Raw genomic sequence first — 57671 nt, 5'->3', positions numbered from 1 at the left:
TAGCGCCCTGATGATTGACCCGGCGACTCCTGTAGAATATACCGGCGATGTACCCGCACATGTTCAGACTTTCATTAACAACGGAAATCCGATTCTGAAAGCGCCGGACGGAAATTACTATGGCATTTCCAAATACGTCTTCGGAGAAATCGTCAATCCATTCGTTACGCAGGCCATCACCAAAGGCAGTACACAACAGGATCAACTGCAGGGAAATGTGTATGCCGTGCTGACGCCGCTAAAGGGATTGACCATCACCTCACGGTTCAACCTGAACCTTACCTACCAGAATTATCACACCTGGAATCCGACCTATTACTATACCGCAGAGCGGAATAACAGCGCAACCAAGGTGATTGATAACAATGATCTTTGGAAAGACTGGATGTTCGAAAACTTTGCTTCATATAACCACAAGTTCGGCGAGCATGACCTGACGTTACTGCTGGGTATATCAGCCGAGAAAGCCACACACCGCATTACCAATGCACAGGGTGGTCCGATGATTATGGAAAACCCGGCGTATGCACAACTCGACTTCATTTCGTCGCAGAAAAACGACCAGGTCAATGGCCGCATAGACGACAACCGCAAAGAGAGTTACTTCAGCCGTTTGTCATACAACTACAAAGACAAATACCTGCTCGAAGGTAGTCTGCGTCGCGATGGTGCCGGCCTGTCACAACTGCCCAAAAGCGGCCGTTGGGGAATCTTCCCTGCCGTTTCCGGTGGATGGGTTATCTCGAACGAAGATTTCTTCCCGAAATCATTCATCACCAATGCTAAGCTTCGTGCCAGCTGGGGCCAGAACGGTAGCCTCTCCAACCTGGGGAACTACAGCTATGCTTCACTCATCTCATCGACGAGTAACGGATACGCTCTGACCTACCCAATGGCCGATGGTTCATTCGGAACAATATTCGAACCGTCACAGCTCGAAAACCCGAACCTCCGCTGGGAGACCAGTGTTCAGACGGATGTGGGTCTTGACCTTCGTGCTTTCCGCGATCGGTTGACTTTCACCATGGACTACTACAACAAGAAAACCACCGACCTCATCACGCAGAATACGCCTGCACTGGAAGCCGGAAACGCAGCATCGCCCATCAACGCCGGCGACGTAACGAATAAAGGTTTTGAATTCGAATTGGGATACCGCAATAAAATCCATGATTTCAACTACGGTATTCACCTGAACATGTCGACACTGAAGAACGAAGTAACCTACCTCAACCCGACACTCGACCGTCTCTACGGTGCCCAGGTGGGTCCGGGATGGACTGCCACAGCGGTTCAAAAAGGCGAGCCGCTCTGGTTCTTCTATGGTTACAAAACTAAAGGTATCGACCCGAAAACCGGAGATCCCATCTTCCTCGACAAAAGTGGTCAGCCGACTAATAATGTAACGGAAGCCGACAAACAGTACATTGGAAGCGCTATTCCAAACCTCTACTACGGTGGAAGTCTGGATGCATCATACAAAAACTTCGATTTCAATGTGAACTTCCAGGGAACTTCCGGTAACGATGTAATGATGGGCTGGATTCGTAACGACCGTCCGACCATTAACCGTCCGGAATATTTCTTCAAGAACCGCTGGACAGCCGACAACACCACGGCAACCGAGCCGCGTGCAGGAACGAATCCAAAAGCATGGAACAGTGACCTCCTGGTATTCAACGGAGCTTTCATGCGAATCAAACAGATTCAGTTGGGATACAACCTTCCCAAATCACTGATGAATAACTTACATATGAAATCTGCCCGGTTCTACATATCACTCGATGATTTCTTCACATTCACCAATTACATCGGGATGGACCCGGAAGCTGGTACCAACAACAACAATAACAACAACATTGGTATCGACCGGGGAACGTATCCAACCGCTCGTAAAGTGATGTTCGGAACATCCATTTCATTCTAATCAACTAAAACGCAATGAACATGCAGATCAAAAAATATAAATTCAAGGTGGCGCTACTATCCGCCATTTTCTTCCTGTCGGGCTGTTCTCAATCATTTCTCGATACCACACCCGAAGGATCTATCCCTGTGGATAACTTCTATAAAACCGATGCCGACGCGAAAGGCGCCGTGCTGGGGGTTTACGACATTCTTCAATCGATGTACGCCTACGACTGGGACAGTATGTGGATGCTGAAGACCCTGTTGTCTGATGAAATCTATACCGGTGGCGGACACCGCGGTGACCAGCCTCCCTATGAGGAAATCAACGAGTTTCGTTACAGCTCAAGCAACCCGGTTATTACCTGGTTGTTCCAGATGTCGTACTGGGGCATCTACCGCGCCAACCTGGTGATTGCGAACATCAAGCCCGAATCGCCCGCGAAAAAGCAGGCCATCGCCGAAGCTAAATCGCTACGAGCCATGCTTTATTTCGACCTGGTAACTTTGTGGGGTAAAGTGCCGTTGGTAACCGAACCGGCAGCATCGCCAGATCAATACAACCAGCCACGTGCTGCAGTAGCCGATATCTGGGCGCAGATTGAAAAAGACCTCAACGAGGCTATCCCGGATCTACCGCTGAAAAGCCAGCAATCAGCCGCTGATAAAGTACGCGTTTCGAAAGGTATGGCTCAGGCTATGCTAGGTAAATCGCTGCTTTATGAGAAAAAGTATGCTGATGCAGCTGCTGAATTCCAAAAAGTAATCGATTCAGGTGAGTACGGATTGATTTCCGATTATTCGCAAGTTCTCCGCAAAGGACAGGAATTTGGAAAGGAGTCATTGTTCGAGATTTCCTACTCAGCAGAGAAGAACTACGACTGGGGTAACTTCCAGTGGGGTAATAACGGCCGCAACACCGAAAGCAACATCCACTGGCAGCTTTGCGGTCCGCGTGGTGATGGTTGGTTCGACGGTGGTTCAACCGGACTGGTAGCCGGATGGGGATTTGCTTATCCGCAGAAATCACTTTGGAATGCGTATACCGCTGCGAACGATACCGTACGCCGGAATGCAGCCATGATAAGCGAAAAACAGTTAATCGCGAAAGGCGGAAAACTGCGGAACCCCGACCAGAACAACTCCTATCCGTGGGGTTGTGAAGGTTACATCCGCTTAAAGTACGGCTCCTGGGCCGATGAATCGAATACCAACGCAACCAGTGTAAAAGAGCTGAACTACGCCACCAACATCCGGTTGATGCGTTATGCCGATGTATTGCTGATGGCAGCCGAAGCATACAATCGTGCCGGCGATGATGCCAAAGCACTTCCGTTGATTAACCAGGTACGGGCAAGGGTTAATCTGCCTGCGCTCACTTCATCAGGCGACCAGCTTTTCGCTGACATCAAGAATGAACGTCGTCTGGAACTTTCGTTCGAAGGAGTACGCTTCCAGGACCTGGTTCGCTGGGGTGATGCTAAAACCGTATTGGGCGACCAGGGTAAGATGATTCCGGAAGGAACCTTTACCAACGGAAAAGAAGATTACATGAGTATTTCGGGTGCCGGCTTCAAGGACAAAAATGTTCTGTTGCCCATTCCGGAACAGGAGATTTCTGTTAACCCACAGAGTTCACAAAACGACGGATATTAATCTTTCCTGATAAGGAACGATAAAAACAAACAAATCATTCATACAGTTGGGTTTTTACCCGGGGCCATCCTGCAGCTGCAGCGGTGGCCCTTTTTTTGAATGCCTCTGTAGCCCTTACAATATTAGCACCTGATTAACAAAAGGATGTCATCATTTTTCTGGAATAACATCCTTCCAGCTACAACAATTAAAATGGAACGGAGCTTGTCAAAATGGCTTTGTTTATCAACATTTGTTCCTTACAAACTCAATTCCATGAAACACACCATCCTTCTTTTGCTACTGCTTTTGTTTGCAACAGAAATCGTCTCTGCACAAACCAACGCTTTAAAGCCGATTCCGCGTGACACATCGTACACCCCTTATTCGGCCTGGGTGAAAATAAAAAAGCATTATCCCAATGTCACGCCGGTGAAACCTCTTTTGCCCAAAGGAGTAAAAGCCGAATACAATATTGTTTACGCCACATTACTTAACACGCCGTATGGCAAGCGTGATTTGCATCTGGATTTGTTTCGACCGAAAAAAGCGGGAAAGTACCCCGCATTGATTTTAGTCTTTGGCGGTGGCTGGCGATCTGGAAGTAAAGCAGCCCAGGTCCCCATGGCTCAGCAAATCGCTGCCAAAGGTTATGTCACCGCAGCAATCGAGTACCGGTTATCTCCCGAAGCATTGTATCCGGCTGCTGTATACGACATCAAAGCGGCCATCCGTTATTTGCGGGCCAATGCCCAAAAGTATGGTATTGATGCGAACAAAATCGCCATTTCAGGAAGTTCGGCAGGAGGCCAACTGGCTGCATTGGTCGGTATGACTGGTGAAATGAAAAAATTTGAAGGAGACGAAGGTAATAATCACGTTTCTTCCAGGGTACAGGCCATTATCGATATGGATGGGATACTTGATTTCACGACACCGACCGAAAGTGCAAAGGATAAAGTTCCCGGGAAACGCTCAGCAGGAGCTTGGTGGTTTGGGGCCACCCTAAAAGAGGCCCCGGCCAAATGGATGGAAGCTTCTCCCATGACTTATGCCAGAAAGGATACGCCCCCGATGTTATTCATCAATAGTGCGCAACCCCGTTTTCATGCCGGTCGCGACAGTGTCATCACGGTCTTAAACAGGTACCATATTTACACCAAAGTACATACCATCCCCAACAGTGTACATTCATTCTGGCAGGTACATCCCTGGTTCGACCAAACCGTAAAATATATGGTAGCATTCCTGGACAAAACATTGAAGAAACACTGAATTTCCAGGAAGCCTGATTGTTTGATACCTAAAAAATAATTATGCCAAATGCATGCGAAATTCTATCTTTATTCATGCTAAACGGATAATGTAAACAACTGATGAACTTTATTCCCAACATCCCCGATGAAATTGTCCACTTCCTGCTGGTGCTCGTTTTCTCGCTACTGATTGGACTGGAGCAACGTCGTCACCACTCCTCCAAAGAGAACGCCGAACTGTTTGGTACCGACCGGACCTTTACCTTCATCGGGTTACTCGGTTACCTGCTCATCGTTATCAACGAAAAGTCGTTCATTCCCTTTCTCACCGGCTTTGTCATTCTCGGATTGCTTCTCGGCATTCACTATTACCAAAAAATCAAGACGCAGCAGAAATACGGGCTGACCAGCACTATCCTGGCACTGCTCACCTACTCCATTCCGTTGCTCGTCATGACGCAGCCCATCTGGCTGACGCTGTCGTTTGTGGTAGCCATTTTAGTGATTACCGAAATGAAGGATGAGTTTGTCACCATCATGCAAAAAGTGTCGCAGGACGAATTTATCACGCTGGCTAAGTTTATCGCTTTCGCGGGAATCATTCTTCCGTTGCTCCCGCACGAAAACATATCCGATTCCATTCCCGTTTCGCCGTATCATGTCTGGCTGGCCATTGTGGTCGTCTCTGGTATTTCGTATGCCAGTTACCTGCTGAAGAAGTTGGTTTTTCCCCATTCCAGCCTTACCGTTACCGGGATTTTGGGCGGACTCTACAGTTCCACCGCTACCACGGTGATTCTGGCCCGGAAAGAGAAGAGCGAAAGTTTAGGTGCTGAAGCCGTCTCGGCCATCATGATGGCCAACGGCATGATGTACCTGCGCATTCTCTTGTTGGCGTTTCTGTTCAACACAGCTGTGGCAATGCGACTGATTGTTCCCTTTCTCCTGTTGTTTGTGGTTTCGATGGTACTGTCGCGGACAGCCCTGATGAAAGCCAAAAAACAGGAGCTCACCGGCAAACAGGTAGAAAGCACCCACCGGAATCCGCTCGAATTCCGGACCGCCCTGGTATTTGGTCTGTTGTTCGTGTTGTTCGGACTGATTACCCACTATGTTTCGCAAGCATACGGCAATGCGGGCGTCACCAGCCTCGCCTTTGTGGTGGGGGTCACCGATATCGATCCGTTCCTGATGAACCTGCTGCAGCAAAAGAGCACCCTCGATGTATTTGTGGTAGCGCTGGCCATTCTGAATGCCACCAACAGCAACAATCTCCTGAAAATGATTTACGCCCTTTCGCTGAGTAGTAAAGCTGTGAAAAGAAGAATGAGCCTCCATTTTGGCATCCTGCTGACAACCGGTATCCTTTGTTCGCTTTGGTTTTACGTGATGAAATAATATACTACAATGTAAACTTGCAAGAATCTGACAGCGTCATGAGACCTGTCAGCGTTAAAGGTTGGAGGTGCATTAATCCCGTCATTCTTTCATTTAACCTTCAGATTCATGGCTTCCTTCCGCGATTTGATATTCAGTTTTGAGAAAATATTGCTTACATGCGATTTTACGGTACTAAGTTCGATGTTACACTCATCAGAAATTTCCTGATTCGTCGCTCCTTGTTGCAGCAATTCAAAAATTCTTCGTTCCTGCACGCTTAAGCTTCTGATTCTTCTTCTCTTTCCGTTCCTAACAAATATCATTACAGAAATAAAGGCACCGATGAATAAGAGTATCAAAATATATGGCCACACAGATCTTTCTGAAAGAGGGAATTGTCGTCTGAACGATTTAAAATAGGTGCTATTGTTATTGCTCCATTTAGACAAATATTTTTTATAAAAAATGGGATCTTTCGCATAGTCAGAAAGAAAATCGGTCTGATACAATGAATAAAGAGATATCACTGGATTTTCACAGGTATCTGCAATTAATTTCAGTTTTTCCGAAACCACCTCTTCAACAAACTCCTTCTCAATCAATGAATGTTCATAGTCGATAGAATTGGGATAGTCCGACAGATTGGTGATGTATTCCATCGTTTTCAGATAGGGAGCACCGGAGATGGATAAATTTTGGAATACGGGTTTACCCAACGTATTACGAATTTCTATTTTGGAATGACGGTTAGCAACAATGAAGCAGTAATTCTCATCTAAACCACCAATCATAAGCGATGCCGGAGGATCTCCTTTTTTAACCACATGCAAACGAAGAAGGCACCATCCGGCAGGCAAATTATCCAGTTTAATGGTAAATCTGCCCGTACTATCGATTGGCGAACGGCCAACAATCATATGATCCGATACAGCATATTCTTTCTCAAAAGTCTCAATCCGCGACAGGTAAATGTTCCGCGTCCAACTATCATCAAGTAATACTGTTCCCCTGATATAACCTGACGTGTCAGCAAAAACAATAGGACTAATGGTGACACTGAGGAACAGGCTGATTATAATCGTTGTAAACATTTTACTCATCAATAGCCGGTTTTATATACTGCGCAATGGATATATGAATATGACCAGTTGATTTTTCAGGTGTAATTGTTACAACCCAATCTCCGGTTTCCGGAGAATTAATTATTTTATTCAGAGAACCCGAAGTATTGTCCGAAAGCCCGGAGTTGGTTTTGGAACCTGATTCTCTATGATGCTCCAGGGAAAGCTCTCCCTCCTTCTGTCCTTTGGGATTGAAAATCTCAATTAAAACATTGCCCGAGTTTATCTCGCCATCAACATTAAAAAACAAGGGATTTCTTTGGGCAACTTCTAGTTTGACCGATTTAGCCTTCGAGTCTTTGCCCGACAACGTGACGTTTTCATCCAACAAACTTTTCACATTCTTCCTCCATTCCTCTGCCATTTTTCGCTGCGCCTCCGCTTTCAGCCTTTGAGCTGCCGCTTCCTTTCGTTGCTCGCCGGCCTTCTGTCTCTGAATTTCAGCTAATTTTCGCTGTTCAGACGCTTTTTCCCGTTCAACGCGGGCTTGCTCCCGTTGTCTGGCAGACATCTGCCTTTGTTTTTCGGCTTCCTGCCTCTGGGCCACCGCCTCTTTCCGCTGCTCTTCAGCCTTTTGTCGTTGAATTTCGGCCAGTTGTCTTTGTTTCTCCGCTAATTTCTGCTGCTTCTTAATTTTTTCAATTAATGCGGATTTCATTTCCTCAAACTTCTGGATCTTTTGGTTGACTTTATCAGCAGACAATCCCTCCGCTTCTAATTGTTTTCTGTAGGCTTCCTTAGTTATCTGCCAACTTTGTTCTGTCGAAAAATACCCCCGAAAAGGATAAACGGAATCCCTCCGTACGGTATCTTTTGACACCTGACCAAAAGCCAAACTGCTACTGATGATTAAGCCAACGATTAATAAAATTGCTCTGTTTTTCATAACGATAAGATTTAATGGTTCATCAAATACTTCCTGAGCAAAATTATTCCAGGTCGCTTATTATCAGGGTACGACTGTGGTAGGAAAAAAGTATGATTGAGGTATGAATTACACATTCTGCTGCTGCGATGCCCCCATATTGAGATGTATTGAGCATGATAGTATGTTTGGTTTCCGAAAAGTTCACCTACACTAAATTAACAAAATATTCATGGCAAACACTTCCGGTATTTATATGTAAAAAACCCTGACAGGTTTCGAGAAACTGTCAGGGTTATAAAGTGCTCCTTCCAAACTCTGATTTCACTTTAATCCAATATTCTGTTGACGAATGCTCTATCAAACGCATCTTACAATCACTGACGAATCAATGTATGACTCTAAAGGAAAATAGCTGAGACAATACAGAAGCCAAAAGTCTTCTAAAAAGGTTAAGTAATTGAGTCGGCCTATTATCATCGGAAAGCAGGCGAAAATATCCACGTTCGACTTACAAGTATTCACAGAATTTGGAAAACAGAAACCATGCGGTTACTATTTATTATCAAGTCATTGAAGAGATACAAAATCTCTCCAACAACCCTATAACGAATCCAATTTGTTTATTTAAACAACAACGGGGCAAAATCGGAGATGTAAATTCTCCAGTTTTTCCAGATATGTCCGCCGTCCGTTTCAACATACGTATATTTCATACCCATTTTGTCCAACTCCGCACGGTAGTCGGCCACAGCCTTGTAAAGGAAATCGGATTTGCCAATGCCAATCCAATATAGTTTATAACCATTGTCCATCTGTGCTTTTAGTGTGCTATCGAAATTATCGAATACTTTTGACTGAACATTCGCGTTTGGCATAATTGCAGGCGAGAACAGACCTACATAATCGAAGGTATTAGGAAAATACCTCGAAATATGCAACGAGTGAAAACCTCCCATCGAAAGGCCGGCAATTGCACGGTTCTCCTTGTTAGCTTTAACCTTGTAGTTCTTTTCTACAAAATTGATAATGTCCATAAAAGTACCAATGTAGCTTCCGCTCATGGTTTTCGGTTCCATAAACTGAGGTTTGTAAAATCCACGGATTCCTTCACCGGGAGCTGCTTCCTGGGTTACATTACCGTTGGGCATGACAACAATCATGGGTTTGGCTTTGCCTTCAGCAATCAGGTTATCCATGATCTGCGATAACCGGCCTAAAGCCATCCATGCTTCTTCATCGCCCCCGGCACCATGCAGCAGGTAAAGTACCGGATATTCTTGGGTACTGCTTTCGTAACCCGGAGGAGTATAAATAGTCAGGCGCCGTTTCATATTTAATCCGGGTGAATCGTACCACCGGCGGGCAACCGTCCCGTGAGGCACATCATTTACCTTATACAGGCCTCCGGGTCCGCCACCCACCAGGAAAATATTAGTCACGGTTGCAACGTCACGGATTAGAAATGCATTGTTGGGATCGGTGGATTTCAAACCATCGACAATAAATGAATAGCCATACAATTCAGGCTTTAGAGATTCTGATGTATAGGTCCATATTCCATTGGCATCCTTTTTTAGATATGCCTTACCGGGACCATCGAATAAGCCCATCGGTGTTTTGATTTTTTCTGTCGGCAAGAAATCGCCTGTAATCTGAACCGTATCGGCATTAGGTGCCTTGAAACGAAATGTCACAGTGTAATCGTCGTGCACTTCCGGCGAAACAATCGGTGTTCCTCCCCATAGCGCTTGCTGTGCAAAAGACGTCAAACACAACAATATTCCAATTGTTAGAAGACTTAATTTTTTCATTCACTTTAAGTTTTTATTGTTTGTATAAAATCCTGTAAAGGTTTATATAGTGTTTACTAAGAAACATGAACAGGTTAAACTTATTGGATTGTTATCGCTCCTGAATAAGTAGCCTTCACTCTGCCAGAGCCAATAGTAGCGTTAACTGTAATCGAATAGATGCCGTCGGTTTCAGATACTTCAACGGTTCCCCCCGTTATTGCCATATCTGAAGCGGTACCATCGGTTACTGTACCCAAAACTGATCCCCAGAGTCCATCACCATACAAAGCGGGATATCCGGCTACACAGTCTCCTGTGCTTGCTGACTCATTAGCAACAATGTTATAGGTACCTGCTGCAAGTGTGGCATCGTCTCTCAGGAAATCGAGCGAAATGTAATTTCCATTGCCTGAGAATGTAAAACCACCTGCTCCGTCCGATACTGCGGTTACGCCGTCAGTAGAAATTTTCAGGGTAATATCGTAGCCTGTTCCGCCATAAGCGCTTAAATCCATTGCCGAGGCTGAAAAAACGTTCGTCACCGTAAGGCCTTTCAATGAAACGTCAGTATAGCTAAAATTACCCATTTCTGTCTTGTTGCCGAAGCTTGAGCCTGTCGAGATATCCTGTATATAAAGATTACTACCGGAAATGGTCAGCGTTCCGTTGCTATCGTCCACATGAATTACACTACCTGCGCGGATATACTGCGCTTCGCTGTTGGAAATGTAATAGCATCCTCCGGTGGTAACGCCTTCTCCTCCGAACCAACTCATATCAACATAGTAACCTGAATTGGCATCTCCAATCGCCATCGTACTACCCGAGCCATCCAAAACATTGTAATCGCCGGACAGTGAGGTTGCACCTTCCGCTGTAATCAACTCAAAAACGGCTAGGGTATCTGTACCATTGGTCACAGTAAGTTGATTGAGCTGCGATCCATCGATAGCGGTTCCTGCCATGCCGTATGTAGCCGGAACAGTTATGGTATTAGTGTATGCAAACTGTGGCTGCTCATATACAATGGTAAACTGTGAACTTACTTTAATGACAGATTCATCAGCTAAATAGAGTATGCCCGACATCGTGTACACACTATCCTCAAATGCAACACTTAATGTTCCGTTTGATATTTGTGTTCCGTCAAAGGTCGAACCGTCGGTACCAATGAGATACGTATTTTTTACATTCGTCTCACTGGGCGTGAAGTCGGATGCCGGCAAAAAGTAATCACTGGCAATAAACTTCATATTCAAGTCATTTCCTGAATCATCGGTCACGTTAATGGAAAAAATATTGTACTGACCGTCAGAGGTTTTCGCCTTGCTCTGTGAGCTGAGTGTTGTCAAATTATATGAAGTCGCCGGGGTGTATATACCGGAAAGCGGATCAATTGCCTCTTTCTCACATGACGTCATTACCAACGACGCAAACATGAGATAGCCAAATAACCTTAATGCTGTTTTTATATTCATTTTCTTTTGTTTTAACAGTTCAATAAAATCTAGTCAGGTTCATGATCATACCCAAATAACTTACCGGTATTACCAACCGGGATTTTGTACAATATTGCTGTTCAACTGAATTTCGGTTGATGGGAACGGGAATAGATTATTCCGATCCTGAAATCCGTATTTCCCGGCAGTATTACCGGTTGATTTATATGTCACAACCCCGTTGGCACTCATGTTGGGATAAGTTTCACCCTGGTTGGCCAAAACCGTCGGAGCATCTCCCCATCGAATCAAATCCTGGTAGCGGACATCTTCGAAGCAGAGTTCCAGTCGTTTCTCCTTCTTGATATTATCCATGGTTGCCGTTTCACTTGTCAGATGGGCACGCGTACGTATCATGTTAAGGTATTCATCTGCTTTGGATTGGTTTCCTGACTGCAAATTGGCTTCTGCTGCCAATAACAATACTTCGGCGTAACGCATGATCCTAAAATTGGCATCCCAGGCAAATCCACCACTGGTTGCAGGAACTTCTTCACTGGTCACCCTGTTTTTCCAGTTGAAAAGACCGTCGCTGATCATGGACGTACCGCCATCCATCGACACACCCATATCCTGTATCTGCTGATAGGTTTTCAGCGTGAAGTTCAAACGATAACCATCGGCACCTTCCTCCTGAACAAATGCATTGTACAATCCTTTTTGCGGAACGCAAAAGCCCCATCCAAGAGAGGCCATGCCCAACAACGTAACCGGAGTCTCTGTAAAACGGTCGGTACGCCACCCTATCATTAAGTGATAGAAATCGAAGTTATTCATCACACTATTTTCATCTGACACACGATTCAATTCAAACAGAGACTCGCAATTGTTCTTGTTATCAAAAGAAAAGATCTTGTCGTAATCACCCTGGTATAAAGCATATAATCCGGAACCAATGACTTTTTCAAAGGCTGACGACGACTCAGCATATTTTCCCTGAAACAGATAGGCTTTTCCAAGAAGCGCTTGTGCAAATTGTTTGGTTACCCGATAATTCGACTTATCGTCAACATTGCTTTTCTCAGTCAGACTCCCCGATTCGATCGCTTCATTCAAATTGCTTTCAACAAATGCCCACAGCTCTACCGGATCACCATTTGACATTTGGTATTCTGATGGTTGCAATGGATGATCAACCAAAGGAGGAGTTCCCCACATGCTGATCAGGTCAATGTAAGCCCAGGCACGAAACACCTTTGCTTCAGCTATCATTTGTTTTTTGATGTCCGACTCAGGTTTGGTGTATGTCAATACAATATTAGCATCGTAAATAATACTGTAGTACGATTGAAAACATCCCGATAAGAAGGAGTGTTCGGCGCTAAATGTATATTCATTCATTTTCTCCAAATCCGGATTATCGCCACGATCAGCCCCACCAGCCCACATATCATCGGAACAGATATTCTTCAGAAATTTATAGTTATACTGCATCAAACGTAGCTCGAGGTAAATGGAAGTTACCGCTTCTTTCGCACTCTCATCTGAGTTATAAAACTCTTCAAAGCTTACTGCTCCTTTCTGCTCTATATCCAGCTGATCTTCGCAGGAAACAACTGTAGAAAGCAGCAATGCTATTATTATATAATTGATTAACTTTTTCATAATTATACAGGAGGTTTTAGTTTGATTGATTAAAAAATGACATTAACACCGAAAATTACTTTTCGGGAAGTAGGATAACTGCCTTTATCTACACCTAGTGCATTACCAACACCGGTAACCTCAGGATCAAAACCGATATAGTTAGTAAAAGTGAAGAAATCCTCCAGCGAAGTATATACGCGTAAATTATTTAGCTTAACTTTTTGAGTTATTTTCTTAGGGAAGGTGTATCCCAACTGTATCTCCTTGATCTTAAAATAAGAACCATCAAATACAGAAGCTGAAGAAGTATAATACTTATCCAGATCGTTAGCCCCGGCACGAGGTTCTGTACCATTTGTATGATCAGATTTCCAACGATCTTCAGTAAAATAAGTCAACTTATTAACGGCATAATCGGTTCGGTTAAGACAACTATAAACATCATTGCCTTGCGAGCCCTGTCCGAATAAAACTAAATCCACCCCTTTCCATTCGGCACTCAACGTAATACCATAGGTAAAGTCAGGAAGCCCCTTGCCAATCATAACTTTATCCGCGTCGTTGATAAGCCCGTCATCATTTTGGTCAACAAAAAGCGGGTCTCCCGTTGCAGAATCCACTCCTTTGTACTCGTATCCACTGAAATACCAAGCCGGTTTACCAACTTCAAAACGGGTAATACCGTCAGTCGTATGGAACGAAGCTCCCGCTATATAATCCAGAGATTGGTGAATATAAGTCACCTTATTTTTGATGGTGGAGATATTGCCACGAATCGAATAATGAAAACCTTTGATATTGTCCTGCCACCCTAATTCGAGTTCTACTCCTTTGTTCTCAATATCTCCGGCATTAATTGGCGAGGCTGTATTCCCAACAATGGTTGAAGGAGTGATACCTGTTACAATCAGGTCTTTTGTCTTTTTATAGAAATAATCTAAGGTCAGGTTGAACCGACTTTTCAACAGCCTTGCGTCGAGACCTATGTCGGTTTGCTGTTGTGTTTCCCATTTTAATTCATCGTTCCCGGTTGTTGAAGGTTTATACCCTGTACTATAAACCAACTCCGACGAAAAAGGATAAGGTAACGTATTACCGGTTATATCTGATGTAATACTTGATATGGATGATAAGTAGGCGTAATCACCAAGCCCCGCCAGAGAACCATTTTGGCCCCAACTAAAACGTAATTTCAATTGGTCCAGCCACCTCGCAGTTGATGTCATGAAGGACTCCCTGGAAATAACCCACCCCAGCGAACCTGCAGGGAAGTATCCCCACCGGTTTTCGATAGGAAGGTAAGCGGAGTCAAATGCATCGGAACGCAATGAGACTTGTGCCAGGTATTTTCCGTCATAGTCATAGCTAAGACGTCCGAAATAGGCATCCTGGGTTTGTACATTTGGTTCGCCTCCCGATACGGTTTGTACCGCCTCTCCGGTAGCGTAAGCAAAGTAGTAAAACCGGGGATCATCTCTCAACACGCCCAGGTTGGTCTCACTTCCGTTTTTAGTTCCGGAAACACTGTATGAACGGATTTTCGTAAAAGAGGTACCGAGCATAGCAGTAAGATCATGTTCTCCGAAAGAATGCTTATAGTTGACAAAATTCTCCCACTGCGTTCTGGTTTTGTTACCCGTCGAAGCATTTAGCCCTACATAATACTGAAAAGCCATTGAATTGGCGTAATAATCATTCGAGTATCCATACGTCTCGGTGCTTCCCAACAAGTAACCAAAACGGGAAGTTATCACGAGTCCTTCTACCGGTTTCAGGTTGATATAAGTTGTTCCGCTTAAGTTATAACCCCTCAACTCTGAATAGCTGCGGTCACGCATAATTAATGGGTTAATATTCTCGCTTGACAGGTAAGGCGATACCCCATAGTAATTACCCTGACCATCTCCCAATAACTCTCCTTTGCCTGTTGCCCGGTAATTTTCCAGAATTCGGTGCATATTATCAGGCATATTCTCCTCTGTGTAAGTAACTGCAGTCATCGGGTCGAGCTGCAGCGTACTTAAAATAAGTGATGAATATTCAGAGCCCTCTGAAACCGAACGTGTTTTATAATACTCGATTTGGTTATTGGTTCCAACCTCCAGCCAGGGTTTGATATGGTAGCTGCCATTGATCATGCCCGTATAACGCTTGTAGGTATCAGCATCGCCTACTACCATTCCATTATTATCCAACATACTTCCGGATACATAAAAAGCGCCGTCTTTATTGGCTCCCTGCAAAGTCAGATTATGTCGTTGCATCAACGAAGGTTGAAAAATTTCGTTAATCCAATCCGTATTTTGTTTGAAGTCCCAATTCTGATAAACCTTGTCCATGGAAAATTTCCCGGCTTCAACCCAATAGTTGATAAATTGCTCTGAATTCATCATGTGAGGGACTTTCCCAAGCCTTTGCGAACTCAACTGGTAATCATAGGTAATGGTTCCCTTACCAACTTTGCCCTTTTTGGTCGTAATAAGAACCACCCCGTTACCTGCCTGAGCTCCGTATATAGCAGCAGAAGCGGCATCTTTCAGAATCTCCATACTTTCAATATCGTTTGGATCGATACCTGCAATAGAGGAAGCAATGCGACCATCTACAACAAACAAAGGATTAATGGCATTATTTGAATTAATACCACGAATACGGATGGTTGGAGAACTACCCGGAGCTGCAGATGATGAATAAACCTGGACTCCTGACATCTTTCCTGAGAGTGATTGAAGTGGGTTAGCCGCCGTACGGTTCTCCAAATCCTCGGATTTTACCTGCGAGATGGCTCCGGTTACCGAGCTCTTTTTCTGAACGCCATAACCAACTGCCACTACTTCATCGATGGCTACCGTTTGTTCTTTTAGCGTTACATTTATCACTTTCCTCCCCTCAATAGCTATCTCCTGTTTTTCCATTCCAATAAATGAAAAGGCCAGTGTTCCGTTGGAAGCTACATTCGGAAGTCTGTATTTTCCGTCAATGTCAGTTGTGATGCCTTGTGTAGTTCCTTTAAGCACTACTGTAACCCCAATAAGAGGTTCACCCTCAGTATCAGTCACAACCCCCGAAACATCAATGGGTTCCTGTGCTTTTACGAATGAAAAATTCAAAAGCAAACAAAGAATCAGTAATCCCAACCGGGGTATCGTAGCCAATGCTACTTGCCCGCGTTGGGTCGTTTTTTCATTTCTCATGATTTAATTAGTTTAATGGTTGAATACAGGTGGTTTACGGTTGGATATGTTAGATTATTCAGAATCCTCTGAATGGAAATGAATTCATGAATTCCATCAACGCTCTGTCGTGATGATGTTTTATCTCAGATGTGTTGTTGAAATACATCGTGGCCCCTGATTCGGGAGTATAAGGCTCCCAGTGAGGTAATCCTTTGGCATCCGGATTTCCGGTTTTCGCAAAATTTATCCAGGCGTTGCTCATCCTGTCAGCCAGCTCATAAGCAGCTTCGCCTCCCCCGGTCATTTGGCGGGAACGATAAATGTTATCGAAAACAAACGGTAATTCCATGCAGTGTGTCGAACGGAGGATGCCATCGAGTACAGGCGACTGCCATCCAAACAGATACATATAAATCGGGGCGCCCTTGGCAGCTGCTTTCAATGTAGCTTGTTTGATTGCTCCAGGGCGAAAGATGAAATCAACATCAAATAAATCCTGTGGCTTATAGCCCGGATAAGCTTTGGCAAAATCGGCCAAAAATTCATTGGTCTTGTCGCCGTACTTTTTTTGCAGCATAACCTTTGCCGAATCCATGGAAATTCCCCTCAAGGCAGGGAAATAGGTACTTGCCGTGAACTCATTCTGTGTTGTTCCGATAATCATCGGGATATCTTTGGTCTGCTCGTACACCCGGGGATCGGACGGCTGCAATGGTAACACCAAGCCATCTACAGTGGGAGCCCATCCAAAGAGAGACGGATAGAATCCTTCTTTTTTTGCCTCTTCTTTTACCATTGCAACTGCCCGGTCTCCCGCATCCAGAAGCTCGTCATAAGGGATATCCTGCATTTTATCTATTTGACCGGCTTTTAGATTCAGGAGTTCAGCGACTTTTATCCCAATTCGGCGCGAATACTTCGAATCCATGGCATCCAGCAATGAGCCGCTTTCCACGATAGCTTTCTGAAACAAGCCTTTGGCGCTTGGGGTAGCAATCAGCGAAGTAACCTTTCCTCCGCCGCCTGATTGTCCGAAGATGGTTACATTATCAGGGTCACCACCAAAACTGGCAATATTGGCTTTCACCCATTTCAACGCAGCTACCAGATCAAGCAATCCCACATTGCCCGATTTTGCATACTTCGCTCCAAATGCAGACAAATCGAGAAAGCCCAGTACATTTAACCGATGGTTCAACGAAACAACCACCACATCGCCTTTCCGGGCCAGACGGGTACCATCGTATGCCGGTAATTCCTGCCCCGAACCGGCAGAATAACCTCCGCCGTGCAGCCAAACCATTACCGGGCGTTTTTCCCCATCATTTATTCCGGGGGTCCATACATTCACCCTCAAACAATCTTCGTTGGGATAACCATCGTCCCAATCAAAAGCAAAAGCCTGTATATCGGAATACCAACCCATCCGCTTTCCTTGAGGACAGGTGGGGCCATACGCCCGCGAACTTCTGATGCCATCCCATTTATCGGGTTCTTGCGGAGGCATAAAACGCTCTGCTTTTGCATATGGGATACCTTTATAAATATAGGTCCCGTCTTCGATATATCCGGCGACTTTTCCCGATTCGGTTTTAACCACTGCAACATTGTCCGAGGCCGTAATCTTTCCGGTTTCCGGACTTTTATCTGCCACCACTTTTGAGTTATTACAAGCCCAAAAAGGAATGAGACAGATTGATAACAGTGCAATTTTTAGTTTCATAAGTACCAGGTTTTATGTCGGTTTTTTTGATAGGATAAGTTTAATGTACTGTACTGAAAGGGAGTTGCCGATACGTTCTTCGGAATTGTCAATCTGTTCAGTTTAACTTTTCTATTTGTTCAATTCCTTTCGTATTTATTCAAAATGTGTTGACGAACAGTTTTTCAGAAATGGAAGACCTGTTTTATTTTTACTTTTGAAAGAATCAAGCGCTAACCAAATGAAGAGACGTTTCGTTTTTCTGTTCACTTTACTTCTGGCTTTTTCAATTTATGGGAAAGGAGAAAGCTTTAATGAGACGGGATTTGAAGAGAGCCCTGTTATTTCCAATGACATTTCCAATCAAGAAGTTACTTCGTTTGCTGAAGACGCTTTCGGGCATATTTGGATCAGTACCATCAGGGGGCTGAATAAATACAATGGTTATGAATTTCACCAATATTTTAAAACAAACGATTCGTTAAGTCTTTGCGAAAACCGCATTCAGCATTTATATAACGATTCGAAAAACCGGCTGTGGGTCGCTACGGTGAATGGAGTATGTCGTTATAATGACCAGGATTGCTTCGAGCAAATTCCGATTGAAAGTGACAGTAAGAATGCTTTTCAGTTCTTTGAAAACAATGATGGTAAACTTTTCCTTAGCCTGAACTATCAAATCTGTGTTTATGAACCCGGTAAAAATAAATTTGTACCGGTAATCGATAGCTTGTCCTGGGAACACAGTATTACCCAATGTTTTGTTGATAAATCGAACAACATTTGGCTGGTTACACCTCATGAAGTGCGATGTTGCAGTAGTCATACTTATAAGATAAAAAAACAGCTTAAACCCACCCGGTTTATTACATTTTCCTATTTAACCAAAGACGGTAAATTATGGTTGGCCTCGTGGGATCACCTGGAAATATATGATACCCGTACAGAAACTTATCAAAGTGTTCCTAAAGAAATTACCAATCATCCGGTACTGGGGAAAGCAATTATTACAGGTATGTATCCCTACAATAACTCCTCTTTTTTGATCAAGACTCAAAAAGACGGCGTGTTTTTATACAATAAATTTACAGGAACTGTTGTGCACCAATCGGAAAACGGTTTCCCGTTTGAAATGCCCAACGTTGAAATTACTACATTCTTCACCGATTCGCAGAAAAACCTTTGGATCGGTTCGTACGACCAGGGCTTTACGGTCCGGTACAGCTACAAAGAACGTTTTAATAACAATAACTACCTGCGTTCGAAACTGGATGGCATATCAGTCACATCGGTTACGCCTGACAAGGAAAATAACCTTTGGATTGTTACCCGTTCGCACAGTGTCCAAATTTACCGGAATGACACCAAAAAGCTCCAGCAGATCCCATTGGAAAGCCTGTCACCTCACTGGTCACCGTTTCAACACAGGGTAAGGAAAGTATTCGTCGATCGGGAAAACAATATCTGGCTATTATCCGATTGGCTTCTGCTAAAAGCCCGCTACCATAAAGGCAAGTTAGAAATAAAAAAAGACTGGTATTTCCCCACCGGAATCATGTGCATCACGCAAGATCCGAGAGGAACAATCTGGCTGGGAGGCAGAAATGAGAATATCTACGTGATGCGAAAAGGCGAAAACCGTTTTGAGCTATTCCCGCTTTACGGCAAAGGATTTAAGTTTACACCTAAAATGATAACACTCTCGACCGGACAGGTGTTGGTGGCAACATTTGAAGAAGACTTACAGCTAATCGATCCCGATACATGGAAAGTGTCAACCATCCCGATATTGAAATACATCAAGTCGTCTAAGTTTATTCCGGTTTCGCTTTATGAAGACACGGTTGGAGACATCTGGATTGGCACCATCGCAAACGGCCTTTTTCGCTATTCAACGAAAAACCGGAAAATGGAAGCCCTTCAAGGAACTGCATGTCCGGATATCAGTAGCATAACCGAAGATGCACTGGGAAACATCTGGGTGGGAACGCTTTACGGTTTAAGTAAATACGACCGGACAACCGGCCATTTTATCAATTACTACAAAGAAGACGGAATTGGTGGGAATCAGTTCAACGAACAGAGTGTATGCCGCTTACCCGATAACAGCCTGATTTTTGGCGGAACGCACGGACTAACTTTTTTCAATCCCGTCGATATCACCTATAAACGAAATATTCCGTTGGTTTTCGAAGACCTTAAAATCCATAATAAGCTGGAACACCCATTCGTCAGCCGAAATATTGACAAACACCTCTCTTTCAATCCTAAAATCGACCTGAAGCATAGCGAGAACAGCTTTACCATTTCGTTTGCCGCTCTCGATTATTGTGAGTTCGAACGGGTACACTATCTGTATAAGCTGGAAGGTTTCGACAAAATGTGGATTGATGCCAACAACAACCACGAAGCCTATTACTCCAATGTTCCCGCTGGTAAATACACATTCAGGGTGAAAATTTACAATAAAGAGAGGAACATCAACGAGACTGAAAATTCAATTGCGGTCAGGGTCAGGCCTGCACCCTGGCTGAGCTGGCCGGCTATTTTAGCGTATATAGTCATCCTGGTATTGATTTTGAAGTTATCCGTTAATACCTATAGACGTATCAAAACTGAACGCGATAAAGCTATACAAGCCGAACGTGAAAAAGAACAGGAACAGCGGGTAAATAAGATGAACATGAGTTTCTTCTCCAACCTGTCGCATGAATTCAGAACACCGCTAACCATGATTTCCGGACCTGTTTCGATGTTGTGTTCCGATGAAACCATACAGGGAGAGAATAAGCAACTACTAAGCATTGTCAGGCGAAGTGTCAACCGGATGTTGCGCCTGGTCAATCAACTCATGGATTTTAATAAACTGGAAAACGACACCCTGAAACTAAAGGTTGAACCAACCGATATGATTAACGAGTTAAAGCGCTCGATTGACATATTCCACTTAAATGCCAGGGAGAAAGGAATCAAACTAAACACCTATGGTTTGGAAGATAGTTACGTCGCGTGGATTGACAGTGACAAGCTGGAAAAGATTACCGCTAACCTAATATCAAATGCGTTGAAATTTACCCCGCCCGGTGGCGAAATAGATATCTCGTTCGATACCATTACACGGGATAAAGCAGCCCGGATGTTTCCTCTAACCGAAAAGGACATTGATATACAATATGCTAAAATTTCGGTTGCCGATACCGGTAAAGGAATTCCGGATGATAAACTGGAGAAGGTATTCGAACGTTTTTATCAACTAAATAACCAATCGAACGAATTCTACAATTGGGGAACCGGCATCGGGCTCTATTACGCTCAACGCCTGACGCAGTTACATCATGGCTTTATCAAAGCCGGCAACCGGGAAAGAGGAGGTGCCGTATTTACCTTTATCGTACCGGTTTCAGAAATCGCTTACTCCGAAGAAGAGCGCATGGCCCCTGCATCCGATGATATCGAAACAGCATACATACAACAAACTGAAGAACAAACGCAGGTTATTGCCCCACCTCCTTCGAAGAATAAACCCAAGGTATTGATCATCGACGATGATACCGAAATTGTACATTATCTTCGTTCCATTCTCTCCGTTCAATATCATGTAGAATATAAGTTTGATGCAGACTCCGCTTATAAATCACTGAAAGTTTTGGAACCTGACCTCATTCTATGCGATGTGGTAATGCCCGGAACGGATGGGTTCGAGTTCTGTCGGATGGTAAAAGAGAACCTTTCATTCAGTCACATTCCGGTTATCTTAGTCACAGCAAAGGCTACCGTCGAAAACCAGGTGGAAGGTCTGAATACCGGTGCCGATGCTTATGTAACCAAACCTTTTGACCCGAGCTACCTGGTCGCATTAATCAATTCGCAGCTGAACAACCGTAAAAAACTTCAAAACCTGCTGGGAAGTACCACTAAAGGAGAAAAGATTGACAAGGAATTGCTGACCCCGCATGATAACAGTTTTATGACTAACCTCTACGAATTGATGGAGAATGAACTTTCGAATTCGGAACTGAATGTCAACCGGATGACCGAGGTGCTGAAAATCTCACGAACCAAATTCTATTACAAGGTAAAAGGGTTGACCGGCAAGAACCCCAATGTATTTTTCAAGACCTACAAATTGAACCGTGCAGCTGAGCTATTAAATGAAGGAAAACTAAATATATCGGAAATTGCCGACATGACCGGTTTTAGCACACCCTCTCATTTCTCGGTAAGTTTCAAAAAGCAATTTGGTGTTTCGCCGAGTGAATTTGTTCGAAAAAACCACGGGTAAAAACAGAAGCAAATGATAAAACCGAACAAATAAATTCACGAACCACTTCTTTTCGGAAATGATAAACAATGGTCACATAACCCAACGTTTGTACTCAGAACATATAACTAACTTTCATAGACTATGAGAAACCTATTCCTAATAAGCATCATTCTTATCACCATCCCCCTTACTGCTTTTACACAAAGCAATAAAGGGAAAGTGGTAACCGATACGATTTACTCAAAGAACCTGGAAAATGATTTTGGAGAAAATCCCAGTCGTGCCGTTTCAGTTTATCTTCCTCCGGGCTACAATGATAGTGAGCAACGATATCCCGTCATCTATTTCCTGCATGGTTTTACAGTCGACAATCGGATGTTGACTCCCATGGCTGAGTTGTTGGATTTTGCCATAGCAAAACATAAAATCCGACCATTTATTTTGGTGATATCCGACCAAAAGACAACTTATGACGGGAGCTTTTACAGTAATAGTCGCCTATTTGGCAACTGGGAAGATTTTACAGCGTACGATCTGGTAAAATACATGGATAGTCATTTTCGAACGCTGGCTAACAGAGAGAGTCGGGGAATTACCGGACACAGCATGGGAGGATATGGAGCACTTAAACTAGCCATGCATCACCCCGACATATTCAGCAGCGTATATGCATTAAGTCCCGGTGCACTGGCAATCGTTAGGGAATATGGCCCCAACAGTAATACATATAAAGAATTGGCAGCTGCAAAAACGCAGGACGAACTGGATAAAACCTATTTTGGCCGGGTAATCGTGGCCTTTGGAAAATCATGGTCGCCCAATCCGAATAAACCACCGTTTTATTGTGATGTTCCTTTCGAATACAAGGACGGGGATTTAATCGTGAACCAGCCTGTTCTGAGAAAGTGGTACCAAAACATGCCTTTATATATGATTGATGACAACCTGGACAACTTAAGAAAACTAAGGGCTATCAAATTAGACTGGGGAAGAAATGCCGGCGACCGGTTTACCATACAATGCAACATGTTCAGTCAGAGATTGGAAAACGCAGGCATTAAACATTTTGCAGAAGAATACATAGGAACCCACGTAAACAACATATACACAAGAGACGGACGTATCCCCAACCAGATGTTGCCGTTTTTTGATTTCTATCTTGATTTCGGCAAAGAATAATAAGCACTATACAAACAAGGGAAAAACACTGACGGGGAAAGAGCCGCTACCCTGTTGGTGGTCGGAGACCCCGACAATTGCTATAACCACCCATTGGACAACACCAACAAAGAAAAAACTGGTTATCATCACTTTAAGAAAAGTATAATCAAAAACATATAACACAACCAAAGCCACAATACCGTTATAGGTCGGAACCTTATGCCGGAATTCGGGTGAATAATTTTAACCTTTTCGCCTGACCACTGTTTCTCCTATTATAATTTATACTGATAGAAGAGTCAGTAGCACTAAAAACAATTCCTCATGAGAAAGATGATTCGATTTTCTGTCAGCATGATGGTAATGCTGCTAATGGTTGGACACGTAATGGCCCAGGATTGTGTGCCTTATTTCGCCGTAAAGAAAGGTTCGGTCAGGGAGATGACCAGTTATAACAGCAAAGACAAGGTCACCGGAACAGTGACACAGACAGTCAAAGAAATCACGACAAGCGGTGACACAACAAAATGGACAGTTGGAGTGGTATCCAGAGACAAAAAGGGCAAAGAAGTCTTTTCAAGGGATATGCACATGAGTTGTGTAAAAGGAATCTTCAGTGTAGACATGAAGAACCTAATCAATGACAAGACCATGGAAAGCTTCAAAGATATGAAGGTGAACATGAATGCCTCCGAGCTGGATTACCCCTCGAATATGAAAGCGGGGCAAACCCTGAATGGAGGAACCATCACGATTAACCTATCCAACTCGGGTGTCCATATGATGGATATGTCGATAACCGTATCGAACCGAAAAGTGGAAGCCTTGGAGAATATAACCACACCCGCCGGCACATTCAAGTGTTATAAGATTTCTTCCACCATAAAAACCAAAAGCATGATTAGCATAACAATCAAAAACATCGAATGGATGGCTAAGGATGTGGGAGTAGTCAGGAGCGAGAACTACAACAAGAAAGGCAAATTAACTTCATACTCCGTGCTGACCTCATTTAAATAGATGGCCGATAACCTTTTCACCATCTGTTTTCTGCGATGATGCAACAAAAAACCTGACAGGTTTCGAAAACCTGTCAGGTTGGAGTTAGCTGCAGTTTTTTACAGTAATTCTTTCCATTGGGATTCGTACACTACCCGTGAACCATCATCCGTGGTATGTTCTTCTAATGAATTCATTTTGGACTGAACACAGATATACACCATATCCTCATCCGACGTGTTGCACAAACTTCTCACTCCCTCCGGAGCAACCCGTATAACACTGCCTTCTTGAATGGGAAAACAATCGTCATTCACCTGATAAAAACCAGCTCCTTTAATAATGATATACGTTTCTTCATCGTTGTTGTGAATATGGAAATATCCCAACTCTGTTTTAGGTGGCAATGAGGTAAAAGATATCTCTGTTCCGGTGGCTTTTGTTAGTTCCTTTAAGAATACCTTTCCTTTAACCTCTTTTCCCGATTTGGGATGAATTAAAGAATGATTTTTTATCTCATCCATACTGCCCAGGTTAACGGCAGTGAATTCTTTATTTTCTGCAATCTTCTCCGATCGTTTCATTTCCTCTTTCCGATAAGCTCTTGTTGATTTGATTCTTCTACATTACTGTTCTCCAATAACAATCATCATCGTCAACGGTTCCGGTTAAGTGAGCTGAAAACCGCTAAATTTACGACAATCCCCGATTTATATTCTATCCACGGTATAATTCAGTTCTGTTACCCCATTACTAAATGGCCGGGTAGTCACCAGGTTCAGTTTTGTTTTGTCTTTAATGCCTTCAAACAAGGGAATGCCACGCCCAAGGATAATCGGGTTAACAAACAGCCAGTAGCCGTCAATTAAGTCCAGTTGAATAAGTGAATGTGTTGCTGTCGGGCTGCCAAAAAGCAAAATCTCTTTACCCCCGCCATCGTGCGATTGTTTTATTTCATTTATCCTGTCAGGAAGGTTATCGCTAATGATTGTGGTGTCAGGCAAATCCGCATTTTTCATCGATTTTGATAAAACAACCTTGTGAACTTTGCTATACCACTTTGAATGTTCAATGTCGTGTTTGGAAGCTGTCAGCTGGTCTCCTGCGGTCGGCCAGTAATCTTCCATCATCTGGTACGTTACTCTACCATATAATGCCGTGTCGCCCTCACTTATCCGCTTACCGACATAATCAAAAATTTCCTCATCAACATTAATCCAGTCCATTTCTCCGTTCGGTCCTGCCACAAAACCGTCAAGCGACAGGTGCATAAATGAAATTATTTTTCTCATCGGATTCTGTTTTTTATGGTTGTCTATAATTGGGTACTGCCTTTTTTACAATAACCGTTAACTGGTTTGCCTGTACTTCGTTCTTATCTGCACCGGCAAATACTCCGGTATTTATATGGGAAAGAACCTGCGGGGTTTCAAAACCCTGACAGGGTTTGGAACCCTGTCAGGGGTAGATGAAGCAATTCGGCTATCCTTTCATCTCCCGACACTGTCAGGTGCTTTCCACGCTGACCGATCTGCGGGCTGTTCTTATACCACCGTCAGGGTTTACAACCACTGACGGGGAAGGAGTATCCTACCACATCGGACGAACTTGGCTCTTCTCCTTCTCAATCTCACTACCTACCAGCCGGTCCCACAGTTTTATTCCGGCATATCGTTCCACTTTAGCTGTTGGTACAAGGAAATCAGAAAGCGGTTGATCGCTCCCTTCATTTTTCATCATAAACGACCACATCCTGAGATTTCCCCTCTTGTCTTCCGTTAGGATGGATTTGAAATAAGCATGCGGTACCGGGATGGTCACATCATTCGAATCATTCGTCCCGATGACCGACACAGGCAGGTCAAAGTTAAAGACCGGTCCGGTAACGACATATGTTTCCAGGATGTCCTCTTCGTTATTTAAAACGCGCACTTCATTTTCGAGCTTTCGCCAAATATGCCGGTTCAAACCGGGCTTTTGAGGAGACATATTGGTTAAAAGAAAGGTCTCGCTGTTTTGAATATCCAGGCCTCTTTGGTCAGCGCTGGGAACCATATGCCCGCGGTCGAACCCCGAACTTTTAAAGTCCACCAAATCGGCCCTGAACATTTGGGGAATCCGGTAATCAGGGCGAAAGTTATCGGAACGCGCAACACCTTCCGGTTCAGCATTTATTACCGGCGGGTTAACAATCTCCAGCGTCCATTTGGGTTGACGAAAGTAATAGGAATAACCGGTAACATAGTATCGGTTAAAAAGAATCTGGTCGGCTGCCGGCGCCCCGTACCTGGTTTCTTTACGCAAACTTGGTAAGTCAATCATAACGGTCGTTTTTGGTTACTATCATTAAATACGCTCAGGTTTCCCTTTGCACTTTGGGATATCTCTCAGTCTTTCGAAGTTCAAATTACGAATTTCCGGTCACAAGAGCGTATGCTGATACGTTATTCGATAGCCAGGGAAGAACTGGTCCTTATCTCATTTGCTCCCGCTACCCTTTCGGTGGTCGCAGACCCCGACAGGGGTCTGGGACGCTGCAAAAAAAACCTGACAGGTTTCGGAAACCTGTCAGGTTAGAGATCATCTCCATATTTTGGACAATTAAATGTATTGAAACAACCCGATTGTTAAGCCGTTAGGGTCTTCCATCTTGAATGAGCGATGACCGTAGGATGTGTCGGAAATTGGTTGTTTGATTTGAATACGTTGAGCGACTGCTTTGCGATACCAATCATCGACATCATCGACCTCCATATAAAGGCCGGCTCCATAAAATGAAGGTGCTTCTTCGCTTTCTTCAACTTCTAACAGGAATTCACTTTTTGGAAATTTAAAGATGGTTCCTTTGTTGCAATGACCCCGATCCCACGACCTCACTTCTTCAAGTTGCATAACACTTTTGTAGAAATTTACGGTATCAGCATATCGATTCGTAAAATAGTAAAATCGAAATTCGTTGGTGTCGGTAAGTCTGTGTTGTAGCATTTATTAAATCTTTTATTAAGAATTTACGCTAACGGTGGCGGTATGGTTAGTAAAGGATTGCGGGCAAATTATCAGTCAAAGAACAGGAAATTTTGAGGCGGGCTACTGCGCTCCGAAAAACAAAGAAACCCTTATTAACTATACCGCGTGTTAGCAACTGAGCTTTTTCTTCAATTCGTTTCCGATGATATTTGCTAATCTAACTGGTACTGCATTTCCTAGTTGACGCATTCCTTCTGTCCATGAACCAGTTATTTCGTAATTGTCAGGAAAAGTTTGAATTCTTTTCGCTTCCAGAATAGTCAAATATCTTACTTTCCCTGTCTCAAAGCGAATCATATTTTCTCCTCCGGGAACTCCATGGTCTCCTGCTTTAATAGTTTTTGACGGTTCGTCAATATAACTACCTGTATGTCCCGGATAAATTCTTGCTCCGTCGCGAAAAATATGTTCGCTATGAAAATTTGATTCTCTCGGGTCAGGAAGTCCAGATAGTGCTTCTCTGATTGTTACCCAAGGCTTAGTATCTGGTGAAAAAAAGCCGTATTGGTATCTTAATTTGTTAATTTGTTTTTTAAGTTTTAAATCTGGAATTTCTTTAAACCTATTTTCAATTTTATTTCTATCCCAATATTCACCAGTAACAAATTTATCCCAAAGTAATCTTTCCTCTGAGTGTGTCTCTTTAGGGAAAGACCAATCAATGCCCAAATCGTCTCTAATACCAACTATTATAACTCGTTCTCTTTTCTGGGGAACTCCATAATTTGCTGCATTTACTAACCGAAAAACAATATTGTATTTCAGCCCTGAATACAAACCAGCAGTATGAACTTTTTCAAGTCTTGTTAAATGGCTTTCCCAGCTCTCTTTTTTTTCAATATTTATTTCAGGATAAGTGAGTTGAAGAATTATGTAATTGAAATATGAAGAAAAAGATTGCCTTAATAAACCTTTTACATTTTCAAAAATGAATGCTTTCGGAGTTAATTCTTTTATCCCTTTTATTGCAAACGGGAACATATCTCTGTGGTCATTATTCCCTTTAGCTTTACCTCCCAAAGAAAAGGGTTGACATGGAGGTCCACCGCCAATTAAGTCAACTTTTCCAATTTCACTAAAATTAAACTCTCTAACATCTTGCTCAAAAACTTTTGACTCTGGAAAATTAACTTTTAAAGTATTGCAAGCGTCCTTATTATATTCGAGTAAAGCAATATGATTAAATCCCGAAATCTTTAATCCTTCGGCTAAACCTCCTGCGCCAGAAAATAATTCAAAAGATTTCATTATGATTTTTTCTTTGAGTAATATTCAATTGCTTTTTCTTCTACTTTGTCAAAATTTGGAGCATCTCCTAAACACTTATCAGCCCATGGTCTTCCCGGGTGAAGTACATCCCATTCTGATTTCGCTTGATTGTATCTTCCCTTGCCGGGGTCATGATTTCCAAACCCATCTATTTGGGTATTCCATATTGGTTTGTAATATCTAATAAGTGCAGCTTCAACTGTGCTTATTAAGCTACTTGCTGCATTTTCTAAAATAATAAAACGACAATAAAAATCCTCAATCGATAGATTATTAACTTGTTCAATGCTTCTGCCATGCTCATTAAGTCTTCCATTTAATTCATAAGACTTTTTGCTGCTTTGTGTTTCTATTCGTGCCTGTCTCCAACCTCTTGGAACAGCTTTCCCAACATAGATAGGCATCGAAAATTCAATTCTATTTTGCGCAGCTAATTTTGAATATAATTTGCTTTTCCCAATAAAATAGATAGCATAAACACCAGTTCCATGAAATTTTTCTGGTGGCGGTAGCTTTATTACTGGAGTACCGTTAAAGAATCGTATGGTGTCTTTGATTATTTCCTCAAAGGCTTCTGATGAATAAACGTGTTCTTCTCTTTTAAAATCTCTGTTCATTCTACAAATTTATAATTTTTCAGTACTTGTTTTTTTGTTTTTCAGCTTTGTTGCTAACGAATGTGTATCAAACATGGTTGTTATTTCTCTTTTAACAAATTCTCAGGTGTTGTTATTCCTCCAAAATCAGGGTTATAACAACACCTATTATGTTGAGTCTTCAATTGTCCAGCCATCCCAAGTTAACAAAACATTTCCAATCAACCACTTCGGGGTGTGTTCCTTTTCAACCTGACAGGTTTTAAAAACCTGTCAGGTTAGTAGGTAGTCCTTTCACTTTCCCGCCGGTGGTACCAGGCCGGCGGAGAATGAAAGTTTATAGTTCGTCAGACGATTGGTCTGTGCCGCCTGCCGGTTTTGCGCTGGTCAGTGTATACTTGCTCAGGCGGGCCGGGTCGTCGCGATAGATAATTTGTGCCGCGTCGCTGAGGGGAACCAGCAACTGGTACACCTCGTTCAGCCGTTTTACCCGTTCCTGGGTCAACACGCCCCGCTCCTTTTTGTACTTCTCCTGATTGATATTGGCCTCGCGCAGTTCGGTGGCTACTTCAGTAATGGAAGTAATCACACTTTCGCCGCATCCTGCGGCCACCAACTCGTCGTGATGCGCTGTGCCCATGTCGCCCAGTGTTTCCATGAACAACACCATTTTAGCCTGACTATCGCGAACTTTCATATAGTCGTTCAAACCAAACTGGTTCTGAACAGCCGTGTTACCATTGTAAGCCTTTCGAATAAAATAGGCCACGTTATTGTAGGCATTGCTGCACTTTTTCATGGCAGCATCCACCTTCTGTGTCCATTCACTCATCTCGTCGATGATAACTGCGTCCGGCTTGATTTCCTTCACCCGGCCAACAGCTCCCTGAACCGTTGTTACATAATCGGGTGTCATGGTTGAATCAAATGCGGTAAAATCGCCGATATCATCACTTAATGACGCAGCAATAACCTCGGCTGATTCCAGCATTTCGGCATCCGATGTCGAATACATTCGATCGTTTTTGCTCATTTTACTTAATTTTAAATGATTAATTCAATTAATTAGGGGGCCGAGCGGATGTACAACGTAGTAACCTGTCCGGAGATGCGCCACTGCATCCGCCTGCCCCATTTTACTGCCACCGGCAGTCACGCCCGTATCATGGCGGATGTCGCCCACCGCATAGCGGACAATCCCCACCACATAGCGGATGTCGCCCACCACTTAGCGGACAATCCCCACCACATAGCGGATGTCGCCCACCACTTAGCGGACAATCCCCACCACATAGCGGATGTCACCCACCACTTAGCGGACGGTCCCCACCACATAGCGGACGTCGCCCACCACTTAGCGGACGTCGCCCACCACTTAGCGGACAGTCCCCACCACTTAGCGGACAGTCCCCACCACTTAGCGGACGTCGCCCACCACTTAGCGGACGATCCCCACCAGTGGTTACACCCGGGTGTGGGCCGGCCACCAACGCCTTGGTACCGGTCGGCGTTATGGAAGTAGTGTGGTTCATTGTTGTTGGTTGTATTGTCTTAGTTTTTCTTTATTTCCGACGCTGCCAGCGTTAAAAGGATATTTGGTTTTTCGTTTGGTCATATCGTCGTTGGTCTACCCTGTCAGGGTTATGCGTCGCGTTTCCATTTTATGCCTTCCACCACCGACGGGGAGAAGGCTACTAATTCCGGTTCACTTGATCGATAAGGATTTGCTGATACCATGGTCCCAGATCATCGACAATTTTCTGAGCCTGTACATCACCCGCTGCAGCTTTTTCCTTTATCACACAATAAAAAGTCAATGATGCATCGAAGAGCTTCCCATCGAGATAATCTCTCAGGTCACTCAGCGACCACTTCAACTGGTCGAAGATTCCCAGCAACTTTTGCAACTCCTCTTCCTCCCCGGGTGTACGCGACGACAGCCCGGCCAGTTGTTGTATACTCTCAAGCAGACAGGGCACCGTTTCCTTTATCTGTTTCAGTGCTTTAAATAGATCTTCGCTGTTGTAGTCTTCATTGTTTTTCATCCGTTGTTAATTTTGCAGAACCCCGTCAGGGTCTACGACCACTGACGAGGTGGGGAAATTCACCCCAAATACTTGCCGCTCACCCAGCCTTCGACATAGATGCGGGACCAGCCGTCGCGTTGTTCAATGGTTTCGACGCCGGTGTTTTCGAACAAAACACCCATCCGGTTACCGCCCGGCGAGGCGCGGAAGTTGAGCTGGTCGGCCACCACCAGTTGGTCCGCTTCTGCCGGTTCCGACTTGCCGTTCAGGCTGTCCCGGTAGGTTATCCATACTGCCTCGCCCAGTTCGAGCACATTGGCTATCATTGGGTAGATGCGTTGATAGGCTTTCCGGCTTTCGCCGATAAAACCATCGCGATTGATGTTGACCTGCGAGGTATCGCCCACCAGCAGGCAGCCGTCGGTGTCGTCATCGGTATTCCCGGTGTGGATAAGAATCCCTTCGAAGCCCGGGACACCAACAATGTGCAGCATTCCCTTGTGGAAGTCGGGACCATACCGTTCGAGGTATTTCGCATGCAGCCGTCCCTGCGTATACAGTTCGACGCGGTAACGTCCGGCCGGGATGCCGGTTTTACCGTTTACTTTAGCCTCACGTGGCCGGTCTTCGAGGGTATAACAGGCAAAGGTGCCGTTGATGAACAACATTCCCAACGCCGATTCGCCGACGGTGCTGTACCGTATCACTTGCAGTTCCATAGGCTATCCTTTTGCGTTGGTAAACGGTTCGGTAGTAGTCGGCAGAGCCGTCGGCTGCGTTTGGAAACGACGTTCCATCAGGTTGGTTTTGTCGGCACTGCCTTTGCTGGAACCAAAGAAGTACGAGAGTACCATGGTGAAACCGGCGACCAATGCGCCAAACAGCTGGTTAATGGCTCCATTCGTCGAGAAACTCTTCCCGTTGAACGAACCGATGACAGCCACCATCACCAGGGTGAAAAAGCCAACCACCACGATAATGGCTAATGCCAGGAAAAGCCAGTCTCGACGCCCCGTAGCGTTAGTTACCTGGATTTCGCGCCGACGGGCATCTTGTACGTCGCCAAGGTACGATTGTGTCTCTTCCAGTTCGATACGGGCCGACTGCAGCAACAGTTCCTGCAGCTGCACCTTGTTGGTCGCTTCCAATTCCTTCAGTTTGACCAGCAGCTCGGGATGGTCGCTCAACTGTTGCTCGATGGCTTCCGGGTCATCATCGAGGATGCCGGTGGCGCCTTTCACGAGGTTAATAATCCGGTCGGATGCTCCGCCGGTAACAATGCTCCCCAGCAGGGGAAGGCCCTTTTTGAGCAAGGTTTCGCCCAGCTTTCGCAGGCCGCTTTTCTTGTCTTTCTTCATGTGTATAGGATTGGTAGGTAAATGATTGATCGGCTTAGTCTCGCCTGCCCGGAACGGGCAGGATATTTTTCTCTTTGATAGGATAAACACAGGAATAGGTTACCTCCGGAGTGAGGTTTCCCTGTCGGGTCAGTCGGTTGTTCTTCGGTCGTTTCATCAGTCTAGGTTTGATGTTATACTTAACTCTTTCAGCCGGGAATCATATTCAAATTCCGGTTGTTTTCTTTTTCCCCTAAAAACTGATGCTATTGTTTTCTGTCTGTTGTTAGCCGGATGGTCACCCGGTTTAACCAAAATGTTAGCCTAACTTAATCATTATATAGTTAAGAAACAATCTAAAAAGTCAACCATATGCATTCGTCATGCTCATGCATAAAAACAAAGACAAAATATCCCACAAATATTTTTCCATGGTAACAGAACCGGTCAATTGTCCCTGGTGCAACAGCTTAACTGTTCCGCTTGATAATAAAACGAAATTCAATCACCTCCTAAAGCACATGAAATTTTATAGCGTAGTGGTTCGTGAAGGAAACATCACCGGACAACCTGTCCCTTAAGAATTAAGACAATAAAGCATAAACAAAAAAACCGGATTGCCTCTTTTTACAGGCTCAAAGCCCCAATACCCTACAGAGCATTCATTTTGTTATGATAAAAGCTCCAGGTTGCTAAACAGGAATCAAATTTCTCAAATTATAGTCGACCTATATGCCGAATAGGAGACATAATAGAGATATTAAACATATTCCTAACATCAAGCCACTACGCTTTCATCAAAAAGTCTTCCGAAAGGATTGAATTACTTGCAAATTTTTAGATTCCCTTTTTATGGTTCCATGTGTATACTTTTGTCCCACCATTTTCGTTATAAATAAAAAGACTGGCCCGGCAAACTGCATTAGGATTAGTTTATGCATCATACATCTATCAAAATATTTTTCGCCTTAAACAGATTATTCCGTACCGGCCTAATATACGGTATTGTGCTGCTCCTGGGTGGAATTATTTATCCCGCCACGGCATTTCCCCATGAATATTCCATAAGTAAGATAAAGGCAGATGGTGATAACAACGATATTCCGGATTTTTTGGGTGACACTGTGAGCATTGCCGGAAGGGTTAGTGCTTCGTCGGGAATTTTCGATATGAAGGTATTTACACTTCAAGACCACACCGCTGGCATTTTTGTATTGGAAGACAGCGAACAGCAAATAGCCGTAACAGCAGGAGACAGCATACAAGTTACGGGTATCATAGACCAGAAGAATGGCCTCACCAGATTGATTCATCCACAAATTGAATTTCTCGACACCATTAACCGATATATTCCAGTCCCGGCTCCACTATTGAGCAGTAACCTGGAATCCGAGGAAGGCAAATTGGTTTTTTTGACGGGAATTATTACCAATACAGGGTTTAATAAAGCCGGACATTATATGTTGGTAGCTCCGCATGCCGGAAGAGATACGGCAATATATGTTTTCAATTCAATTTTGCAGAAGAATTCGCACTTATTCGATGGTTTTAAAATTGGTGAAAGTGTAAAAGTAACAGGGATTCTTGCGCAATGTGACAGCCGCAAGTCTCCCGACCGTGTTTATCAAATATGGCCTCGCACAGAAGATGATCTGAAACAATTGCATCGGACTCCCTTATTCTATGCCCGCCTAACATCAATCATTGCCGGAATCGCCTTACTGATCTTTGTTTTTAACATTATCCTTCGTTTTAGAGTAAAACGACATTTCAAGGAATTAACCGAGTCTGAAAAACGTTTTTCGGATTTGGCCGGAATGACAACATCAACGATATTAATCTTCCAGAATGGTAAATTTGTATACAAAAATACGGCCCTGGAAAGAATAACAAGAAGGTCGGTAAGCTCACTTCTTCTCCCTCAACTGGCCGAAGAAATCAGCGATTTTGTTAAGACGAATCCCAACGTAATTGCGCTAAACGAAGGAAGGCATAAAGAATTTCATTACCATTCCGGGCCCGACGATGATATATGGCTTGATTATACCCTGGGCCCCATTAAGTGGAAAGGCCATGATGCCGTCATCCTGACAGCGACCGACATTACAGCCAGAAAGCGGGCGGAAGAAGAAGTTAAACGCAACGAAAAGCTTTTCTATACAATGGCCGAATCGGCCCCCGTAGGCATTTTTCGTACCCTTCCTGATGGTTATACCACGTATGTTAATCCAAAATGGTCGGAACTATCCGGTATGCCAGGGAATCTGGCCAAAGGTAATGCCTGGATAACGGCCGTTCATCCTAAGGATCGTAAATGGTTGATGGATTTATGGCAACACGAAAGCAGCCAGCATCATTCATCAGTGACCGAATACAGATTTCTGCATCCCGACGGGAGAATTGTTTGGGTATTGTGGCAGGCTACCCCTGAATTCAATGAGCATGGTAAGTTGGTAGGTTATGTTGGTACTATCACTGATATCACCGAACAAAAGACCACAGAGGAATTGATCAGACGAAGTGAAGAAAAGTATCGTTACTTATTCTTAAACAATCCGCAAATTATGTGGATTTGTGAACGTGAAACCTTGCAATTCCTGGAAGCAAACAAAAGTGCCATTCAACACTATGGTTTCTCCCGAGAGGAATTTCTCGACATGACTGTTTTGGATATCCATACCCCGGAAAATGCGAAAAAAATAAGAAAAATTCGGGAACAAGGAGGTTCAGCTGCCTGCGAAGGAAGGTGGCAACACATGCTAAAGAACGGAGAAATAATAGATGTAGAGGTAACTTCTCATCTATTCGATTTTGAAGGGAAACAAGCACGACTGGTACTAGTTGATGATGTAACAGAACGGCTTAAGGTGCAAGAAGCCTTGCAGAAAAGTGAATTATCATTAAATGAATCCCAGGAGCTTGCCCAAATGGGATCATGGGAATTCGATTTGGTCAACAATAAATCGTTCTGGTCTGAAAACTGTTTCCGTCTCTTCGGGTTGGAGCCGTACGAAATAGAACCTACTTATGAGTATTTCAGGAGTCGTATTCATCCTGACGATCTGCATCTGGTTGACAATTATTCCCGGGTAACTCACGACACAAGGGAGCCGCAGGAAATAGAGCTGCGTATTGTTTTTCCCGAAGGCAAGATTAAATGGCTACTTGATAAAATCATCCCGGTCTTTAAGGGCAATAAATTAGTATTGCTTAAAGGTATCAATGTTGACATAACGGGAAAAAAAGAAACTGAATCACTTCTTAATATCTTAAATCAGGCCGTTGACCAAAGCCAGGTTAGTGTCTTGATACTGAATAATGACGGGCAAATCGAATATGCAAATCCTAACTTTACCCGGGTTACAGGTTATTCGCAGGAAGAAGTCATTGGCGAGACACCCTTTATCCTGCGAACAGAGGAACATTCCGACGAATTTTTTGAACACATGCTGAACACCATCCGGGCCGGCAAGATTTGGAACGGAGAGATTCTGACTAAGAAAAAAAACGGAGAGGTGTTGTGGGAAAACGTTATCATCACTCCTGTCCAGCAAAAGTCAGGGAATATAAGTCACTATGTAGTGCTACAGGAAGATATCAGCGAGAAGAAAAAGCTTTTTGACGAACTGGTGGAAGCCAAAGAAAAGGCAGAAGAGAGCAGCAGATTAAAAACGGCCTTTCTGGCCAATATCAGCCATGAGATTCGCACCCCAATGAACGGCATTCTGGGCTTTACCGAGTTACTCAGATCGGCTGAACTCACCAATGAAGAAAAAGAAGAATTCACTGCGCTCATCGAACAAAGCGGGCAACGCATGCTCGATACCATTACGAAAATCGTTGAAATTTCGCGTATCGACGCAGGCCAGGAGCAGGTGAACCAAAATGAGGTTCACTTAAATCAATTGCTTGATAAACTCCACAAAACCTATCATGGGAAGGCCGAATTCCTTGACCTTGAGCTCACATTCCTCAAAGGATTACCTGACGAGAAAGCAACCATAATTTCCGATACGAGAAAGCTGGAACAAATCCTCCTTAATCTCCTCGACAACGCGATGAAATTCACCCCCGAGGGAATGATACAATGCGGTTATACCGCGACTGACCATACCATAAACTTTTATGTTCATGACACGGGCATTGGAATGACTTCAGAACAATGCGAAGCGGTCTTTCAGCCTTTTGTTCAAATATCACTTTCACTGAACAGACAGTACGAGGGAATAGGCTTAGGGCTTTCGATTGCAAAATCATATGTAGAAATGTTGGGCGGAACGATGAAGGTAAAAACGGAGAAAAACAAAGGAAGCCAGTTCAGTTTCTCAATCCCATACAACCCGGTTAGAACATAGAACGTTCATTTTAATCATATCTGTTGGGCACCAGATGAAAGCAAGAGGGAGTTTTTACTTTTCGCGTCACATCTCCCCTCACGGACCTACCAATCAATTAATTCTCGATGTAATCTGTTCCCACGTTCCTTTGGTCAGGAAGCTCTCTTCAACCTGCTCTTCCAACTCTAAAAAGCGTTGATACGGAAGGGCGAAGGAAAGCGTATCTTTGTCAACCAGTTTTCGCACAGAAATATCTGTCAGCCCGATAAAGCACGTTGAACCTCCTTTTTCAGCCTCCGCCAGCGGATACAATATGGTTTGCTGGCATCCCGCCGCAAAGTCTATTTTCACGTTATCCTGCGTCTCTTTATCGTAGTTGGCGAGGGTTACCAGCGCAGAAAGCTGATCGGCATTGACCAGAAAAATAATCACTTCCGGAGTTTCATCTTCCTGCAATTCCGAAAGAGGTTTAAACACCATGTACTTCTCGGTCACAATCTCAGGTAAACCCATAGCAAATTTTTCGGCAAGCTCGGTGTTTTTCAGATAATATTCGCCTTCCCGTCCCTCACCTTCGGGCCAACCGGTTGATAAAAGTCGTTTAATAAAATCCATATCGAAACAGCCCAGTCCCAGTCCAACCTGTCCGCCCATACAAGGGGTCGATTTTTCATCGAATACCGCTGTTCGACCTTTCGCAGCATTGTTCAACAATGAAACGACACATCCCCATCGTCCTTCCTTAAACTGGGAGGCATTATCGGGTTTAACCGTTGAACGGAATGCGGCAACCGGATGATTTTTTAACCCGATGGCCTCTGCAATTTTACTTCGAATCATCACACGCATAATTTTTATCCACAAATTATTCTTCGGCTTATCAAAAGCTCTTTTCAGAGATATGACTTTCGTTTAAAGATATCGTTCTAAACAATTCGTCCTTTTTTCAGGCATCTTTGAATGAATTTAAATTAGGTAGCCTATAAGCAAAGTATTTTTTTCGGGTCAATTTAGACCAACGTCGGGGTTGGACATCCTACGATGAGTAGACACCTGAAGGACATTGAACGAATTCTATTTTCAGCTTTTACCCCGGCGGGATGACATGTTGTTAGCTACAGGAAGTCCAGACAGAAACATAGGACCCGGCCGGGGTCCCACAGACGCAAGGGTATTTCAGTTCAAACAATATACGACTCCTCCGGAATCCTCATTCAAACCGCTTCCGGGGTGTATCCCGGATGGGATAAATATTCATCACCGTCAGGGTTTGGCAACCACTGACGGGATGAAAAAAGAAAAAGCCCGACTGATAGCAGCCGGGCCCTTTCCAATCCAAACCTATGTAATATTTTACGGATCAAGTGGGTCTTTCGGATCGATAGTCAACGATTCCATGCGGGGAGTAAACTCTGTATCGTTCCGGCTTAACCGTTTGCCGGGCACATAAGGCATGTAGCCAAACGCTTCCACACAGCGCTTTTCAAATCCCATATTGGTGATGTAGTAACTCTGCCCTTTCGTAGTAGTGCAAAGCGCTTTTTTATTGATCGGTATTCCATAATGAATCATCAAACGTGCAGCATTCCGGTAATTCGTGGTGGTATGCCGTGCATGGGGTTCGATGATGATTGCGCTTTCCGGGACACCGTATTGCTTCATCAACTCTTTCTTCATCTCTATCGCTTCGCAGAAAGGCGTCTGGTCGGGATGCACATAGCCACCGGAAGCGATGATAAACGGCGCCTTTTTCTCAAAGTATCGTTCGGCAGCCAGTTTGCAGCGCAACATGCCGGCCGGGCTTAAATCGACGCCTTTCTTTTCAGGGCCGTATCCGGGCAACATGATAACCGTATAGGGATAATCATCGAAGTTCGTTCGCTGTACCTGTTCGTATGCTTTGCTGTTTTCGCCGGTCATCATCGGTTCAAAACGGGCCGCCTCATCACGGTGGTTCATCTTCAACAGCCACAGCGAAAAGGAAAGGGATGGTTGAAAGAACAGCGTCATTTGTTTCGTATCATCGCCTACATTGCAGGCCAGCATATTGATCAGCATCCGGTAATACTGCGAATTCACATCGTAGCTCACCGAATCGATTTTCGGATAGAGCGGCTTTTCACCCAGCGCATACGTCCGGATAATACCATTCATTCCTTCGGCTGCACTTTTCCAGGCCTGCGCCAGTAATGCGGCATCATCCAAACCGGCAAAGTGTTCGTAAGCTCCGCTGGGGCGAATCTGTTCATTCACCAGAGCCTGCAGAGCGGCATCCGACTGGTATATTTTTTTCAGCTCAGCGCCTACCTTTTCAATTTCGTCATTGCTTAGCAGGAATAGATCGGCCCAACGGGAAGTTTTCTCCCGCACCGATTCCATGGACTGGTTCGGCAAATCATAGCCAGTAGCTTCTTTAATGCTTTTCACGTGTTCGGCCAATAGTGATTTCAATACCGGGTCGGCTGCGAGTTTTTGCTGTACCGCCGGTAATTTCTCCATCAGGGTCAGCAGGTAAAAGTTCTTATCCTGCACATAGTTTCCCGATAAAATCCATCGGTATCCCGGCTGAAAATCAACCTTCGTGGAAGTGGACTGCGCCTTTCCCCCCAGTGTGAACAACACCAGGATGGCCATCAATACTATTTTTCGCTTGCTCATAAGTTGAAAATGTTTTCCGGCATACCGGAATTGGTTGTAACACATATCCGTTGTGTGAAATTCAGTGATGCGAAGATTTTCCCACGCTACTATTCGTTCCACACAACCTGTCAACACATTTTCCCGAAAGGAAAAAAAACGGCCCCCGTCGATGCAATTCAGGGGGCCGGGTACTTTGGTGTTATCTAAATAGAGAATGTATGAACTTAATAACCGGGATTTTGCGTAATCATGCCTTTACCCAGGTCAACCATTGCCTGCGGAATGGGGTCGTACTCATTCTTACCAGCCGTAAAGTGGGCATTAGACAAGTGTGTACGACGTGTTTTCTCTACCGCGAAGTAGTTATTCATCACGCTGTCAGCGATACCCCAACGAACGAGGTCAAAGAAGCGATGTCCTTCCAGCGCAAACTCCAGACGGCGCTCCGTACGCAGAGCCGTAGTAGCTTCCGCCTTGTCGGCGAACGGCGTGTTGTACGTGTCGATGCTGTAGTTGGCAGCCGGTGTTCCATCGTCAAATTTCACCACTTCGCTGTTTTTAGCCCGTCCGCGAACCATATTGATATAGGTACGTCCGGTTTCCAGATCGCCGGTCTCGATGGCAGCTTCTGCTCTCCACAACAGTACATCGGCATAGCGAATAATGTAATAGTTCATCGAAGTTACATAAGGCCAAACCTGCAGATATGCTGGTGAGTTCTTCGAAACCTGACGTTTCTTTTGAATGAATTCGCCATAAGTTACCGGATCACGAGGTTCCCAGTTGTAGATTCCCATATCGAGATACGGAATTCCGTGACGACCAACCGTATGATCGAGACGCGGATCGACATAATCGTTATCCGTTACGTTAACGTTGTCCTCAACAGGCATACCCGATGCATTGGTTTTAAATGAATTCACCAGGTTTTGCGAAGGACGCAGGAAACCGTAGTTCGGATAAGGACCTCCGGGAGTCAACAAACGGTCGCCAATGGAACCATTGTAGTTATCGGGCGAACCATCGTTGATGGAGTTCTGCACGGCAAAAACAACCTCCGGACCATTGTCGTTATCCGGAAGGAAAACATCGCGGAAATTGTCCATCAGATGGTATTTCCCTGAACTGATTACATCGTCGGCCGCGGTAATGGCATCGTTCCAATCCTGCATGAAGATGTAACACTTCGCCATGTAGGCACGGGCAGCCCACTTGGTGGGGCGAGCCGGCTCATCCTGGGTGGCGGGCAATACTTTGTAGGCCGCATCGAAATCATCCAGAATTTTCTGCCAGAGCTGATCTGATGTCAATTCCGTATTAGATTTATAATAGGCATCAGTGCTTTCGGCAGTCTCATCAATCCACGGAATGCGATTGTAAATCTTCTTCAGTTCGAAGTAATAGTGACCACGCAGGAAACGCATTTCAGCAATACGTTGTGTCTTTAATGTCGGGTCGAAAGTTTCTGATTGATTCAGTTCCCTGATGGCGAGATTAGCGCGTTTCACACCTTCGTAAAGCGCCATCCATTTCCGGTCCATATCAATGATAGACGGATTGGTCTGGAAAATTTCCATCAGGTGAATCTGGTTTTGGTCACCAGTACCACCACCACCTTTATAAGCATCGTCCGAAACGACGTCACCGAAGCTCCAGTTCGAAGCCGGAGAGTTAAAGGCATTCGACGCCTCATCGAACTGACCGTTCAAAACCGAATAGGCTGAAACGACGAGCCCTTCCAGGTTATCAGGCGTCTGAACCTGAGTTTCCGATAATTCCCCGATGGGAGTATCGTTGAGAAAGCTTTTGCTACAGGAAGAAAAAGCAAAGCCGATTATGATGATAAATAAATATATACGTCTCATTTTTCTATTCATTTTATACACTCCGTTTTACCTTTTAAAATTCCAGATTCACACCCAGTGTATAGGTACGCGCTGCAGGATAAATACCGCGGTCGACACCGATATCCAGGTTTTTGTGAGCTGAACTGTAGTTCTGCAATCCGACTTCCGGATCCAAACCTTTGTAATTGGTAATAGTGAACAGGTTTTGTGCCTGTACATAGAGGTAGAACCGCTTGCTGTGCAGTTTTCCTGCCGGGAGTGTGTATCCCAGCTTCACATTCTGCAAGCGGACATAATCGGCGTCCTGAACGTAATAGCTCGAAGGACGAATATTGTTGTTCGGGTCGTCAAGCGACAAACGCGGAACGGTAGCATTCGGATTATCCGTTGTCCAGGCATTCAACGTACGCGACTGCTTGTTGTAAGCCGACAGGTCGAAGAAATCGCCGTAGTAACGGGTCAGGTCGTAAATCTGGGCACCCACGCTTCCCCGTGCGAACAGGGAGAAGTCCCAGCTGCGGTAGTTCAGACTGAAATTCAGGCCGAACGTTAAATCGGGGTGAGGGCTACCAATAAATGTACGGTCGCTAGCGTCGATCGTACCGTCGTTGTTCAGGTCAGCAAACTTGATATCACCTGGCTGAGCATTGGGTTGTTTTCCCCATGCATCCACTTCTGCCTGCGTTTTAAACAGACCCAGCGCCTTGTATCCATAGAAAGACGAAATCGGTTCACCCACTGCGGAACGCGACGTCTCCTGATCGAAGTTGACACTATGCAGATACGAACCCGGCAAGCCGATGTATTCGATATCTTGTGGCAACGAAGTCAGTTTATTGGTCACATGCGCCAGATTTAAACCAACATTCCATTGCAGGTCGTTCACTTTCTTGCTCCGGTAATTGATGGTCATCTCAAAACCTTTGTTCTGCATTTCACCTGCGTTGGTCCAAACCGTCTGCGTTGTACCACCAATGGTTGGAGGTAGCGGACGCTCCATCAACAGATCTTTGGTTGTCTTGATGAAATAATCGCCGGTAAACTCGATCCGGTTACTGAGAAGTCCGAGGTCAACTCCAAAGTTGGTTTGGGTGGTTGTTTCCCATTTCAAATTCGGGTTACCATTTCTACTTGGTGTAAAACCGGTATATACCGAATTTTGTGCACCATCCATGGCATAATTGGAATAGTAGGGATTGCTGTAATAGGACGAAACCGTGCTGTAAGCCGGTACATCCTGGTTACCGTTCTGTCCCCATCCAAAACGCAGTTTCAGGTTACTAATAGCGTCGACATTGAAGAATTTCTCTTCACTTACACGCCATCCGGCAGAAATAGCCGGAAAGTTTCCCCATTTGTTGTTACCCAGTTTCGAAGAACCGTCACGACGGAAAGTAGCCGACAACAGGTAACGGTTATCGTAGCTATAGTCTACTTTACTGATATAGGAAATCATGCTCCACTCAATACCTGTACCTGTATTTTTCTGCGAACCACCATCGCCGGCGTCCAGGTAGCGGAAGTTAGGATCATCATAAGCAAATCCTTCACGGAAACCGGTAAATCCTTCCATTTGCGATTTCAGCGTTTCCATACCAGCCAACACGTTCAGTGAGTGTTTACCAAACTGGTGAACGTAATTCAAGGTATTGGTCCAAACCCAGTCGAACTTCCAGTTATTACTGGTTGTCAACGAACTCAGATTCTGCTGGGTATAGGTCTCCACATATTTGGGGCTGTAATTGCGCTCGTAGAAGTTGGTATAATCGATACCGAAATTGGTTTTGGCTGTCAGCCCCTCAATAATTTTGTACTCAACGTAGCCGTTACCAAACAATTTAAGTGTCTTGCCTTTATTATCCTTATTCCGGTAGAGTTTCCCCATGGGATTCTGGATATCGTTCAGCGGAGAACTGGCATATTCGCCGTTCAGGTCTTTTATCGGCGCAATGGATGGCATTTTATAGGCTTCGTACACAACACCTCCCAATGCCGAGTTATTCTCGGCCACATTGCTCCAGGTATGTGAAAGGCTTATATTCTCACCAACTTTCAGTTTCTTGTCGAAGAAATTATATTCCGAATTCAACCGTCCTGAAATACGCTCGAAACCGGTATACTTAATAATACCGTCCTGATTAAAGTAACCGAGTGACCAGGCTTGTCTCGACTTATCATCTCCTTTCGAAAAGGAAACATTATAGGACTGTACCGGAGCTATACGGAAGATTTCATCCACCCAGTTAGTGTTGGCTGAAGGTTCCGTTTGAGCGGCATCGAGGTATTGCGGAATAACCGGTGTTGCTCCGCTTCCATAAATTTCGCTAGCCGGAGTTGCACCATCATTTTTCACGGCCTGCCACAGCATATCGCCATATTGTTGTGCATTCAGCATAGTCAATTTATTGGCTGCCTGCTGCAAACCAACATAAGCATCCAACCGAATGGAAGGGTCTTTTGATTTTCCCTGACGGGTAGTAATAATAACGACACCATTCGCAGCACGCGCTCCGTAAATGGAAGCTGATGAAGCATCTTTCAGCACCTGAATGGAGGCGATATCGTTGGGGTTAACCATATTGATTCCCTCCGAAACCGGAACTCCGTCGATAATATAAAGCGGCTCATTGTTCCTGATGGTACTGTAACCACGCACACGGACGGCAACACCGCCACCCGGTGAGTTATCAGCAACCACATCCACACCAGCCATACGTCCCTGCAGCATCTTATCGACACTTTCGGTTGGCTGCGTCTCTATATCGCTTGACTTAACAATTCCAACGGCTCCGGTCAGGTCTTTCTTTTTCACGGTTCCGTAACCAATGGCTACTACTTCGTCCAGGCCAACTGTTTCCGGACGCATATTAATGGTATAGCTGGCGCGTCCGTCAAGTGTGAGGTCCTGGCTCTGCATGCCAATAAATGTAACCGACAGCATAGTTGCATCGGCCGGCGCAGTCAGTGAAAAGGTACCATCGAGACCAGTAACTGTACCAGTCGTTGTACCTTTAATAACCACGGTTGCTCCGGGAAGCGGCTGACCACTATCGTCCAGCACTTTCCCTTTAATGGTTTTGGTATCCTGTTTCCCCTTGGCATCGCCTGGTTTCAGGATAATGTTGTTGTTAAGGATGTTAACTTTTAATTGAAAGGTTTTAGCCAGTTTCTCTGTTGCTTTATCAACAGTTTCATCTTGCATCGGAATGCTGGCTTTCTTCGTCAAAGGCAGCTCAGTTGCCTGGTAGGTGAAGTCATAGCCCGACTGATCAGTAATCATATTAATGAACTGACCCAGTGTATACGAGCCTTCATCGATATTTATCCGTTTGGATAAATCACTGGCCGAAGCCGGAGTGTCTAAGAACAACAGACTGGTTAGGACAAACAATCCCAGCCTGAAAATTGTCAGGAACAATTTTTTTTTCATAATTTTGTAACAGTTTTGAATTAATTACTAATTCTCTCCAGAGTAAAAGTGACGGTCGCCAAACTTCATTTTTACTCTTTTTTTGTGCTCATTTTTTTAAGCCCTGAAAGAATCCGGACCCATTAGTTAAACCATATATTCCATTTAGTATTGATTTCTCTTTTTCATGCTATTATCTTTAACAGCCAATATGCTGTCCCCTTTATCGATAAATCTGACCCCCACTGCATACGATAACACCTCAAGCACCTGATTCAATGATTTTTGCTTAAACTGCGTAGTTAGAACGATACTATTTAATGAACTGTCACTGAAAACAATTGGCTTTCCGTAATACCGGGAAATTTTTTCCAGCACAACCGGAAGGGGTTTATTATGAAACATCAGAAGCTGATCTTTCCAGCCGGTCAATTCGGCCACATTGAAGGAATTCACTTCCTGACGATTTTCATCCATATGGTAAGTAAGCTTCTGAAGAGGCTTCAGTTGCAGGTGCCTGGTTACCGGTGAATTCACTTCGATAGCGCCATCGACCAATGCCACAGTAATAACCGAATCTTTCGCATACGCTTCGATATTAAAACGTGTACCCAAATCGCGGGTAACAACATGACCGGTGACTACTTCAAATTCCTGTTGATCATTATGCTTTACACTGAAGAATGCCTCGCCACTCAAATATACTTTTCGGACGGATTGAGAAGAATAATCAGCAGCGTAACGAAGTTTACTATTACCGTTTAATACAATACGGGTTCCATCGGAGAGCACAACACTAATTTGCTGTCCGGCAGGCGCTGATTTCTCGAGCCAGGCAACCTGCTCAATTTTGGGCTGAGCATCTTCTTTACCTGAATGGAACTTTAGCACCATAACCACCGCAATTACCGCTGCAACGGATGCAGCAACAAGACTTCGTTTAAACAACGTTGACCTACCTCTTCTTTTATTCTTGTCAAGAAAAGACATACGCTGGCGGAGAAGATTCAGACCTCTTTCAAGATTGTATTGTTGGGAGGATTTTTCGTCGGATGAAAATGAGGTAGCTAGTTTCCCGTAGAGTTGACGGTATTCCTTTTTCTGGAGGAACACTTCAAGTTCTTTCCAGTCTTCGTCCGTGCCTTCTTCTGTTAGGCACCGGATAGCAAGCTCATAAAATTCCGTCGTACTCATTAGGTTGTGTTTCTCATAAGTGAGACACAAATGAGTAAATCAACCTACTACTTTCGAATGTTAATTAATTGTTAAGCGACGGAATTAAACTTAATTCATCAGATTATCAAAGGAATACATTGAAACGTGACATAAATCTTTTTGCTTCGAGCATCTGATTCTGTACGGTATGAACAGAAATGGAAAGTCGATCGGCAATCTCATGGTATTTCAAACCTTCCAGTTTATTTAACCGAAAGATTTCCTGTCGTTTTTTCGGCATCTTATCGATAATGCCTTCCACTTGTTCCAGCAATTCGTAATATTCAAGGCCGGCATCAACACCCTCTACAAATCCCGGTTCAACAGCTTGTTCATGCAAATAGACGATTTTTCCTTTTGTATTACCACGAAGATGGTTCAGAGCAGTATTGCGGGCAGCAGCAAAAAGATAGGCCCGCACTGATGTGTGAATAATAAGCTCCTTCCGTTTGGTCCACATGCTGAAAAAAATATCAGCCACCAACTCTTCGGCCGTCATCTGATTCTCTACAAAAGAATCAGCAAAACGGCATAAAGGAGCAAAATACTTTGCAAACAACGACTCCAACGCTTTTTTATCATCCCGGATAATCTGGTTCCATAATACGCCATCCGGACTAGTCTGTTGTTTCATTTTAAGTCAGGCTTATATTTGGACTAAATAAGTAATTATTTAAACAGACCTCAACGATTTTTTAAACAAATTTGTTAAGCCAGTATTAACAGAATGTTCCCCGCTTAAATGTAACTATTTATATTTCAATTTGTAACAACAACGAAACAAATTTTGTTTTAATCAGATGTTCAAGAACATCAACTCTGTTCAGTGTCTCGTGTCCATCATGACAAATGACGCTTTAGTTCATTATTCTTTCATTTTCCTTCCCTTCTTCGTCAAAATCATAGAAATAATAGAGCACAAAAAAGCCCGGACCAATGGCCCGGGCTCCATGTATCAACAAATATTTTACTTATTGAATTGCACCGTTGATAAGGAATGCCGATGCAAACGCTACAATTGCGTAAAGCTCCGGGAATACCGCAAGAATAAGCGTATTACCAAAAACATCGTAACCGGCACCAATGGCAGCAATACCATTTGCACCAACTTGTCCCTGACGAATAGCAGAGAACAAACCAACCACACCTAATGCCAGACCAGCACCAAAGATAGCAGCAGCCTGCAGCATCGTGATATCAGGACCCAGTGCAGTTCCGAAGTTGGCAAATACGAAGTAACCGGCAAATCCGTAAAGTCCCTGTGTACCGGGAAGAGCCGAAAGAATCATGTAACTACCGAATGCATCAGGATTCTTTTTCATTGCACCAATGGCAGCATTACCACCGATGGTTACGCCAAACGCACTACCGATGCCGGAGAGGCCAATCATCAGTCCAATTCCAATGTAAGCTAATGTAATAGGTTCCATTTCTTGATTATTTATACAGGTTAATAATTTTAATTATTTACTTACTTATGATATTTTCTTTTTGAAAGGCGTGTAGCGTAAACCACCGCCAGCAAAACCGGAATTCTTGTAAAACTCTACAAATGTTAAACGCATGGGGTGTACAAAGGCTCCCAATGTTGACATGAATATCGTGATACCGTGGCCAATGAGTAAAATAATAATCATTACCACAATTTTCAGTACCGGAATATCGGGTGACAACTGCATGGCCAAACTATTGAATACATACCCGAGAATTGCACTGGAAACACCCAGCGCAAACAGACGAATGTATGACAATAAGTCGCCCATCACACCGGTTACCATATTGTATGCATCCCACAGACCAACACCGAAATTAGCAAATACATTTCGCTCCGGGTTATTGAACAGGAAAGCACCGGCAAAACCGACTCCCAGCACTACGTACATCACAATGTTCGTCACCAGCGGATTGACACCCAAATATTTCATTAGGTATACAAGCAATCCACCAACTATCAGGACCAGCCACCCAGCCGTTCCAAAAGCATATTTCCACCCAAACTGATGCTTTTCGTTCGCCACTTTTATGAACATCCCGAAGATGATCTGAATGGCTCCCAGCAACAGCGCCAGTGTGAAAAGTTGATCGTTGATGGTTTTTCCCTGCGCAGCCATACGATCAGCTAGTGTGCCGTAAAAGGAGAAATGCATTTCGTACAGACTCATCCCGAAAACGGTACCACTGATGAGACCAAAAATAATGGTCGCCAATCCCAGTGAGCCAAGAAGCTTCATCGGCCCTTTCATCGAAGGCTTTACACGACCGACCATGAGGAATCCAATCAACGTCAGTACCAAACCGTACCCTGCGTCACCAAGACAGAATCCGAAAAAGACCCAATAAAATGGTGCGTAGTATGGTGTCAAATCCAATTCCTTGTAATTGGGCAAGGCATACAAATCGCCAATCGTTTCGAACATCCGGGTAAACCAGTTGTTTTTCAGCAATACCGGTACCTTTTCTTTCAAGTCGGGATAAACCGATTCGTAGTAAACGCCCTGTGATTCCAGGAATTGATCGAATTCTTCCGATGCATTTTCCGGAATAAATCCCTCCAGAATCACCACCTTATCTTCTGCAGAACGCGGTGAACTAAGCACCACTTTATCAAAGTCGAATTCCTGCTGAACCTTAAGATGCAATTGCTCCAATGCCGGCATATAGGACGCAGCATATTGGTCATAAGAGGCATCAATTTCAGCCATCTTATCTTCCATCTTTTTCAGTTCACTGCGAACGTAGCTAATGGAATGCTCGGGCAAGCGAACCGGATCGGCATCAACTTCGACCTTTTCACCCTTATGAGTTACCGTCACAAAATAGGTGGTAGTACCCAACTCTGAAATGATAAAGGCATTGTATTTCTCGGGCCAGTCTTTCTCCCAGCGACGTGATGATGTGGAGAAGAAATTAATCTCCCAACCATCTTCCGCTAAGCGATCGACAGACTCCCAGGAAAAGTCGCCCCAGGGCTCCAATTGATGGATATCCTTCTGCAGCGACTGCACTTCCTGCTCTGCCACTTCCCGTTCGCGCCGCATGGCTTCGAAATCGTGAAGGACCTTCAGGCTGTCGATGTCAGTTCCGGCATTTTCTAACGGTTGAGCTTCGCGTGTGTGCAAAAATCGCATCGCATCTGAAACGCGCTTCAGCAACTGCATTTTTTCGCGCAGTGCAGCATCATCCATTCCTCCACCTTTCCGCTCTTTCACATGCAATAATCCGCGTTCCCGGACAGCATCCAGAAACGTTTCATACTCCCTGTGATAGACGAGAAAAGTGTATTTTTTCATCCGTATAATCATGATTCCACCTCCCTTGCTTCCTGACGAGATTTCACAATCTTCTGGGCCGACTTGGAAAGGTTTTCCTTGTCTTCCAGGAATCGTTTGATTTTTCGAATGGCATCTTCGTAGCCGGGAATCTGTACCTTTTCGAAGAGGTTCACCTTTTGGGTGGTCTTCTTACGGGCATGATCCAACAGAACCATTTTCTGATTGAAAAACTCCTGTTCGATCCCAATTTCGGCCAGTTCTTTCACCACTTTGATGCCATCGAGGAACCATTTAGGCTTGCTGAAAACGCTGAACGGCGCAATATCGAACTCCACACCGTCAAGGATAGGTGTCTGTACACCGGCAATCTTTTTCACCGACATCTTCACATCCTTTACCCTGACGAGTGAAACATCGAACTCGCCCCAAAGTGCCATCATCGAATCGTATTCTTCGATGGTTTCTTCGAGGAGTTTGTTCAGCCTTTTCACCTCATCTTTTGCCCTCTTTACTTCGACCCGCAGCGCCGACTCCTTGTTCTTGATGGTAGGCAATGCCTTCACCCGAACCTTGAGTTGCTTCTCGAGTCCCTGTAAAGCGGTTTTATTGTATTGAAAATTTATTGCCACTGTTTCAAAATTTTGAATTTTGAATGCTACATTTTGAATTAATCCTGAACCGGGTTCTGAATATGAGATTGAGTTGTCTTGACGATTTTGGTCAGAATATTAATGATAGCCTCTATCTCAGTTATATAATCCGTCACATCGATATTTGACAAATCAGTTTCCTTTAATAATCGTAACCAATACCTTGTCTCTCGGGCTTCTTTGGAAGCGATGGCCATTTTCGCCGCAAAATCCTTTCGGGACTGACCGGCAATAGCCTCTTCCACATTTGCTCCCACAGAGGTACCACTCTTTAGAAGTTGCCGCGAAAGAACAAATTCATTCTCATGCTGAAGCTTCGAATACAAATCAATGATCTGCTTCGCAAAATCGAAAGACCGTTGCTGTATGAGATTCGTTGTCTTCAAAGCTTCATTCAACATTTATAATTCAGAATTCAAAATTTCTACGCCTCTTTCGGCCAGTACTTGTTCATCAGCTCCTGCTTGATACCAACCTCTTCAGGCTTGAAGTGTCTGCCAAGAAGTTTCCAGCCGGTATCCAACATTTCGGTTGTACCAATGTTCACGTCAATCGCCAGCAAATCGTTGGAGTACTCTTTAGCAAAATCAAGCGTACGCTGGTCATATTCCGTCAGGTCGAAACCGTTCTCCAGTTTCGTTTTGGCGCTGGCTGCATCGGCGTAAAGCCGGATGGCTGCGTTCATTACCTGCGGGTGATCCTCTCGGGTTTTATCGCCGATAACCAACTGCTTCAGTCGCGACAGCGAACGGAACGGGTCAACAATTACTTTACCTACATCCGAGTCACGGCGCAGGAACAACTGTCCTTCCGTAATGTAACCAGTATTATCCGGAATCGCGTGGGTAATATCGCCGCCAGACAGCGTAGTTACCGCAATAATGGTAATCGAACCACCACTCGGGAACTGCACCGCTTTCTCGTAAATCTTCGCGAGGTCGGAATAGAGCGAACCCGGCATTGAGTCTTTCGACGGAATCTGGTCCATACGGTTCGATACAATCGAAAGCGCATCCGCGTACAGCGTCATGTCGGTCAACAGTACCAGCACACTCTCATTTTTCTCTACCGCGAAATATTCGGCAGCTGTCAGCGCCATATCAGGAACCAGCAGACGTTCTACCGGAGGATTCTCCGTCGTATTCACAAACGATACGATACGGTCGAGTGCACCGGCATTATCGAAGACGTTACGGAAAAAGAGGTAGTCGTCGTTCGTCAGTCCCATCCCGCCAAGGATAATTTTATCGGCTTTCGCACGAAGCGCTACCATCGCCATTACCTGGTTGAACGGCTGATCCGGGTCGGCGAAGAACGGAATCTTCTGTCCCGATACCAGCGTGTTGTTCAGGTCGATACCAGCAATACCGGTAGCAATCAATTCGGACGGTTGCTTACGACGTACGGGGTTTACTGACGGTCCGCCAATTGCGACTTCCTGCCCTTCAATAGCAGGTCCGCCATCGATTGGGTCGCCAAAAGCGTTGAAAAAGCGTCCGGCAAGCTGGTCACTTACTTTCAGCGAAGGCGATTTCCCCAGGAAAGTTACCTCTGCATTGGTCGGGATACCTTCGGTACCACCAAACACCTGCAGGGTCACATCGTCACCAATGATTTTCACCACCTGTGCCAGCCGGCCGTTAATTTCGGCCAGCTCATCGTAGCCAATCCCTTCGGCTTTCAGGGTACAGGTTGCTTTCGTAATCTGTGTGACTTTGGTATATATTTTCTGAAAAGCTTTCGTTGCCATTATGCTACTTTTCTTTCGTTAATGATCTGATTCAATTCTTCTTCAAACTTCTTAAACTCGTCAGTTTCAAACTCCGAGTAGTTCATTTGGCGCAGGTTGTTGATCACACGTTTGAAGTAGCTACCCACTTCGTTGAATGATTCAAACTGAAAATCGGTATGACAGATGCCCATTACCTTATTCAACATATATTCCTGCCGTTCGAGCGGAGTATTCATATCGACCTTATCGAATGCATCCTGCTGAAGAATCACAAAGTCGATAACTTCCGACTTCCAGAAACGGATGTGATATTCAACCGGTACACCATCATCACCAAGGATGTTGATCTGCTCACTAACTTCCTGGCCACGAAGCAGAATCGTTTTCAGCTCATTAATGGAAGCAATCCACTTGTCGCCAATACGTTTGGCAATATATTCTTCGAACTCGGGATATTCCAGGTATTTGGAGTACGATTCAATTGGGTTGATGGCCGGGTAACGTTTTCCGTCGGCGCGGCTCTGCTGCAGTGCGTAGAAACAACGGGCCACTTTTTTGGTCGACTCGGTTACCGGCTCTTTCAGGTTACCACCGGCAGGTGATACGGTACCGATAAAGGTTACTGAACCTGATTCTCCATTGTTCAGGTAAACGAAACCGGCACGGGCGTAGAAGTTGGCAATAACAGCCGAAAGGTCCATCGGGAAAGCGTCCTGTCCGGGCAGCTCTTCCAAACGGTTCGACATCTCACGCAAGGCCTGAGCCCAACGGGAAGTAGAGTCGGCCATCATCAAAACCTTCAGTCCCATGGAGCGGTAATATTCCGAAAGGGTCATCGCGGTGTAAACCGAAGCTTCACGAGCGGCAACCGGCATGTTCGAAGTATTCGCCACAATGATGGTACGCTCCATCAATTTACGACCTGTATGCGGGTCATCCAGTTCGGGGAATTCGGTAAAGATTTCCACCACCTCGTTGGCACGCTCACCACAGGCAGCAATCACTACGATGTCGGCCTCGGCCTGTTTCGAGATGGCATGCTGCAATACCGTTTTACCCGTTCCGAAAGGTCCGGGAATAAATCCGGTTCCACCTTCTACAATCGGGTTAATGGTATCAATGGTACGAACACCGGTTTCGAGCAATTTAAACGGACGGGGTTTTTCCCGGTAGGCCGTGATGGCTTTTTTCACCGGCCATTTCTGAACCATCGTCACATTATGCTCCTTGCCGTTGGCATCGACCAACACAGCAATGATGTCGTTTATTTTATATTCGCCTGCTTCGACGACCGATTTAACGGTGTATTTACCTTCAAACACAAATGGCACCATGATGCGGTGAGGTTTACCGTTTTCGTTTACCTCACCCAGCCAGTCGGCAGCTTCCACTTCGTCGCCCGATTTGGCCAGCGGTTTGAAGTCCCAGAGTGTATCATCATCCAACGGATTGGTATAATCTCCCCTTTTCAGGAAGACGCCATCCATTTTGTCGAGGTCGTTTTGCAGACCATCGTAGTTTTTGGAGAGGATGCCTGGCCCGAGTGTCACTTCGAGCATATGTCCGGTGAAACGAACAGAATCACCGATTTTCAGTCCCCTGGTGCTTTCGAAAACCTGTACAAAGGCGTTGGCTCCGTTCACCTTAATCACCTCTGCCATCAGGTCGGTACCGCGGGTCTGAAGGTAGCAGATTTCGTTCTGCGCTACCGGACCGTCGGCTTCCACTGTCACCAGGTTGGCAATAATTCCTTTGACTTTACCTTGCGTAGACATATTCGTTGTTTACTTGTTTAATTTAAATTCATCGGGGAATTCGAACGAGTGTTGCAGTTCCTGAACAAAATCGCGGAAAATCTTCAGGCCGGTTTCCTGGCTCAGTTTCACCCATCGCTCAATCATTTCGAGTTGCAACAGGTAAGCAAAGACTTTCTCAACAGTGAAATACTTGAAGAAGGAATTTTCTTCGAGCCATTTCCAGCGCAGCGCATCAATACGACGTTCGCGTTCGTAAAGATTGGCCTCTTCGGCGATATGCAATACATCGTCCAGATAGGGGAAGATAGCTGCCAGACCGAAATCTTTCGAATTGCTTTCGCGGATGGTATTGGCGATTTCGCTGTTTCCGACAATCGCGGGGCCTAAATCCAGGTCATAATTCCGACAATTGATTGCCGTCAGAATATTCTGCACATTCAGGTTAAAGGCGAACCAACTGCTGACAAACTCATTCCGGCTGTTCAGGGCATCATCGTAATAAAGTGTTGCCAACTGATCTTCCCAGGCCATATCCGGAAACAGCGGTTTCTCTTCGAGCCAGGCAGGAATAAACTCCTTAAAATACACAGGAATTCGCTCATCTTTCGGATTTTCTTCCTCCTTCACCTTTTGCAGAATCTCGGCGAAATCATCCTCGGTAAGATTACCGCGGTCGTCGAGTTTTGCCTCCGCATCTTTCAGGTATGCTATCAGGTTCAGGTTGTCGAATTTCCGGTAAAAGAGTTTAATCAACTCAAAGTCGTCTTCCGACAGGTTCGCACGCAACTCTTCCTTGAACTCTTTCAAATCAAAGTTCTGCTTATTGTCATCTATGCGAATTTCGGGAAGCCCGGCAACCAGACAGTAATATTTTTTCATTCGAAACGGTTTTCCAAAACAAACAGCCTGCCGGATTCAATGGAAATGATTTTTATTCCTGATTTGCCATGGCAAAAGTCCGGAAATAGAAATCCTGGCTCGGTTGATTGTTTTATTCGTAAAAGGTTCTCATCCAAAAGCACTGGGAAATGACCCGGTGTTTTAATTACTTTTCGAAAAGAAGTTCAACGATTTTCGGACGCAGGAACTCTTTAAAGAAGTTGATGAAATCCTCATCAGTAAAACTGACCTTGTAGCTTCCGTCAGCCGGAGCCACATGGAAACCAGCTTTCAGATCGTTCACAGTTTCGATGGAAAAGCCTTTATCGAGCACACTTTTGGCAGCACCTGCGAAATAATCACCGATGGCTTTTTCGTCCTCTTGTGGAATGAGAACCTGCATGTCGATAGCTTCATCGTTATGTGCAGCCCAGTTTTTCACAGCCGTTTCGATGGCTTTCTGGATAAACTTGGTATCCCCCATCGCTGCTTTGATCTCGGAAGTAGTAATGGTGCCGTTAATGATACCGACGAGTTCCTGCTTCAGGGCATCAACTGCCTGACGGGAAGCCAGCTTGAGTTCGGATTTAGTATTCTGATCAAATTCGGCTGATTTTTTCTCGGCGTCAGAAACGATATTCTCAGCATCTTTCTTTGCTTCAGCCAAAATTTTCTCCGCCTCTGCACGGGCATCGGACACAATTTTTTCGGCCTCCTCGTTTCCTTTCGAGATTCCTTCCTGATAAATCTTATCAGTCAGCTCTTGAAGTCTGTTGTCCATATCTATTAGTTATTTGTTGTATGCATTGATTTTGGTTGTCTACACGCCAAAAGTTGAATTCGAAAGATACAATTCCCCCGACAAAAAAAAGAAGAGAAAATACAGGTTGTAATGTCATCAACTAACCGAACAACATCCTTTAAAATCTATACGCTCCGGGCCTACTTCTGTCAAATACCACTGCCGCCTCACCTCTGGCCCGGAAAAACACAGACAAAGGAATAATAAAACACGACAACCTAATTTCATTCGGCGCCCGAATTTAACAATTTTTTAACAACCTAAAAACATATTTCCTCCGAAAAGACTTCCCCTTTTTTCGAGGCTAAATCTCTCAAATTATGTTACATAATTACACCACTTTTAAATTTTCAGTAATTCACTTTCAAACCTTCTTCAGTAATTGTAACTTCAAGCATTCTGCCGGCAATTCGTTTTTCGGCACACTGTTTGCTGGCTGCGTGACGCAAGCCGGCGTCAGATAAACATCCGGACGGACTATTGGTTTTGGGAAATTTTAACTTTTCCAGCACAAAATTCTTAACCCATTGATTATCTAATATAATTTTGATTATTTTTTTGAGATGACAGGAATAAAAATGGTGATAACCGACCTGGACGGCACGCTGTTGCAGGCAGATCATACTATCAGCACAACAGACTACGAAACACTGGAAAATTTGGGGAAGCTGGGAATTTGTCGGGTGGCCGCCACGGGAAGAAACCTGATGAAAGTAAAACAGGTTCTTACTCCAGGCATGCCGTTCGATTTTGTCATTTTCAGCTCAGGCGCTGGTCTGATGGATTGGAATAAGCAACAACTGCTGATGGCCATGAGTATCCCTTCTCAGGAAACTGGTAAAATTGTTCGTTTTCTGATGGAAGAGAAACTGAATTTTAAAGTATCAAGAGAGATACCGGACAATCACCATTTTGCCTGGTGGAGAAGTACCCCGTGCGAAGAATTTGAACGTTACCTGAATTACCACAAAGCGTTGGGCGATGCAGTTCCGTTAAAACAGGGCGATGCTTTTCCCATCTCGCAGGTTCTGATATTTCTGCCGCAAGGTTCTGAAGAGTTTGAGATTATCAAACAAAAGGTGCTGAACCATTTCCCGCACGTCAGTGTTATTAGGGCCACTTCCCCGCTACATCCCGATTTCACCTGGATGGAAATTTTTCCCGAAGGAGTTACCAAAGCACATGGAGTGGAAGAAGTTTGCCGCATTACCGGAATCGCGAAAGAAAATACCCTGGGTGTTGGAAACGATTTTAACGATATGGAATTACTCGATTATACCCAACATTCATATGTTGTAGACAACGCTCCGGACGAACTCAAATTTCGATACAGGAATAGTCTGGCTCACCATGAGGACGGATTTTCGTATGCTGTTCGACAACATTTGTAACGAATTGAAGAAACACGATACAAATTGAAAAACACCCACTAAATACATATAAATTATTTACTCCAAGACGAATTACTTATGAAAAAGTTACTCTTTGGTCTGCTGACCATTTTTATGGTAACGGGCGCTTATGCCCAAATGCCGGACTTAAATTCAAAAATTCCTTTCGATCCCCAGACAGACAAAGGTGTATTGAAAAACGGACTAACCTACTATGTCAGGGCTAACCACACACCTAAAAACCGCGCAGAACTAATGCTCGTTGTATCGGCTGGCTCCATTCTCGAAGACAACGACCAACAGGGGCTCGCCCACTTTTGCGAGCACATGAGCTTTAACGGAACCAAAAATTTCCCAAAAAATGAGCTCGTCAACTATTTCGAATCCATTGGTATGGAGTTCGGACCGGAAATCAATGCCTACACCGGGTTCGACCAGACAGTTTACATGTTGAAAGTGCCGCTTGACAGCACTAAATTCATGGACAAAGGCCTACAGGTTCTTTACGACTGGGCTTGCCAGGTTACCGATTCGAATGATGAAATCAACAAAGAACGTGGAGTGATTCATGAAGAATGGCGCGGTGGTCAAGGTGCACAGCAGCGTATGATGAAGCAATGGTTGCCGGTATTCTTCAAAGATTCGCACTACGCCGACCGGTTACCTATCGGGAAAATGTCGGTAGTAGACAGCTGCCCGCCGTCGGCCCTTCGTCGCTTCCGCAACGATTGGTATCGTCCCGATCTGCAGGCAATAATTGTAGTGGGTGATTTTGACCAAAAGAAAATGGTTCAGGAAGTGAAAGAGAAATTCTCCAACATTCCCGTCCACAAACCCGAACGCAAAAAACCTTCGTATGATGTTCCTTCTCAGAAAGGCACGCTTATCAAAGTTGTAACCGATCCGGAAGCACGCTATTCTTCAGCCACCCTGTACATCAAGCACCCGATGGAACTTGATACAACCGTTGGTGGCTACCGCGAAATGATGATGCATAGCCTCTACAACAGCATGATCAATGCCCGTTTGTCGGAGATCACGCAGAAAGAAAATCCGCCGTTTGTATTCGCCCGCTCCAGTTATGGAGGTCTGGTTGGACCGGTTGATGTTTATTCTTCCATGGTGGTTACCCATC

At 44.5% G+C, this 57671-nt stretch carries 43 protein-coding genes (2 of these 43 only partly in view); 10 read left to right on the top strand and 33 right to left on the bottom strand.

Features of this window, described 5'->3' with window-relative positions; translation table 11 throughout:
* From T426_RS0105105 to T426_RS0105090, 4 genes are all read left to right on the top strand, one after another.
* Nucleotides 1–1927, top strand: the 3' portion of a protein-coding gene (locus T426_RS0105105; protein WP_051538851.1) for a TonB-dependent receptor. It extends 1445 nt beyond the left edge of the window; 1927 of the gene's 3372 nt are visible here — the last part of the coding sequence; its start codon lies beyond the left edge, outside the window; it ends in the stop codon at nucleotides 1925–1927.
* Between the two features lie 20 nt (nucleotides 1928–1947).
* Complete coding sequence (locus tag T426_RS0105100) at nucleotides 1948–3564, top strand: RagB/SusD family nutrient uptake outer membrane protein (RefSeq protein WP_051568941.1); 1617 nt, start codon at nucleotides 1948–1950, stop codon at nucleotides 3562–3564.
* 255 nt (nucleotides 3565–3819) lie between these two features.
* Nucleotides 3820–4818, top strand: coding sequence for an alpha/beta hydrolase (locus T426_RS0105095; RefSeq protein ID WP_025864552.1), 999 nt, complete (start codon nucleotides 3820–3822; stop codon nucleotides 4816–4818).
* 101 nt (nucleotides 4819–4919) lie between these two features.
* Entirely contained in the window at nucleotides 4920–6197 is a 1278-nt protein-coding gene (locus T426_RS0105090; RefSeq protein WP_025864551.1) for an MgtC/SapB family protein, read from the top strand.
* An 89-nt stretch (nucleotides 6198–6286) separates the two neighbouring features.
* Here T426_RS0105090 and T426_RS24955 read toward each other — a convergent pair whose 3' ends face one another.
* The 7 genes from T426_RS24955 to T426_RS0105055 form a co-directional block, all read right to left on the bottom strand.
* Nucleotides 6287–7279 carry a helix-turn-helix domain-containing protein gene (locus tag T426_RS24955; protein WP_025864550.1) on the bottom strand — a complete coding sequence of 331 codons (993 nt, stop codon included), beginning with the start codon at nucleotides 7277–7279 and terminating at the stop codon, nucleotides 6287–6289.
* Nucleotides 7272–8186 carry a hypothetical protein gene (locus tag T426_RS0105080; RefSeq protein ID WP_025864549.1) on the bottom strand — a complete coding sequence of 305 codons (915 nt, stop codon included), beginning with the start codon at nucleotides 8184–8186 and terminating at the stop codon, nucleotides 7272–7274. The genes T426_RS24955 and T426_RS0105080 overlap by 8 nt, the downstream gene beginning before the upstream one ends.
* A gap of 602 nt (nucleotides 8187–8788) precedes the next feature.
* Entirely contained in the window at nucleotides 8789–9979 is a 1191-nt protein-coding gene (locus tag T426_RS0105075) for an esterase (protein ID WP_025864548.1), read from the bottom strand.
* Between the two features lie 80 nt (nucleotides 9980–10059).
* The gene (locus T426_RS0105070) at nucleotides 10060–11439 is read right to left on the bottom strand and encodes a hypothetical protein (protein ID WP_025864547.1); all 1380 of its coding nucleotides are present in this window, start codon (nucleotides 11437–11439) and stop codon (nucleotides 10060–10062) included.
* A gap of 69 nt (nucleotides 11440–11508) precedes the next feature.
* Nucleotides 11509–13065 (bottom strand): RagB/SusD family nutrient uptake outer membrane protein, encoded by a 1557-nt coding sequence (locus tag T426_RS0105065; protein WP_025864546.1) that lies wholly within the window; start codon nucleotides 13063–13065, stop codon nucleotides 11509–11511.
* Between the two features lie 29 nt (nucleotides 13066–13094).
* Nucleotides 13095–16241 carry a SusC/RagA family TonB-linked outer membrane protein gene (locus tag T426_RS0105060; RefSeq protein ID WP_169737673.1) on the bottom strand — a complete coding sequence of 1049 codons (3147 nt, stop codon included), beginning with the start codon at nucleotides 16239–16241 and terminating at the stop codon, nucleotides 13095–13097.
* A 58-nt stretch (nucleotides 16242–16299) separates the two neighbouring features.
* A complete protein-coding gene (locus T426_RS0105055) occupies nucleotides 16300–17946 on the bottom strand; it encodes a carboxylesterase/lipase family protein (protein WP_027585366.1) in 1647 nt (548 codons plus the stop codon).
* A gap of 220 nt (nucleotides 17947–18166) precedes the next feature.
* Between T426_RS0105055 and T426_RS0105050 the strand changes: the two genes are divergently transcribed.
* The 3 genes from T426_RS0105050 (at nucleotide 18167) to T426_RS0105040 (ending at nucleotide 24370) form a co-directional block, all read left to right on the top strand.
* On the top strand, nucleotides 18167–22207 hold the full coding sequence (locus tag T426_RS0105050; protein ID WP_025864544.1) for a hybrid sensor histidine kinase/response regulator transcription factor: 4041 nt from the start codon (nucleotides 18167–18169) through the stop codon (nucleotides 22205–22207).
* 123 nt (nucleotides 22208–22330) lie between these two features.
* Nucleotides 22331–23368: an alpha/beta hydrolase gene (locus tag T426_RS0105045; protein ID WP_025864543.1), complete on the top strand. Its 1038-nt coding sequence runs from the start codon at nucleotides 22331–22333 to the stop codon at nucleotides 23366–23368.
* A 306-nt stretch (nucleotides 23369–23674) separates the two neighbouring features.
* The gene (locus tag T426_RS0105040) at nucleotides 23675–24370 is read left to right on the top strand and encodes a TapB family protein (protein ID WP_027585365.1); all 696 of its coding nucleotides are present in this window, start codon (nucleotides 23675–23677) and stop codon (nucleotides 24368–24370) included.
* A 98-nt stretch (nucleotides 24371–24468) separates the two neighbouring features.
* On the opposite strand, the gene T426_RS0105035 is transcribed toward T426_RS0105040, so the two are convergent.
* The 12 genes from T426_RS0105035 to T426_RS26180 all read right to left on the bottom strand — a co-directional run bounded on the left by T426_RS0105035 (nucleotide 24469) and on the right by T426_RS26180 (nucleotide 32783).
* Nucleotides 24469–24933 (bottom strand): cupin domain-containing protein, encoded by a 465-nt coding sequence (locus tag T426_RS0105035; protein WP_025864541.1) that lies wholly within the window; start codon nucleotides 24931–24933, stop codon nucleotides 24469–24471.
* 126 nt (nucleotides 24934–25059) lie between these two features.
* A complete protein-coding gene (locus tag T426_RS0105030) occupies nucleotides 25060–25641 on the bottom strand; it encodes a dihydrofolate reductase family protein (protein ID WP_025864540.1) in 582 nt (193 codons plus the stop codon).
* Between the two features lie 298 nt (nucleotides 25642–25939).
* Nucleotides 25940–26671 (bottom strand): DNA/RNA non-specific endonuclease, encoded by a 732-nt coding sequence (locus T426_RS0105025; RefSeq protein WP_027585364.1) that lies wholly within the window; start codon nucleotides 26669–26671, stop codon nucleotides 25940–25942.
* Nucleotides 26672–26950: 279 nt separating this feature from the next.
* Nucleotides 26951–27334 (bottom strand): VOC family protein, encoded by a 384-nt coding sequence (locus tag T426_RS22795; RefSeq protein ID WP_025864537.1) that lies wholly within the window; start codon nucleotides 27332–27334, stop codon nucleotides 26951–26953.
* Nucleotides 27335–27484: 150 nt separating this feature from the next.
* The gene (locus T426_RS0105010; RefSeq protein WP_025864536.1) at nucleotides 27485–28624 is read right to left on the bottom strand and encodes a DNA cytosine methyltransferase; all 1140 of its coding nucleotides are present in this window, start codon (nucleotides 28622–28624) and stop codon (nucleotides 27485–27487) included.
* A complete protein-coding gene (locus T426_RS0105005; RefSeq protein ID WP_025864535.1) occupies nucleotides 28624–29262 on the bottom strand; it encodes an Eco29kI family restriction endonuclease in 639 nt (212 codons plus the stop codon). Before T426_RS0105005 ends, T426_RS0105010 begins: the two co-directional genes overlap by 1 nt.
* Before the next feature lie 316 nt (nucleotides 29263–29578).
* Nucleotides 29579–30274 carry a hypothetical protein gene (locus T426_RS0105000; protein WP_025864534.1) on the bottom strand — a complete coding sequence of 232 codons (696 nt, stop codon included), beginning with the start codon at nucleotides 30272–30274 and terminating at the stop codon, nucleotides 29579–29581.
* 268 nt (nucleotides 30275–30542) lie between these two features.
* Complete coding sequence (locus T426_RS25705; RefSeq protein WP_153637591.1) at nucleotides 30543–30773, bottom strand: hypothetical protein; 231 nt, start codon at nucleotides 30771–30773, stop codon at nucleotides 30543–30545.
* A gap of 162 nt (nucleotides 30774–30935) precedes the next feature.
* Nucleotides 30936–31286, bottom strand: coding sequence for a hypothetical protein (locus tag T426_RS0104990; RefSeq protein WP_025864533.1), 351 nt, complete (start codon nucleotides 31284–31286; stop codon nucleotides 30936–30938).
* Between the two features lie 59 nt (nucleotides 31287–31345).
* Complete coding sequence (locus T426_RS24950; protein ID WP_051568940.1) at nucleotides 31346–31987, bottom strand: DUF5675 family protein; 642 nt, start codon at nucleotides 31985–31987, stop codon at nucleotides 31346–31348.
* A 3-nt stretch (nucleotides 31988–31990) separates the two neighbouring features.
* On the bottom strand, nucleotides 31991–32626 hold the full coding sequence (locus T426_RS0104980; RefSeq protein WP_025864531.1) for a hypothetical protein: 636 nt from the start codon (nucleotides 32624–32626) through the stop codon (nucleotides 31991–31993).
* A gap of 34 nt (nucleotides 32627–32660) precedes the next feature.
* Entirely contained in the window at nucleotides 32661–32783 is a 123-nt protein-coding gene (locus T426_RS26180; protein ID WP_262502864.1) for a hypothetical protein, read from the bottom strand.
* A gap of 829 nt (nucleotides 32784–33612) precedes the next feature.
* Between T426_RS26180 and T426_RS0104960 the strand changes: the two genes are divergently transcribed.
* Nucleotides 33613–36960 carry a PAS domain S-box protein gene (locus T426_RS0104960; protein ID WP_169737672.1) on the top strand — a complete coding sequence of 1116 codons (3348 nt, stop codon included), beginning with the start codon at nucleotides 33613–33615 and terminating at the stop codon, nucleotides 36958–36960.
* Between the two features lie 93 nt (nucleotides 36961–37053).
* Here T426_RS0104960 and T426_RS0104955 read toward each other — a convergent pair whose 3' ends face one another.
* From T426_RS0104955 to T426_RS0104880, 14 genes are all read right to left on the bottom strand, one after another.
* Nucleotides 37054–37782 carry a DUF169 domain-containing protein gene (locus T426_RS0104955; RefSeq protein WP_199898580.1) on the bottom strand — a complete coding sequence of 243 codons (729 nt, stop codon included), beginning with the start codon at nucleotides 37780–37782 and terminating at the stop codon, nucleotides 37054–37056.
* A gap of 513 nt (nucleotides 37783–38295) precedes the next feature.
* Entirely contained in the window at nucleotides 38296–39600 is a 1305-nt protein-coding gene (locus T426_RS0104950) for a YdcF family protein (protein WP_169737671.1), read from the bottom strand.
* 206 nt (nucleotides 39601–39806) lie between these two features.
* Nucleotides 39807–41447: a RagB/SusD family nutrient uptake outer membrane protein gene (locus tag T426_RS0104940; protein WP_025864525.1), complete on the bottom strand. Its 1641-nt coding sequence runs from the start codon at nucleotides 41445–41447 to the stop codon at nucleotides 39807–39809.
* Nucleotides 41448–41481: 34 nt separating this feature from the next.
* A complete protein-coding gene (locus T426_RS0104935; protein ID WP_027585359.1) occupies nucleotides 41482–44859 on the bottom strand; it encodes a SusC/RagA family TonB-linked outer membrane protein in 3378 nt (1125 codons plus the stop codon).
* 144 nt (nucleotides 44860–45003) lie between these two features.
* Nucleotides 45004–46032, bottom strand: coding sequence for a FecR family protein (locus T426_RS0104930; protein ID WP_027585358.1), 1029 nt, complete (start codon nucleotides 46030–46032; stop codon nucleotides 45004–45006).
* A gap of 106 nt (nucleotides 46033–46138) precedes the next feature.
* On the bottom strand, nucleotides 46139–46687 hold the full coding sequence (locus T426_RS22785; protein WP_025864522.1) for an RNA polymerase sigma-70 factor: 549 nt from the start codon (nucleotides 46685–46687) through the stop codon (nucleotides 46139–46141).
* 337 nt (nucleotides 46688–47024) lie between these two features.
* Nucleotides 47025–47483, bottom strand: a complete 459-nt coding sequence (locus T426_RS0104920; protein ID WP_025864521.1) for an ATP synthase subunit K — start codon at nucleotides 47481–47483, stop codon at nucleotides 47025–47027.
* A 45-nt stretch (nucleotides 47484–47528) separates the two neighbouring features.
* A complete protein-coding gene (locus T426_RS0104915; protein WP_159103322.1) occupies nucleotides 47529–49343 on the bottom strand; it encodes a V-type ATP synthase subunit I in 1815 nt (604 codons plus the stop codon).
* 8 nt (nucleotides 49344–49351) lie between these two features.
* A complete protein-coding gene (locus T426_RS0104910; RefSeq protein WP_025864519.1) occupies nucleotides 49352–49954 on the bottom strand; it encodes a V-type ATP synthase subunit D in 603 nt (200 codons plus the stop codon).
* A gap of 38 nt (nucleotides 49955–49992) precedes the next feature.
* Nucleotides 49993–50361 carry a four helix bundle protein gene (locus tag T426_RS0104905; RefSeq protein WP_025864518.1) on the bottom strand — a complete coding sequence of 123 codons (369 nt, stop codon included), beginning with the start codon at nucleotides 50359–50361 and terminating at the stop codon, nucleotides 49993–49995.
* A 38-nt stretch (nucleotides 50362–50399) separates the two neighbouring features.
* Nucleotides 50400–51725, bottom strand: a complete 1326-nt coding sequence (locus tag T426_RS0104900; RefSeq protein WP_025864517.1) for a V-type ATP synthase subunit B — start codon at nucleotides 51723–51725, stop codon at nucleotides 50400–50402.
* On the bottom strand, nucleotides 51725–53482 hold the full coding sequence (locus tag T426_RS0104895; protein ID WP_025864516.1) for a V-type ATP synthase subunit A: 1758 nt from the start codon (nucleotides 53480–53482) through the stop codon (nucleotides 51725–51727). The genes T426_RS0104900 and T426_RS0104895 overlap by 1 nt, the downstream gene beginning before the upstream one ends.
* A gap of 9 nt (nucleotides 53483–53491) precedes the next feature.
* Nucleotides 53492–54343, bottom strand: coding sequence for a DUF2764 family protein (locus tag T426_RS0104890; RefSeq protein WP_025864515.1), 852 nt, complete (start codon nucleotides 54341–54343; stop codon nucleotides 53492–53494).
* Between the two features lie 166 nt (nucleotides 54344–54509).
* Nucleotides 54510–55124, bottom strand: a complete 615-nt coding sequence (locus T426_RS0104880) for a V-type ATP synthase subunit E family protein (RefSeq protein ID WP_025864514.1) — start codon at nucleotides 55122–55124, stop codon at nucleotides 54510–54512.
* A gap of 584 nt (nucleotides 55125–55708) precedes the next feature.
* On the opposite strand from T426_RS0104880, the gene T426_RS0104870 reads away from it, so the two are divergent.
* Both T426_RS0104870 and T426_RS22780 read left to right on the top strand, forming a co-directional pair.
* A complete protein-coding gene (locus tag T426_RS0104870) occupies nucleotides 55709–56536 on the top strand; it encodes an HAD hydrolase family protein (RefSeq protein WP_025864513.1) in 828 nt (275 codons plus the stop codon).
* A 78-nt stretch (nucleotides 56537–56614) separates the two neighbouring features.
* A protein-coding gene (locus tag T426_RS22780) for a M16 family metallopeptidase (protein WP_081782432.1) crosses the window boundary here: on the top strand, nucleotides 56615–57671 show its 5' end (the start). It continues 1760 nt past the right edge of the window; the window shows 1057 of its 2817 coding nt (coding positions 1–1057); it begins with the start codon at nucleotides 56615–56617; its stop codon lies beyond the right edge, outside the window.

The sequence above is a fragment of the Prolixibacter bellariivorans ATCC BAA-1284 genome, from assembly GCF_000621705.1.
Classification (GTDB): Bacteria; Bacteroidota; Bacteroidia; order Bacteroidales; family Prolixibacteraceae; genus Prolixibacter; species Prolixibacter bellariivorans.
This window is presented reverse-complemented; position numbering and strand designations above follow the sequence as displayed.

Excerpts from the sequence above, each read along its gene's own strand:
- T426_RS0104870 (WP_025864513.1), top strand. The coding sequence starts at position 55,709 with ATGACAGGAATAAAAATGGTGATAACCGACCTGGACGGCACGCTGTTG.
- T426_RS0105070 (WP_025864547.1), bottom strand. The coding sequence starts at position 11,439 with ATGAATATAAAAACAGCATTAAGGTTATTTGGCTATCTCATGTTTGCG.
- T426_RS22785 (WP_025864522.1), bottom strand. The coding sequence starts at position 46,687 with ATGAAACAACAGACTAGTCCGGATGGCGTATTATGGAACCAGATTATC.
- T426_RS0104900 (WP_025864517.1), bottom strand. The coding sequence starts at position 51,725 with ATGGCAACGAAAGCTTTTCAGAAAATATATACCAAAGTCACACAGATT.
- T426_RS0105100 (WP_051568941.1), top strand. The coding sequence starts at position 1,948 with ATGCAGATCAAAAAATATAAATTCAAGGTGGCGCTACTATCCGCCATT.
- T426_RS25705 (WP_153637591.1), bottom strand. The coding sequence starts at position 30,773 with ATGAACCACACTACTTCCATAACGCCGACCGGTACCAAGGCGTTGGTG.
- T426_RS0105050 (WP_025864544.1), top strand. The coding sequence starts at position 18,167 with ATGAAGAGACGTTTCGTTTTTCTGTTCACTTTACTTCTGGCTTTTTCA.
- T426_RS0105060 (WP_169737673.1), bottom strand. The coding sequence starts at position 16,241 with ATGAGAAATGAAAAAACGACCCAACGCGGGCAAGTAGCATTGGCTACG.
- T426_RS0104955 (WP_199898580.1), bottom strand. The coding sequence starts at position 37,782 with ATGATTCGAAGTAAAATTGCAGAGGCCATCGGGTTAAAAAATCATCCG.
- T426_RS0104915 (WP_159103322.1), bottom strand. The coding sequence starts at position 49,343 with ATGAAAAAATACACTTTTCTCGTCTATCACAGGGAGTATGAAACGTTT.
- T426_RS0104890 (WP_025864515.1), bottom strand. The coding sequence starts at position 54,343 with ATGAAAAAATATTACTGTCTGGTTGCCGGGCTTCCCGAAATTCGCATA.
- T426_RS26180 (WP_262502864.1), bottom strand. The coding sequence starts at position 32,783 with ATGAAACGACCGAAGAACAACCGACTGACCCGACAGGGAAACCTCACT.
- T426_RS24950 (WP_051568940.1), bottom strand. The coding sequence starts at position 31,987 with ATGGAACTGCAAGTGATACGGTACAGCACCGTCGGCGAATCGGCGTTG.
- T426_RS0104990 (WP_025864533.1), bottom strand. The coding sequence starts at position 31,286 with ATGAAAAACAATGAAGACTACAACAGCGAAGATCTATTTAAAGCACTG.
- T426_RS0105045 (WP_025864543.1), top strand. The coding sequence starts at position 22,331 with ATGAGAAACCTATTCCTAATAAGCATCATTCTTATCACCATCCCCCTT.
- T426_RS0105075 (WP_025864548.1), bottom strand. The coding sequence starts at position 9,979 with ATGAAAAAATTAAGTCTTCTAACAATTGGAATATTGTTGTGTTTGACG.
- T426_RS24955 (WP_025864550.1), bottom strand. The coding sequence starts at position 7,279 with ATGAGTAAAATGTTTACAACGATTATAATCAGCCTGTTCCTCAGTGTC.
- T426_RS22795 (WP_025864537.1), bottom strand. The coding sequence starts at position 27,334 with ATGCTACAACACAGACTTACCGACACCAACGAATTTCGATTTTACTAT.
- T426_RS0104950 (WP_169737671.1), bottom strand. The coding sequence starts at position 39,600 with ATGAGCAAGCGAAAAATAGTATTGATGGCCATCCTGGTGTTGTTCACA.
- T426_RS0105030 (WP_025864540.1), bottom strand. The coding sequence starts at position 25,641 with ATGAGAAAAATAATTTCATTTATGCACCTGTCGCTTGACGGTTTTGTG.
- T426_RS0105055 (WP_027585366.1), bottom strand. The coding sequence starts at position 17,946 with ATGAAACTAAAAATTGCACTGTTATCAATCTGTCTCATTCCTTTTTGG.
- T426_RS0104895 (WP_025864516.1), bottom strand. The coding sequence starts at position 53,482 with ATGTCTACGCAAGGTAAAGTCAAAGGAATTATTGCCAACCTGGTGACA.
- T426_RS0104935 (WP_027585359.1), bottom strand. The coding sequence starts at position 44,859 with ATGAAAAAAAAATTGTTCCTGACAATTTTCAGGCTGGGATTGTTTGTC.
- T426_RS0105005 (WP_025864535.1), bottom strand. The coding sequence starts at position 29,262 with ATGAACAGAGATTTTAAAAGAGAAGAACACGTTTATTCATCAGAAGCC.
- T426_RS0105090 (WP_025864551.1), top strand. The coding sequence starts at position 4,920 with ATGAACTTTATTCCCAACATCCCCGATGAAATTGTCCACTTCCTGCTG.
- T426_RS0104980 (WP_025864531.1), bottom strand. The coding sequence starts at position 32,626 with ATGAAGAAAGACAAGAAAAGCGGCCTGCGAAAGCTGGGCGAAACCTTG.
- T426_RS0104920 (WP_025864521.1), bottom strand. The coding sequence starts at position 47,483 with ATGGAACCTATTACATTAGCTTACATTGGAATTGGACTGATGATTGGC.
- T426_RS0105025 (WP_027585364.1), bottom strand. The coding sequence starts at position 26,671 with ATGATTGACTTACCAAGTTTGCGTAAAGAAACCAGGTACGGGGCGCCG.
- T426_RS0105010 (WP_025864536.1), bottom strand. The coding sequence starts at position 28,624 with ATGAAATCTTTTGAATTATTTTCTGGCGCAGGAGGTTTAGCCGAAGGA.
- T426_RS0104940 (WP_025864525.1), bottom strand. The coding sequence starts at position 41,447 with ATGAGACGTATATATTTATTTATCATCATAATCGGCTTTGCTTTTTCT.
- T426_RS0105065 (WP_025864546.1), bottom strand. The coding sequence starts at position 13,065 with ATGAAAAAGTTAATCAATTATATAATAATAGCATTGCTGCTTTCTACA.
- T426_RS0105080 (WP_025864549.1), bottom strand. The coding sequence starts at position 8,186 with ATGAAAAACAGAGCAATTTTATTAATCGTTGGCTTAATCATCAGTAGC.
- T426_RS0104930 (WP_027585358.1), bottom strand. The coding sequence starts at position 46,032 with ATGAGTACGACGGAATTTTATGAGCTTGCTATCCGGTGCCTAACAGAA.
- T426_RS0105000 (WP_025864534.1), bottom strand. The coding sequence starts at position 30,274 with ATGAGCAAAAACGATCGAATGTATTCGACATCGGATGCCGAAATGCTG.
- T426_RS0105035 (WP_025864541.1), bottom strand. The coding sequence starts at position 24,933 with ATGAAACGATCGGAGAAGATTGCAGAAAATAAAGAATTCACTGCCGTT.
- T426_RS0104880 (WP_025864514.1), bottom strand. The coding sequence starts at position 55,124 with ATGGACAACAGACTTCAAGAGCTGACTGATAAGATTTATCAGGAAGGA.
- T426_RS0105040 (WP_027585365.1), top strand. The coding sequence starts at position 23,675 with ATGAGAAAGATGATTCGATTTTCTGTCAGCATGATGGTAATGCTGCTA.
- T426_RS0105095 (WP_025864552.1), top strand. The coding sequence starts at position 3,820 with ATGAAACACACCATCCTTCTTTTGCTACTGCTTTTGTTTGCAACAGAA.